The 57671-nt window shown below is 67.4% G+C and carries 44 protein-coding genes and 9 pseudogenes (1 of these 53 running past the window's edge); 20 read left to right on the forward strand and 33 right to left on the reverse strand.

Annotated elements, in window-relative coordinates; translation table 11 throughout:
- Window positions 1–333: 333 nt before the first annotated feature.
- Window positions 334–549: a hypothetical protein gene (locus AB0E78_RS39975; RefSeq protein WP_361844054.1), complete on the reverse strand. Its 216-nt coding sequence runs from the start codon at window positions 547–549 to the stop codon at window positions 334–336.
- A gap of 37 nt (window positions 550–586) precedes the next feature.
- The gene (locus tag AB0E78_RS39980) at window positions 587–970 is read right to left on the reverse strand and encodes a hypothetical protein (RefSeq protein WP_361844057.1); all 384 of its coding nucleotides are present in this window, start codon (window positions 968–970) and stop codon (window positions 587–589) included.
- Window positions 971–1118: 148 nt separating this feature from the next.
- Here AB0E78_RS39980 and AB0E78_RS39985 point away from each other — a divergent pair, with 148 nt between their 5' ends.
- Complete coding sequence (locus AB0E78_RS39985) at window positions 1119–1451, forward strand: helix-turn-helix domain-containing protein (protein ID WP_361844059.1); 333 nt, start codon at window positions 1119–1121, stop codon at window positions 1449–1451.
- A pseudogene (locus tag AB0E78_RS39990) lies at window positions 1420–2303 on the forward strand (site-specific integrase); the annotation flags it as partial. The gene AB0E78_RS39985 and the pseudogene AB0E78_RS39990, both read left to right, overlap by 32 nt.
- A gap of 152 nt (window positions 2304–2455) precedes the next feature.
- Here the strand turns inward: AB0E78_RS39990 and AB0E78_RS39995 are convergent.
- From AB0E78_RS39995 to AB0E78_RS40005, 3 genes are all read right to left on the reverse strand, one after another.
- Window positions 2456–2713 carry a MafI family immunity protein gene (locus AB0E78_RS39995; protein ID WP_093853274.1) on the reverse strand — a complete coding sequence of 86 codons (258 nt, stop codon included), beginning with the start codon at window positions 2711–2713 and terminating at the stop codon, window positions 2456–2458.
- Window positions 2714–2723: 10 nt separating this feature from the next.
- Window positions 2724–9641 carry a polymorphic toxin-type HINT domain-containing protein gene (locus AB0E78_RS40000; protein ID WP_361844063.1) on the reverse strand — a complete coding sequence of 2306 codons (6918 nt, stop codon included), beginning with the start codon at window positions 9639–9641 and terminating at the stop codon, window positions 2724–2726.
- A gap of 125 nt (window positions 9642–9766) precedes the next feature.
- Window positions 9767–14041 (reverse strand): LamG-like jellyroll fold domain-containing protein, encoded by a 4275-nt coding sequence (locus tag AB0E78_RS40005; RefSeq protein WP_361844066.1) that lies wholly within the window; start codon window positions 14039–14041, stop codon window positions 9767–9769.
- 673 nt (window positions 14042–14714) lie between these two features.
- Here AB0E78_RS40005 and AB0E78_RS40010 point away from each other — a divergent pair.
- The 5 genes from AB0E78_RS40010 (at window position 14715) to AB0E78_RS40030 (ending at window position 19132) form a co-directional block, all read left to right on the forward strand.
- Entirely contained in the window at window positions 14715–15116 is a 402-nt protein-coding gene (locus AB0E78_RS40010) for a hypothetical protein (RefSeq protein WP_361844068.1), read from the forward strand.
- Window positions 15113–17641 carry a Helicase associated domain protein gene (locus tag AB0E78_RS40015; RefSeq protein WP_361844070.1) on the forward strand — a complete coding sequence of 843 codons (2529 nt, stop codon included), beginning with the start codon at window positions 15113–15115 and terminating at the stop codon, window positions 17639–17641. Before AB0E78_RS40010 ends, AB0E78_RS40015 begins: the two co-directional genes overlap by 4 nt.
- A complete protein-coding gene (locus AB0E78_RS40020) occupies window positions 17641–17892 on the forward strand; it encodes a hypothetical protein (protein ID WP_361844072.1) in 252 nt (83 codons plus the stop codon). The genes AB0E78_RS40015 and AB0E78_RS40020 overlap by 1 nt, the downstream gene beginning before the upstream one ends.
- A complete protein-coding gene (locus AB0E78_RS40025; RefSeq protein WP_361844075.1) occupies window positions 17889–18080 on the forward strand; it encodes a hypothetical protein in 192 nt (63 codons plus the stop codon). Before AB0E78_RS40020 ends, AB0E78_RS40025 begins: the two co-directional genes overlap by 4 nt.
- A 200-nt stretch (window positions 18081–18280) precedes the next feature.
- A complete protein-coding gene (locus AB0E78_RS40030) occupies window positions 18281–19132 on the forward strand; it encodes a hypothetical protein (RefSeq protein ID WP_361844078.1) in 852 nt (283 codons plus the stop codon).
- Window positions 19133–19204: 72 nt separating this feature from the next.
- On the opposite strand, the gene AB0E78_RS40035 is transcribed toward AB0E78_RS40030, so the two are convergent.
- From AB0E78_RS40035 to mobF, 7 genes are all read right to left on the reverse strand, one after another.
- Window positions 19205–19777 carry a hypothetical protein gene (locus tag AB0E78_RS40035; RefSeq protein ID WP_361844081.1) on the reverse strand — a complete coding sequence of 191 codons (573 nt, stop codon included), beginning with the start codon at window positions 19775–19777 and terminating at the stop codon, window positions 19205–19207.
- A gap of 51 nt (window positions 19778–19828) precedes the next feature.
- Window positions 19829–20059 (reverse strand): helix-turn-helix domain-containing protein, encoded by a 231-nt coding sequence (locus AB0E78_RS40040; protein ID WP_361844225.1) that lies wholly within the window; start codon window positions 20057–20059, stop codon window positions 19829–19831.
- A 203-nt stretch (window positions 20060–20262) separates the two neighbouring features.
- Complete coding sequence (locus tag AB0E78_RS40045; RefSeq protein ID WP_361844085.1) at window positions 20263–20895, reverse strand: sigma-70 family RNA polymerase sigma factor; 633 nt, start codon at window positions 20893–20895, stop codon at window positions 20263–20265.
- Window positions 20896–21314: 419 nt separating this feature from the next.
- Window positions 21315–21548 carry a hypothetical protein gene (locus AB0E78_RS40050; protein ID WP_361844088.1) on the reverse strand — a complete coding sequence of 78 codons (234 nt, stop codon included), beginning with the start codon at window positions 21546–21548 and terminating at the stop codon, window positions 21315–21317.
- A gap of 153 nt (window positions 21549–21701) precedes the next feature.
- Window positions 21702–22718 (reverse strand): replication-relaxation family protein, encoded by a 1017-nt coding sequence (locus AB0E78_RS40055; RefSeq protein WP_361844091.1) that lies wholly within the window; start codon window positions 22716–22718, stop codon window positions 21702–21704.
- A 1173-nt stretch (window positions 22719–23891) separates the two neighbouring features.
- Entirely contained in the window at window positions 23892–24917 is a 1026-nt protein-coding gene (locus AB0E78_RS40060; protein WP_361844093.1) for a hypothetical protein, read from the reverse strand.
- Between the two features lie 303 nt (window positions 24918–25220).
- Window positions 25221–27158: a MobF family relaxase gene (gene mobF, locus AB0E78_RS40065; protein WP_361844095.1), complete on the reverse strand. Its 1938-nt coding sequence runs from the start codon at window positions 27156–27158 to the stop codon at window positions 25221–25223.
- A 955-nt stretch (window positions 27159–28113) separates the two neighbouring features.
- On the opposite strand from mobF, the gene AB0E78_RS40070 reads away from it, so the two are divergent.
- Complete coding sequence (locus AB0E78_RS40070) at window positions 28114–28263, forward strand: hypothetical protein (RefSeq protein WP_361844098.1); 150 nt, start codon at window positions 28114–28116, stop codon at window positions 28261–28263.
- Between the two features lie 61 nt (window positions 28264–28324).
- Window positions 28325–29809 carry a helix-turn-helix domain-containing protein gene (locus AB0E78_RS40075; protein WP_361844100.1) on the forward strand — a complete coding sequence of 495 codons (1485 nt, stop codon included), beginning with the start codon at window positions 28325–28327 and terminating at the stop codon, window positions 29807–29809.
- A 240-nt stretch (window positions 29810–30049) separates the two neighbouring features.
- Here the strand turns inward: AB0E78_RS40075 and AB0E78_RS40080 are convergent, their stop codons facing one another.
- The 3 genes from AB0E78_RS40080 to AB0E78_RS40090 all read right to left on the reverse strand — a co-directional run bounded on the left by AB0E78_RS40080 (window position 30050) and on the right by AB0E78_RS40090 (window position 30978).
- Window positions 30050–30286: a hypothetical protein gene (locus tag AB0E78_RS40080; protein WP_361844102.1), complete on the reverse strand. Its 237-nt coding sequence runs from the start codon at window positions 30284–30286 to the stop codon at window positions 30050–30052.
- A gap of 214 nt (window positions 30287–30500) precedes the next feature.
- Window positions 30501–30758 (reverse strand): hypothetical protein, encoded by a 258-nt coding sequence (locus AB0E78_RS40085; RefSeq protein ID WP_361844105.1) that lies wholly within the window; start codon window positions 30756–30758, stop codon window positions 30501–30503.
- Window positions 30748–30978 carry a hypothetical protein gene (locus AB0E78_RS40090; protein WP_361844108.1) on the reverse strand — a complete coding sequence of 77 codons (231 nt, stop codon included), beginning with the start codon at window positions 30976–30978 and terminating at the stop codon, window positions 30748–30750. Before AB0E78_RS40090 ends, AB0E78_RS40085 begins: the two co-directional genes overlap by 11 nt.
- A gap of 317 nt (window positions 30979–31295) precedes the next feature.
- Here AB0E78_RS40090 and AB0E78_RS40095 point away from each other — a divergent pair, with 317 nt between their 5' ends.
- Window positions 31296–31868, forward strand: a complete 573-nt coding sequence (locus tag AB0E78_RS40095) for a hypothetical protein (RefSeq protein ID WP_361844110.1) — start codon at window positions 31296–31298, stop codon at window positions 31866–31868.
- Between the two features lie 121 nt (window positions 31869–31989).
- On the opposite strand, the gene AB0E78_RS40100 is transcribed toward AB0E78_RS40095, so the two are convergent.
- The 5 genes and pseudogenes from AB0E78_RS40100 to AB0E78_RS40120 form a co-directional block, all read right to left on the reverse strand.
- On the reverse strand, window positions 31990–32547 hold the full coding sequence (locus tag AB0E78_RS40100; protein ID WP_361844113.1) for an XRE family transcriptional regulator: 558 nt from the start codon (window positions 32545–32547) through the stop codon (window positions 31990–31992).
- A 15-nt stretch (window positions 32548–32562) separates the two neighbouring features.
- Window positions 32563–34833 carry a helix-turn-helix transcriptional regulator gene (locus AB0E78_RS40105; RefSeq protein ID WP_361844116.1) on the reverse strand — a complete coding sequence of 757 codons (2271 nt, stop codon included), beginning with the start codon at window positions 34831–34833 and terminating at the stop codon, window positions 32563–32565.
- Between the two features lie 628 nt (window positions 34834–35461).
- On the reverse strand, window positions 35462–36085 hold the full coding sequence (locus AB0E78_RS40110) for a restriction endonuclease (RefSeq protein WP_361844120.1): 624 nt from the start codon (window positions 36083–36085) through the stop codon (window positions 35462–35464).
- Window positions 36086–37258: 1173 nt separating this feature from the next.
- A complete protein-coding gene (locus AB0E78_RS40115; protein WP_361844228.1) occupies window positions 37259–37603 on the reverse strand; it encodes a hypothetical protein in 345 nt (114 codons plus the stop codon).
- A 366-nt stretch (window positions 37604–37969) separates the two neighbouring features.
- A pseudogene (locus tag AB0E78_RS40120) lies at window positions 37970–38119 on the reverse strand (IS110 family transposase); the annotation flags it as partial.
- Between the two features lie 195 nt (window positions 38120–38314).
- Here AB0E78_RS40120 and AB0E78_RS40125 point away from each other — a divergent pair.
- Window positions 38315–39550 carry a hypothetical protein gene (locus AB0E78_RS40125; RefSeq protein WP_361844123.1) on the forward strand — a complete coding sequence of 412 codons (1236 nt, stop codon included), beginning with the start codon at window positions 38315–38317 and terminating at the stop codon, window positions 39548–39550.
- A gap of 247 nt (window positions 39551–39797) precedes the next feature.
- On the opposite strand, the gene AB0E78_RS40130 is transcribed toward AB0E78_RS40125, so the two are convergent.
- From AB0E78_RS40130 to AB0E78_RS40145, 4 genes and pseudogenes are all read right to left on the reverse strand, one after another.
- Window positions 39798–40082, reverse strand: a complete 285-nt coding sequence (locus tag AB0E78_RS40130) for a hypothetical protein (protein WP_361844230.1) — start codon at window positions 40080–40082, stop codon at window positions 39798–39800.
- Between the two features lie 248 nt (window positions 40083–40330).
- Window positions 40331–40456: pseudogene (locus tag AB0E78_RS40135) on the reverse strand (TerD family protein); the annotation flags it as partial.
- Between the two features lie 141 nt (window positions 40457–40597).
- Window positions 40598–40867, reverse strand: a pseudogene (locus AB0E78_RS40140) (transposase); the annotation flags it as partial.
- Window positions 40863–41087 (reverse strand): annotated as a pseudogene (locus tag AB0E78_RS40145) (transposase family protein); the annotation flags it as partial. The pseudogenes AB0E78_RS40140 and AB0E78_RS40145, both read right to left, overlap by 5 nt.
- A gap of 330 nt (window positions 41088–41417) precedes the next feature.
- Here AB0E78_RS40145 and AB0E78_RS40150 point away from each other — a divergent pair.
- The 3 genes from AB0E78_RS40150 (at window position 41418) to AB0E78_RS40160 (ending at window position 45305) form a co-directional block, all read left to right on the forward strand.
- Window positions 41418–41750 carry a hypothetical protein gene (locus AB0E78_RS40150; RefSeq protein ID WP_361844126.1) on the forward strand — a complete coding sequence of 111 codons (333 nt, stop codon included), beginning with the start codon at window positions 41418–41420 and terminating at the stop codon, window positions 41748–41750.
- A gap of 68 nt (window positions 41751–41818) precedes the next feature.
- The gene (locus AB0E78_RS40155; RefSeq protein ID WP_361844129.1) at window positions 41819–44044 is read left to right on the forward strand and encodes a tetratricopeptide repeat protein; all 2226 of its coding nucleotides are present in this window, start codon (window positions 41819–41821) and stop codon (window positions 44042–44044) included.
- An 811-nt stretch (window positions 44045–44855) separates the two neighbouring features.
- On the forward strand, window positions 44856–45305 hold the full coding sequence (locus tag AB0E78_RS40160) for a hypothetical protein (protein ID WP_361844132.1): 450 nt from the start codon (window positions 44856–44858) through the stop codon (window positions 45303–45305).
- 37 nt (window positions 45306–45342) lie between these two features.
- On the opposite strand, the pseudogene AB0E78_RS40165 reads toward AB0E78_RS40160, so the two are convergent.
- A pseudogene (locus AB0E78_RS40165) lies at window positions 45343–45873 on the reverse strand (transposase); the annotation flags it as partial.
- Window positions 45874–45978: 105 nt separating this feature from the next.
- Between AB0E78_RS40165 and AB0E78_RS40170 the strand changes: the two are divergent.
- From AB0E78_RS40170 to AB0E78_RS40180, 3 genes and pseudogenes are all read left to right on the forward strand, one after another.
- Window positions 45979–46668: a hypothetical protein gene (locus AB0E78_RS40170; RefSeq protein ID WP_361844135.1), complete on the forward strand. Its 690-nt coding sequence runs from the start codon at window positions 45979–45981 to the stop codon at window positions 46666–46668.
- A 62-nt stretch (window positions 46669–46730) separates the two neighbouring features.
- Complete coding sequence (locus tag AB0E78_RS40175) at window positions 46731–47168, forward strand: hypothetical protein (RefSeq protein ID WP_361844137.1); 438 nt, start codon at window positions 46731–46733, stop codon at window positions 47166–47168.
- A 316-nt stretch (window positions 47169–47484) separates the two neighbouring features.
- Window positions 47485–47861: pseudogene (locus AB0E78_RS40180) on the forward strand (transposase); the annotation flags it as partial.
- Between the two features lie 77 nt (window positions 47862–47938).
- Here AB0E78_RS40180 and AB0E78_RS40185 read toward each other — a convergent pair.
- The 3 genes from AB0E78_RS40185 to AB0E78_RS40195 form a co-directional block, all read right to left on the reverse strand.
- Window positions 47939–48808, reverse strand: a complete 870-nt coding sequence (locus tag AB0E78_RS40185; protein WP_361844140.1) for an endonuclease/exonuclease/phosphatase family protein — start codon at window positions 48806–48808, stop codon at window positions 47939–47941.
- Between the two features lie 263 nt (window positions 48809–49071).
- The gene (locus AB0E78_RS40190; protein ID WP_361844142.1) at window positions 49072–50133 is read right to left on the reverse strand and encodes a hypothetical protein; all 1062 of its coding nucleotides are present in this window, start codon (window positions 50131–50133) and stop codon (window positions 49072–49074) included.
- Window positions 50134–50173: 40 nt separating this feature from the next.
- A complete protein-coding gene (locus tag AB0E78_RS40195) occupies window positions 50174–51172 on the reverse strand; it encodes a polyprenyl synthetase family protein (RefSeq protein ID WP_361844145.1) in 999 nt (332 codons plus the stop codon).
- A gap of 370 nt (window positions 51173–51542) precedes the next feature.
- Between AB0E78_RS40195 and AB0E78_RS40200 the strand changes: the two genes are divergently transcribed.
- A complete protein-coding gene (locus AB0E78_RS40200) occupies window positions 51543–52043 on the forward strand; it encodes a hypothetical protein (RefSeq protein ID WP_361844148.1) in 501 nt (166 codons plus the stop codon).
- A gap of 363 nt (window positions 52044–52406) precedes the next feature.
- On the opposite strand, the pseudogene AB0E78_RS40205 reads toward AB0E78_RS40200, so the two are convergent.
- The 3 genes and pseudogenes from AB0E78_RS40205 to AB0E78_RS40215 all read right to left on the reverse strand — a co-directional run.
- Window positions 52407–53174, reverse strand: a pseudogene (locus AB0E78_RS40205) (IS3 family transposase); the annotation flags it as partial.
- Between the two features lie 142 nt (window positions 53175–53316).
- Window positions 53317–53535, reverse strand: a complete 219-nt coding sequence (locus tag AB0E78_RS40210) for a hypothetical protein (protein ID WP_361844151.1) — start codon at window positions 53533–53535, stop codon at window positions 53317–53319.
- Between the two features lie 277 nt (window positions 53536–53812).
- Window positions 53813–54592 (reverse strand): SDR family oxidoreductase, encoded by a 780-nt coding sequence (locus AB0E78_RS40215; RefSeq protein ID WP_361844154.1) that lies wholly within the window; start codon window positions 54590–54592, stop codon window positions 53813–53815.
- A 641-nt stretch (window positions 54593–55233) separates the two neighbouring features.
- On the opposite strand from AB0E78_RS40215, the pseudogene AB0E78_RS40220 reads away from it, so the two are divergent.
- Window positions 55234–55509: pseudogene (locus AB0E78_RS40220) on the forward strand (ATP-binding protein); the annotation flags it as partial.
- Window positions 55510–55611: 102 nt separating this feature from the next.
- Here the strand turns inward: AB0E78_RS40220 and AB0E78_RS40225 are convergent.
- Window positions 55612–56127 (reverse strand): HAD domain-containing protein, encoded by a 516-nt coding sequence (locus AB0E78_RS40225; protein WP_361844156.1) that lies wholly within the window; start codon window positions 56125–56127, stop codon window positions 55612–55614.
- A 426-nt stretch (window positions 56128–56553) separates the two neighbouring features.
- Entirely contained in the window at window positions 56554–57120 is a 567-nt protein-coding gene (locus AB0E78_RS40230) for a hypothetical protein (protein WP_361844159.1), read from the reverse strand.
- 316 nt (window positions 57121–57436) lie between these two features.
- Here AB0E78_RS40230 and AB0E78_RS40235 point away from each other — a divergent pair, with 316 nt between their 5' ends.
- On the forward strand, window positions 57437–57671 hold the beginning of the coding sequence (locus AB0E78_RS40235; RefSeq protein ID WP_361844232.1) for a transposase. Its footprint extends 452 nt past the window's final position; only the first 235 of its 687 coding nucleotides appear in the window; the start codon lies at window positions 57437–57439; its stop codon lies beyond the right edge, outside the window.

The following is a 57671-nucleotide window of genomic DNA, read 5'->3' on the forward strand; positions in this document are numbered from 1 at the left end:
GCTGGCCGAAACACATCTTCATAGCCGGAAGGGCCGTTGGGTGGGGGAGCACAGCGGACCCACTGGGCCGGAGCACAGCGGAGGCTCCCACTCCGGAGCGCTGGAGTGGGGCTGCGCCCCACGCTCACCCGCCTTGCTGCGCAAGGCGGGTGACACTCCGTCCACTGCGCTCCGGAGTGGGAGCCTCCGCTGTGCTCCGGCCCAGTGGGTCCGCTGTGCTCCCCCACCCAACGGCCCTTCCGGCTTCGCCTCCAGGACCGCCAAGGCCCGCTGAAGCGGGCCGGGCTGGCTACGGGGCAGCAGCAAAGAGGTGGGCCAGGGTGGCCTGAGGGGTCAGGATGCAGGGCGCTCCACCGGCTGCCAGTCCTCTACCGGCTTGGTCCTGAACATGCCCCGGTACACAAGCCGGGTGAGTACTACTGCACCGTCTCCGTACTCCTCCAACTCCTCGAACGCTTCAGCCTCCGAGTCGTACACGAACTTCTTCCCCTTCGCATTCCTGATGATCCACTCACGGTCAGCCGCAACACCGATGCCACCTGTCTGCATGTTCCCCACCCTATCGACTCTGAGGGCTGCACTTGCTTCACAATATTGCATGGATAGACTCTGGACTCGGGTAGCTCCAGCAATGGAGCTCTGAACTGTTGTTCGTGGAGTCAGACACCTTCGGCCGCTTCCTCTTCCTCTGCGGGCTCGGGAGACGTTGTCCGCGGGAGTCGGCGACCCGGAGTGCGTCGGAGAGGGCTTCGGTCAACCGGCGGGCCAGCCAGCGGTATTCGGTGGCCGACAGGATCTTCGCACCGGGGGCCGTGGTGTCTCGGGCGTACTCCAGCAGCTCCGCGCCCATGCCGAGTCGTACTGACTCGATGTTGTCGGCGAGGGTGGCGAGGTAGCCGCGGCCGTCGCTGCTGAGGTAGCAGGGTTTCCCCTCGGCGGTGGCCCACGGCAGCAGGCGCGGCCCCTGCATAGCGGGACCGTCTGGCCACGGTGTCGCATGCTCAGCCATCTTGGTGCCCTCTCCTCGACGCGATCCGGGGTTGCTGATCAGCGTCTCGCTGGCATGGACCTTGCGGAGGAGCCAGCGTGTCTGCCTTGCTGTCTGCCAAGCTGGACTGGTGCGGGAGACGGTCGGGGAACTGGTCAGGCGGCTGCGCCTGGCGCGCGGTTGGAGTCAGCGGCGGCTCGCCGAGGCGCTGGCCGAGGCTGCTCCTGGGCGCGTTCCGCCGACGCGAAATGACGTGTCCCGTTGGGAGATCGGGACGCGGTCTCCGCGGGAGTGGCTGCCCTTCCTCGCGCAGGTGCTTCAGGTGCCGCGCGAAATGCTGGAAATGGCCAAAGCCGCCTCGCCTGTCGAGCCGGCACCGCCGGTGCGGTCCGTCGCCGACTTCCTGCCCGAGGGCGACCCGCTGGCCCCGCTGCACCCGCGGCCTCGACACCGCTCGCGATGAGCCCCTCTGCTGTGCCGCCGGAAAGTGCTGTTCCAAGCGGCTCTCGCCCCTGACCCTGGCCTACGTGCACTCTGTCCTCAAGTCCGCCCTGGAGCACGCCGTGCGTGAGGAGGAGATCCCGCGCAACGTCGCCCGCAACGTCCGCACGGGCACACTCGCCCCCGCCGCTTCGAACCCCTCACCGCCGAAGAAGCACGTAAATTCCTGGCCGCCGCCGACGGTCACCGGTTGCAGCCGCTGTTCGAACTCGCTCTGCACACCGGGCTCCGCAAGGGCGAACTCCTCGGCCTGCGCTGGGAAGACCTCGACCTGGCCGGCAGAACCGCCAACATCCGACGCACCCTCCAGCGCACCAACTCCGGCGGCCTGACAGCCCTCCCGACCAAGACCAAGAGCTCCGAACGACGCATCGCCCTGCCAACGCCGTGCCTGCGCTCGCTAGAACAGCACCGCAAGCAACAGCTCCAGGAACGCGAGGAGGCAGGGACAAGCTGGAAGGACAGCGGCTACGTCTTCACCCGTTTCGACGGCGCCCCGATCGAAGGGTCCACCCTCACCCGGCACTCCAACACCCTGCTCCGCCAGGTGAGCCTCCGCCGCATCCGGTTCCACGACCTCCGCCACTCGGCAGCCACCCTCCTCCTGGAGCAGGGAGTGGAACTCGTCGTAATCAAGGAGCTGTTGGGCCACGCCCATATCGGCGTTACCGCCACCGTGTACGCCCACGTCCGGCTCCGCCTCCAGCGCGACGCCATCGACCTCCTAGGCCACGCCCTCCGCAACCCCACCGAGATCACCGGCAAGCCCGACGACGGCGACGAACCACCCCTCTTCGGAGCCGCCGTCCGCTGACGTTGCCGTCAACTACTGCCGTCACCCCACGCAGAAGCCCCGCCAGGACGCACCTGGCGGGGCTTCAGATTTGCGGTCGCTCACTCCGATCCGGTCCGCATCAGACGATCACGACGCACCCCAATTCGAAGCGGCGACGGGAGCCCACTCGCTTATCCCGTAACCAGCTCACGCATTCGCGCGATTAGATCACGAGATCCGAGGTCTGCCGACAGCCGAACAAGCCGCCCGTAATACTCCTCACTGATCGACAACTCGTCCTCGTAAATCCATGAGCACATTGTGTCGAAAGCTAGGGCGAACTCTCCGGCCACCAGAAGGTCGCGCACGTCAACTGCGACTGAAGGTGCAGTGATGGGAGATTCCTCTAGCAGTTCTTCGATCTTGGCGGCGTACTCTACGGCTTCCACTGCACCTCCATCAGGGTCGATACGGGAAGCCGGTCACGATTCGGTCTGTTGCAGGTTCATAGATGACCCTGATGTTCACGCCGTCCACTACTCCTTCAACCTTCCACCGCGACGGATCCCCGTTCCTCGTATACAGAGCTCCAGCTCGGCCTGTCTGCTGCGTCCTGACGCTGTTCGGACTGGTCGCCACATCGATAGTGGTGTCGAGGATCTTGTCGGTGTCCCAGCCGCGCGGGAACACGGTCTTCCCAGGCTGTCCCGGCCACTTATGGCCACCACCCTTTCTGTCACCGTGAATGATATGAAACTGCTCTTGCCCACCAATCAAGTCGCGTCCGGCGCCGCCGCAATTGCTGTTGTGAACGAGGACCGGCGTCTGCCCAGCGAGTACATAGTACGTGTGCACGCCTTCGATGGTGAGGTTGTATGTGCGCTTGTGTTCCTTGTGATGACGGACCGACTTGACCTTGACCGACTTGCCCTCGTCAGTGCGAAGGGTAATGCCGGATTCGAGGTCGCCGGCTTCGAGCCAGAGCTTCAACGAGGGAACCCAGAAGGGGTGCTCAGCGGTGGCTGTGAGGGATCCCGTTCCGTCTTTGGTGGCGATCGTCAGGTCAACAAAATCTCGGTCCTTGTCGGTGACGATCTTTTTTGTGACGTTGCGGGCTGTGGTCTTTCCCGTCTTCGGGTCAGTGGCAAGAACCTTGTCGCCTACTTCAATGTCCTTGATGTCCTTATGGCTCTTGTCTGCCATGAGAACTGAGGTGCCGGCGACAAAGCAGGTGCAACCGCCCGGGTTCCTCTGCCCCTTCGCACCCTTGGCCGCTCGAGCGCCAGCCACCATCATGATGAGTTCGGAACTGCGGTAGTACGACTGTCGAAAGCCGCATTTGCTGTCGCTCTCGCCTGGCGGGCACAACCAGGAAAGATCCTCCGAAGCTACCGCAGCGGGCTTCTTGTCGCTCCCGTAGTTGGGGTTGGTGCCCATGGCCCAGATGTCGGGATCGGCTGTCGGGGCGCGCTTGGGCTCGGGCTTTCGGATCTTGGATACGCCGCTGTTGGCGAAGCTGTAGCCGGACTTGGTGTTGTAGTGGAGCCAGCTTGTGGCGCTGTAGCGGTAGCTGCTGGACGTCCAGGACGAGCTTCTGCTGGCGGACCAGCCCCAGGACCAGGAGCCGCTGCTGGTGTAGGTCCAGGTTTCCCACTTGGGCTTCTTCTTGCTGCCTACGTTGCAGGCGCCTCCGTGGTCGCACGCTCCCATGGGGCGCAGGCCGTCGGGGTCGGAGAGCGTGGCGGGGTTGTTGTTGCCGTAGGTGTAGCCCTGCATCTGCTGGGGGTCGGCCGGGTCCATGAGCGGGTCGACGGAGATGAACCGGCCGGTGTCCGGGTCGTATTCGCGGGCGCCGAGGTGGGTGAGGCCTGTGGCTTTGGTGTCGTCGGTGCCGCCTACGAATCCCTTGGTGCCCGGCCAGTCCTTGGGGGCTTCGCCTCGCGGGCCGCCGAAGGGAAGGGTGCGCTTCTGGCTGAGGGCCAGGTCGGCTGCGTTGATGGCGAGTTGGCCGGTGCCGTGGTGATCGGCGAGGGTGAAGTCGAAGGTGCCGTCGTCGTTGCGGATGGCCTGGTGGCTGCCGCCGAGTGTGATGTAGCGGGTGGCCTTGGCCTTGGTCGCGCCCTTGGTGAGGGTGAGCTCGGTGTGGCCGAGGTAGAGGGTGGTGTCGGTGTCGGTGCGGCCGATGAGGCGGTTGCCTTCGGCGTCGTATACGTACTCGGTGACCTTGTCGGCCTCGGTGACCTTGGCCAGGTGCCCTTCGGCATCCCAGGTCAGCTTCTGGCCGTCGCCGCTCACCTTGCGGGTCTTGGTGTTGCCGACGTTGTCGTACTCGAATTCCGACTTGCTGGTACCGGTCGGGCCTGAGGTGGTGACGTCGGTCAGGGTGTGGGCCTTGGGTGTGCCCGCCGGGGGGTAGGTGTAGTCGCGTTTGATGTTCTTGGTGCTGTCGCCGGCCGGGTCGTGCTGGGTTTCGGTTTTCCGGTTGCCGACCTTGTCGTAGGAGAAGGAGTGCCAGTACGGGGCGGGGCCGCCGACCTTGTCCGCTGCGGGGCTCGGGGCGCAGGTCGCCGTCTTCTCGGTCCATGCTTCGGTCAGCCGGGCCAGGTAGTCGTAGTTGAAGCACTGGTTGTCGGTGCCGGTGCGGGAGACGTCGGCCATCGAGCGGACGTTGCCGGACTCGTCGTAGCCGTAGGTGACGTGCCGGTCGACGCCGTTTTGGCCTTCACGGTCGACGCGGGAGGTGGCCAGGCGTTGGGTGCCCCACTCGTAGGTGTTGGTGACCTGGGTCTTCTTCGCCGCGTCGGTGAGCCCGAGCTGGTACTGCAGGGGCTTGCCGGTGTAGCTGTACTTGGTGCTGCTGGTCATGCCCTGTCCGTAGACGGATATGGGGCGCAGCGTCTGGTCTTCGTAGGTGTAGTTGAAGGAGCCGCCGGGCAGTGAGCCGGCCGCCGAGTAGCTGACCGCGGCGGTCAGGCCGGAGGGCTTGTAGGAGGTCCCGGTCTGGTAGGTCCCCTGGAGGCTGCCTTCGGAGGCGGGGATGACGACGGCGGTCTTGGTGGCGCGGTACAGCTGGTCGTAGTCGGTGATCTTGCTGGTGTAGGCCTGGCCGTCGGCATAGCGGGTGGACTCGGCCAGTTGGCCCTTGCCGCCGGTGACGGTGTCGTAGACCCACTTGGCGCGCAGTGTGCCGGTGGTGGAGCTTTCGCGTAGTTCGGTTTTGCGGCCGAGGTTGTCGTAGATGTTGACCAGGGTCACTTCGCGAGCGTCCGTGATGGTGGTCAGCTGGCCGCGGTCGTCATACTTGCTCTTGGCTGTGCCCTTGTCCGGGTCGGTGGTCTCGGTTTGCCGTCCCTGCTGGTCGTAGCTGTAGGTCCAGTCGTTGCCGGCCGGGTCGGTGACCTTCTCGAGCTCACCGCGCGGGGTGAAGCCGTAGGACGTGGTGTCGTAGTCCGCGCTCGCGCTGCGGGTGTGGTGCTGGCGCAGCTCGGTTGTCTTGCCCCGAGCGTCGGTGAGCGTGGTGGTGGCCGTGCCGCCTGCAGGCGGGATCACGGTGGTGCGGTCGCCGCCGTAGGTGGTTGTGGTGGTGTTGAGGACCTTGCCGCCGTCGCCGTTTCCAGCGAGTTGCCGGTTCTCGGTCTCCCGCCCCAGTCCGTCGTAGGTAGTGCGGGTCTGGGTTTCCACCGCCAGGGCGTCGATGGGCTTGAAGAGGGAGGTGGTGGGGGCTTTGGTGGCGTAGTAGGGGGCGAAAGTCTTCGCTGCTAGTCCGCGTTCGTCGTAGAAGACGTCGGTGAGGACGCGCCCGCCCTCGGGGCCGGGGGCCTGGGTCTGGCGTTCGCGCAGGAAGCCGTCGTACAGGGCGTACGAGGTGATCTGGCCGCCGCTGTTGTCGAGTGTCTTGGTGGCGACCGTAGCGGGCTGTCCTTCTGCGACGGTGTATGCGAATTCGTAGCTGGGGGTTGAGCTGCTCTTGCGGTCGGCGAGCCACACCTTGGCCGAGCGCCCGAGAGCGTCGTGCGCGTATTGGGTGATGTTGCCGTTGGTGTCGGTCTGCTTGACCGGGAGGCCGCTGACGGGATCGAGATCCGTTGTCGTGGTCTGGGTCGTAGCTGGGTCCAGCAGAGTGGCCGGCGGTGTGGTGACCTTGGTTTGCGTCGGCCGGCCTGTAGCGGGGGTGTAGGACGTCGTAGTGGTGCGGCCGTCCTTGCGTTCGGTGCGCGTGGGCGCCTGGTCGCCGTCTGCCACGAGATTCGCGGTCAGGTCGGTCTTGGTCAGTTCGCGCCCGTAGCCGTCGTAGGTGGCACCGGCCTCGAGGTAGGAGGCTTTGGCACCGTCGTGGCTCTTCAAGGACGCTGTCGCTGTCGCGTCGCCCTTGGTCGGGGCTGCACCGTAGGTGCCGCCGTCGTAGGCGGTACGGGTGTCGGAGATGACGTCCTTGGACCGGTCAACGGTCGCGTCGCACGCCTTGGCGACGGTCTCCACCCGGGAGGGGAGGTTCAGGATGTTGTCGTCGGCATTGGTGGCGTAGGTGGTGCGGGTGCACTGGTTGTCGTCCGCGGTCGCGCTGTCTCCGCGGTCGTCAACCTCTTTGGCCCGCCCGGCGACGGTGTCCAGGGTGGTGGTGCTGGACGTGGTGCGCCATTTGCTGCCGGCACCGTTGTCGAGCGACGTCCACTCCTTGGTGTACGTGGTGCCGGTGAGGTTGGCTGTGACGGTTCCCCAGTCACGTACCTTCTTCGCGGTCTCGTGATGCCAGGGGCGGTTCACGGACTTGTTCAGGACCTTGCCGTCAGGCTTGTCGAAGCTCAGGGACTTGTACTCGAAGCCCGCCGCCGACCCGTGGTCGGTGATTGCCTCGCCCTCGTCCTCTCCCAGCGTGACGCTGACGGACTTGGTGCCCCCGGTGGTGTCCTTGCGGTCGCCGTCCATGCCGCGCAGGAAGTAGTGCTCGTCCTGCGATTTCATGGCATCTGCGCCGCCTTGGCCTCCGGTCTGGACCCGGACGTGGCCATAGCCGCGCCACTGGGACCACGTCTTGTGCTTTTCCTTGGTCAGACCGTCGTCGTCGTCGAAGTGCCAGGCCGCGTCGCCCAGGTACTCGTATTTGGTGACCTGGTCGGGTGCCCCGCCCGTGCGGTCGGTGGAGGTGACGGATGTGGTGACGTACTTGTTGAACCAGTGCCGTTCGGGGCCGGTGGTGCTGTCGCCTCCGATGTACTGGGGGAAGCAGCGTGTGGTGTTCGTGTGCGGCGTGGGCAGTTTGTCGAAGTCGCAGACGGCGGCGGAGTAGTTGGCGCTGACCTGGCCGCCGTACTCATCTGCCACGTCCGAGAGACGTGCCTTGATGAAGGGTGCGACGCCGTCGCCGGTCTTGTCGAGCCGGTTGGCGAGTTGTTCGTAGTCGAAGGTGGTCTTGGGCAGCGTGATAGCCGGGGAGGCGGAGTGGCCCGTGTGCTGGATGCTCTTGAGCAGCAGCTGGTAGTCGGTGTCGGCCATGCCCCAGTCGTGGGCGAGCTTCCAGGAGTCGACCTTGCCGTAGGTGCCGTCGGCTTTGAGGACCTGTGTGGTGACGTCGGTCAGGCGCTTGCGGGTCCAGAACGACGGCGCCAGACGGCCGTTGTCGCACTTGGTTCCGGCCTTGCAGTTCAGGTCCCAGGGAGTGTCGTACCAGTAGAAGGACTTGGTATCGATGGTGTCCGCGGCGCAGGTTACCCCGTCCTGGGGCAGGCAGCGTTCGGCGTTGTCGAAGACGACCTGGGCCTGGGGCTTGCTGAACATGGCGGAGGACTTCAGGCCGTAGTCGATCCGCTTGAGGTAGCCGCCCCGGGTGTAGGGGGTGTCGCTGTCTTCTTTGAGATTGCGGCCGTAGGAGTTGGTCTCCTTGGCGTAGTGGTAGGAGAGCGCGTTGCCGTGCGGATCGACGACGTAGTCAAGGTTCCAGCGCCAGGCCTGCTGGCACCACGAATCGGCGAATGCGTCCTTGTGGCAGGGCTCGTCCGCGTTGTTGCCGAAGACGGGCGCGTTCCAGGTGGAGTCGGTGGTGTCTTTGCCCTCCGTCCAACCGGGCAGGCGGTTGTAGCCGAAGTAGTAGCGGGTGCCATCCGGTGTGGTGACGCGCCAGTACTCGCCGTCGTTGTCCCCGTTGCCGCGGTCCGCCGACGCCATCCGGACGATGCGGGTGCCATCGTCCTGCTTCAGCTTGAACTCTTCGGTCTTGGGGTCCTTGTCAGGGTCACCGGGCACACGGACGAGTTCACCGCCCTTGCCGTTGAAGGTGAGGGTGGCGTTGTCGTAGGCCCAGCACTGGTCGCCGGGCTTGTTGCCGTCGGCGTTCTTCGCGCCGTCGTCGGAACAGGACTTGTAGCGGCGCTCGATGGAGCCGGGCCACAGGTCGAATCCGTCACCCACCCAGGATCCCTGGTTGTTCGTCCCGCCGGTGCGGCCGTCGATGGAACCGGAGGAGTAGGACAGGCCCACGCTCGGACTCAGTGATCCGGGGACCTCGGGCACTGGCATTTCGTACGACCAGGAGAAGTCGCCGGTATTGAGGTCCGTGCTCCAGGCCGAGGAAGCCGACAGTGCGGTTGCCTTGTAGTCGCCCTTGTCCCCTCCTGTGTCCGCAGCGGCTGCCAGGACCGTCGGGCCCTTGGAGCTGAGTGATACGGCGTTCGCCGTCAGGGTGCGCTTTTCGGTGTTGTTCTCGACCGGGATCGGCTCAGCCGTACGGCAGGCCTTCTTGCCCGGCGTGGTGACGGCGCAAGCAGGCAGTTCGACCAGACGCAGCCGGGAGGCGTAGCTGCCGCCGAAGGCCTCGGCGAACTTGGCGTAGTCGACGGTGACCGCTACCCGGCCCGCGTCGTCTGCCGCCTTTGCGTCCGTCGTTCGGGGCTCGGCTTGCGCTTTGGGGGTGAGGGTGAACAGCAGGCCCTTCACTCCGGCACGTTCAGCCTGCTTGCCCTCGAGCAGCCGGGTCTCGACGCTTCGCGGCTCAGCATCAGTTCGGGCTTTGGTCTTACTGGCGGCGGCCTTCGCCGGAGCGAGGGCCACTGGCAGGTCCTTGGCCTCGACGAATTCTCTGGCGTCCTTCGCTGATGCCTTGGGCAGCGCAACGGTGGCCGCGCCGCTCTTAGGCCAGGTCTTCCTGAGCTGCTGGCTTGGCGTTCGGGGCCTGTTGTAGAGGGGGCGCGGTTTGGCTTTGTTGCCGTTCTTGCCGGCTACGGGCTTCTCGGATTTGGGAAGACCGGGCAGGTTAGTGCCTTCGGCAACCGCCGTCGGTATGGCAACGGCCTGCAGCACGGTGCCGACCATCACCGCCGACAGAGCCAGAGCAAGCCGCCGTCTGAACGTGGGGCGAGCAAGTCGTTCGGATTTAGGTTTCATGCGCGATATGTCCATCACTGCCGGGCGCCGTGTGTGTTCGTGGCATCACACGGCGCGGAACGTGAGAAGAGGAAGAGCCAGGTGTGGGTGGGGTGCGCGCGGCCGCGCGCACCCCTGGCGCCGAGTCAGCTTCCGGCGGGTACGTCGGTTGGGATGTCGAACCAGGAGCCGGCCAGCTCGCTGACCTGGCTGTCGTTGAGCGCTCCCTGGAAGGCCCACACATCGTCCACGGCGCCGGCAAAGTAGCTGCCTGCGGCGTCACCCCTGGCCCTGCCGACCTGCAGGGCCATAGGCGCCTTGAAGCTCAGGACGTTGTCCGCCCAGGCGATGAGGTCCTGGCAGGCCGCGTCGTCCGCGTCACCGTTGCCATCCGCATCCCCGCAGGCGACCTCCTGCAGGACGCCGTTGACGTAGAGGCGGGCTTCCTTCGCGAAGCCGTCATAGACCACCGCAAGGTGATTCCATTCGCGCGCGTCGTAGAACTCCGTATTGCTCACCACGGTGACCGGCGAGTCGGCGCTGTCCTTGGCAGGGAGCGTCAGTTCCCAGCGGCCCAGGCCTTCAGGGTCCTTGGGGTCAGGTTGGAATCGGACCGTGAAGCCGCTTCGCTGCAAACCTGTTCCGCTGACCAAGGCCACACCGTGGTCCGGGATCGCTGCGGCCTGAGCCCAGGCGGTGACAGTGAAGCTGGCACTTGTGTCGATAGGCGACAGCACGGTGCCCGCGTACGCGTCTGTTCCGTTCAGCTCCAGCCCGCTGTTGTCGATCATTCCTGATCCGAGCTTTGCGCCGCCGCTCAGATTCATCGGACGCTTCACAGCCGAGAGGTCCGGTGTGGTGGAGCCGGTGGCGTCGGTCGCTTCGAAGTTCCAGCGTCCCTTGACCAGCGGCCGCTGCTTGAACATCTGCTGCACCTCCTCCGCCGACACCGGTCGGTCCAGCAGGCGCACATCATCAATGGTGCCCGGGAAGTGGTTCTCGACCTGGCCGCTGTAGCTGCCCGCCCCGAGGTACATGGACTGGTCGGCGTAGAAAGCCCCGGCCAGTGGGACCGAGCCGGCTTTGGCTCCGTTGACGTACAGCGTGAGGGTATTGGCGACGGTGTCGTGCACGCCCACTAGCTGGGCCCACTCCCCCACGTAGGCGCTGTCGCCCTCGGGCTGCATGGCACGGATCGGGGTGGCATCGGCGGCATCAGCCGAGTACTGGTTGACCGCCCACCGGTTATAGGTGGAGGAGTAGTACAGCTCGAAGCCGGGGCGTTCCTTGCCTGCCTGCGCGGTGATGATCGCTGGGCCGTCCGGTTTCTTGTCGAGCTTGGCCCAGGCAGAGACGGTGAAGCTGCGAGATGTGTTCACGTGCGGGCCGTTGGTCTGGCCGATCTTCGCGTAGGCGTCAGTGCCGTTGAACGTGGCGGCCTTACCCGCGATACCGGGGACGCCGGTGGTGACACCGCCGTTGTACTTGGCTGGCAGCACGCCGCCATGTCCGGCGATCTCCTTTGCATCGGCTGCTTCGTCGAGGTCGAAGATGGCCAATGCGGGGCGGCCAGGGTCGCCGACCGTCTGCTGGGCGTGCAGCTTGTCGATCTCGTCCTGCGCCAGCGGCTTGTCGAACAACTGCACATTGTCGACCGCGCCGGGGAAGAACGCCGAGGGCGCACCGTTGTAGGAGGCGGCTCCCAGCTGCAGGCCGCGGCGTGCCTCCCACGGGCTGTCATAGGCGGTCTTGCCGACCAGCTTGCCGTCGACGAACAGTTCCAATACGTCGCGGACGGAATCGTAAGACCCGGCCAGATGCGTCCACTTGTCCGGCGCAACACCGCCGGGCTGATCCGCCATCGCGCGGGCGATCCCCGCATCCGCGGTATCGGTTTTGTACTGGTTGAACGCCCAGCGGTCATACGTCTTGGAGTAGTAGAGCTCGAAGCCCGGCGAGTGGTTGCCCGGCTGGGTGGCGATGACCGCCGCCCCCTCGGGCACCTTGGACAGTTTCACCCACGCCGAGACCGCGAAGCCACCACTGGTGTTGACCACCGGGATGTCGGTGGAGGCGTAACCGTCGGTTCCGTTGAGGGAGAGGGCTGTGCCCTGCGCCCCGGCTGCTCCCAGGGTTGCCCCGCCGTGCAGTTGCGCAGCGCGCGGGGGTGTGGAGCCCTTGGATTCACCGGTGCCTTCCGCCTCGTCCAGTTGCCAGGTCGCCCGGTCCGGCTGGCCGGCCTTGACCCGGTACTGGTAGGTGCGGATCTCACTCCCGTTGCCCGCAGTATCGAAGGCCTGGGCCGTGAAGAAGTTCAGCCCCGGCTTGGCGGGAAGTACTTTCGCGCTCTTCGCGGCACCACCGGATGTGGTGATCTTGTTCTTCGAGCTGGGGTCGGTGTTGATGCCATACCGGTAGGACGTCACATCGCTGTCGGCAGCCTTCAGGTCGAAGGAGCCGTACTTGCCAACGCCGTCATACCAAGGATCATTCGGGTCCTCCGAGTCGGAAGCCGGGTATTCGCCCGAGGACACCGCTGGCGCCTTGGGGACCTTGGTGTCGTAGACGAAGTAGCAGGCGGTCGGGTCGCCCGCGTACGACCAGGGCGAGTACTGCGCCCCGTCGTAGACGCGTGCGTACCAGTTGACCTGCTTGTTTACCGGGATCTTCGATGAGGGCAGGCTGATCGTGTAGTCAGAGCCGGACTTCTTCGACGTAGTGCGCTCTGGCTTCCAGCTGCCGCCGTCCCACTTAGCCTGGAACTGCACCGAGACGCTGTCGCCGTCCGGGTCCTTCACATTGTTGGCGTGGATCTTTCCCAGGGTGCGGACGCGTGCAGCGTCATCGGACCGCTTGCAGGTGCCGCCGTACTCCATCGTCAGCTGCGACATCTTCAGCTGAGAGGGCGGACGGTTGTACTTCACCCGCAGGAACGCCTTGTCCGAGAACCGCTTCCAGCCGTACTTGTCGGCCTCGCTGTCCGCGCGCAGACCGAACGTCATTGTCGAATCCCGGCCGTCGGCCGCAGACTGCACGGCGGATTTCACCGAGAACTCGGCGTCCTTGGACGCGCAGCCCGGGTAGCCGTAGGCGAAGGACTTCGTCGACAGTTTCTTGTCCCAGAATCCGGAAGCGTTCTGCGAGTTCCAGGTTGTCGCGGACGTGATGCCCTTGGTCTGCCACAGCTCCACGCTGCGGTCCGAGCAGGAAGCCGACCAGGTGTTGCGGACCACGAACTCGGCCGACAGGATCGTCTTACCTGCGAACTTGGACACCGGGATGCGGTAGAAGAGCCGCTTGGTGTCGTTGGGCTGGCAGTAGTCCCAGTTGCAGTAGCCCATGCCCGCGTCGTGATCACCGTTGAACTTCCACTGCGGCGAGGAATCCCAGTACTTCGACGCCATCGTCCAGGCCGAGGCACGCGGCGAGTACCACTGCGGATCGATGAACACTGGATAGGTGGTGCCCTTGCCCTTCAGTACCTCCGCATCCGGGGTCAGCACCAGCTCCTTGCCGCCGGCGGGGACATCCACCCCCACCGGTGCGAGCTTGCCGGACTCACCCGCCGCGGGCTCCTCCCCAGACTGCGACGCTGCTCCGCCGTCATGCGATGCGACACCCCTGGATGACGCGGACCTGGTGGCCCGCACACTGTCCGTGCCGGGGCTGGAGTCCCACATCATCGGCTTCGGCGCCTCAAACACCGCGCCCTTGGCACCCTTGTCCAGTGCCTGGAGCTCGCCCTGGGCGGTCTCCTTCACCTCCATGCCATCCGCGGCCAGCTTCAGCCGCAACTCCGCCAGGGCCGAACTTTCTGCGGCCCTGGCCGACTTCACCACCAGTAGCTGCGTGAACCCGTCCTCCTGGGCTCCCATCCGCAGATCCACGTCGGGAAGCACATCGGTATAGGTGGCCGTCTCCCCCTCCAGCCGCGGAGCGGGCAACTTGCCCGGCCACGACAGCGCCAGCTCACGGCCGGACTTCTCCATGCGCACCAGCGGCATATCCCCGCCACCGGAGAACTCCAGCCCCACCGTGGTCACCTTCGGCGCGACCGCGCCCTCGGCGGACTTGACCAGGTCGGTATTGACCGGCTTCCACGCGTCCCCCACCCGGGCGCGGACCGGGCGCAGGTACTCCCGCGCCTCGAGGTTCCCGTCGGCCGTGGCATACACATCGCTGCTCGCACTGCGCAGCGACGTCACCTCCACCGGCTTACCGGTGCGCTTGGCCTGTGCCAGGGCCGCCTCCGTGCTCGGCCTCTGCGCATCGGAACCCTCATCTGCGGACTTCGTCGCCGCGGATGCGACACGAGGGGCGCCCGTCGCGGTTGCCGCCGAAGCGAGTCCCACAACGATCGCCACGCTGACCAGACCCGCCAACGCTCCGGACCCACCACGCGAACGCACGTGCCTCCACATATCCCACCCCGGCCCATCACAAAGATGAAGATTGCCTGAACATGGCAACCAAGCGGCGACTGTATGTAGTCATCAAGTAAGAGATCTAGAAGGAGTACTTGGGGCGTACGGGATAAAGAGGCACTTCTCTCCTGTGGCGTTACTCACGGTTGCATTGAGGTCGGGAACAAGTTGATAACGGTCCTGCAGTCACGACCTGACGGCAGCTCAATGTCTCCCGCAGCGACAGCCGAGAAGCACCTGAGGGGCCGTCGCCTCTGGGCCCGGCCAGCAAGGCGTACGCGGTCGCGCCCGCAGCCGACTCCTCGCAATCGAACATCGAGGCAACGCTCCGCGACGTCTCCCCAAGATCCGGGCCAGGACCCCCGACTCGCCTACCCAGCCAGCAAGGCCGGCAACGCGGGCGCCACGGACGCAAGCGATCCCTGCAGCGAGCGTGTGGAGCACTCAGCCGCTGGCGCCGTCTGCCCGCGAACCAGCCCCTCGCCCTGGCCGGGAATGCAGACCGCAGTACCGACGCCCTGCGGGAGCACCGTCCCGGCTCCGCAAGGGCAGGATCGGTTACGGGCTATGTAAGTGACGGCTGTGTCCGTGCACCGGTCTGAGAAGACCGCGACGGCGCCAAGATCGGCTGGGTCCGGCACCAAGTCCACCGCAGCTCGGTGTCACGGACATGAAGCGGACGAACAATTCCGGGGCGGGGCTGAGCCCCACCAGTGCCCGGACCGTGTCCTGCCCCTCGTCGGGCACGCTGGGGACCGAGTGGGACAACACCTTCGTCCACGGAATCAAGCGCAAGGGTGCCCAGCCGGGTGTTCCCCTGGACTACAGCCGGTACCTCAGACTGCGCAGGCAGGGTTCTCAAAAGGGTGGCTTCGCCTATGTCTTTCCGGAGCTCAGCCGCATCAACTTCCGTCTCGCTTACACCGATCAGCAGCTTGCGAACCTGTCCATCACTACGGCCCGCACCCTCACCACGGAACACCAGGAGTACCGCGTCAGCGTCGACCTCACTGACGAGTCGAGCCTGGCCGACGCCCTGGAACTCGCCAAGCTCGCCTACAACGCCACATGAACCAACTCAGCCACCGCACCAACAGATGGGAAGCCGACGTGGATCTACGGCCGCACCAACGTGAAGCCGTCGACGTGGTTCTTCAGGAACTCGAGTTGCCTGCAGGGTTGCGTATTCCCGAGCGAGGGCTTCGCACGCAGGTGATCATGGCGACCGGGTCCGGGAAGACCCGGGTGGCGGTACGCAGTGCGGAGGAGCTCCACGCGGGCCGTGTGCTGGTGCTCGTGCCCTCGCTGGACCTGTTGGCGCAGACCGAAGCCGCCTGGTGGGAGGGCGGACGTCGGGGGCCGAGGATCGGAGTGTCGTCGCTGCGGGGCGAGGAAGCGTCCTTCCCCAACACCACGGACGTAGACGAGCTGGTGGAATGGACGCGGGGCCTGGAGAAGGTCACGGTGTACGCCACGTATGCCTCGCTCGGGTTGGGGACGCTGGAGCGGGCGCACGCTGCGGGTTTGGCGGCCTGGGACCTGATCGTCGTGGACGAAGCCCACAGGGTTTCCGGCCGGATCGGGAAGCCGTGGGCGGTCGTCCATGACAACCAGAAGATCCCCTCCCTGCGCCGTCTGTATATGACGGCCACGCCTCGGCTGTGGCAACTCGGGGACGAAGACGAGGCCGGCACACCGGGCGAGTTGGTCGCGAGCATGGACGACGACCCCGATGGGCCCTTTGGCAGCAGGGCGTTCACTTTGACGCTCTCGGAGGCCATCGACCGGGGAATCTGCGCCCCCTACCAGGTTGTCTGCGTGGACGTCACCGACACCGCGCTGCAGGCCGCGCAGCTCCTGGGCGCGGAGGGCCGCTCGGACCAGGTGCGCGGAGCGCGGCTTGCCGCTCTGCAGACCGCCCTGGTGAAGGCGTCTGCGGAGGAGAGGTTCCGCCGCACGCTGGTCTTCCACCACATGGTGAAGGAGGCCGAGGCGTTCGCGGCCGGCCTTCCCGACGTCGCCACGCAGCTGCACGCATCCGACCCCGAGCTGTACCCGACGACGATCTGGGCGGACTGGCTGTGCGGCGATCACAAGCCGCTCCACCGCCGCCGGCTGCTCGGGGAGTTCGCGGCCGGGATCGCCACGGACGGCACCGTCGTGGAGAAGTGCTTCTTGTGCTCGGTGAAGGTCTTGGGTGAGGGGGTCGATACCAAAAGATGTGACTCCGTGTACTGGGCAGATGTACGCGGGTCGATGCCGGATCTGGTCCAGGCGGTGGGGCGGGCGCTGCGGATGCAGCCGGGCGAGGGCAAGGTGGCAAGCCTGGTCGTGCCGGTGCTGCTCGGTCCCGGTGAGACGGCGGACAACATGCTCACGTCCCGGGCGTTCGGCGGGTTGGCCAAGCTGTTGGAGGCGCTGCGGGCACACGACGCCCGGATCGTGGAGACCCTCGCGGAGCAACAGGCACCGAGCCGCTACAAGAACGGCAGCGGGAAGAGCACGGGCGGGCGCGGTGAGGGCCCCGGGGGCGTCAGAGGCCCCGCCAAGGCTCTGCTGAAGTTCTCCACGCCCCGCGACCCGGCCGCGCTCGCCGCGTTCATCAACCTGCGCGTCCTCAACCCGGAGCACGAGCACTGGCGGCGTGGGGTGGAGGCGGCCGTCATCTACGCCCGTGTGCACGGCGATTTGAAGGTGCCGTTCACGTTCCGCGTGCCTGCCGTCGACGGCCAGGAGGCGGAAGCCGCGGGGTGGCCTGCCTCGCTCGCCTCCTTCCCGCTGGGGCAGTGGACCGCCGACGCCCGCCGCTTCTACGCCCGCGGCGACATGGACGAAGACCGCGTCGCCCAGCTGGAGAAGCTGGGCATGATCTGGTCCCACTTCGACGTCGCGTGGGAGGAGGGTCTGTCCGCCGCGCGCGGGTGGGCCGCCGAACACGGCCACCTCCTGGCCCCGCTGGACGCCACCTACCAGGGCGCGAAGGTCGGCATCTTCCTGAAGAACGCGCGGGCCGCCGCCCGGAAGGCGCAGGAGATCGAGCAGCGGCGTGCCGAGGGGCTGCCAGTTCAGTCGTCGGCCGGGGCCTTGTCGGACGAGCGGCGCGAGCAGCTGGAGGAGATCGACGCGTCCTGGTGCCCGTCGTGGCCGGTGATGTGGCAGCGGTGCTTCCACCTGGTCCGGATGCACCTGGACGCGGGCAAGGCGCTGCCCACCGCAGCGGGCGAAGTCCTGCGCCAGGGCGAGGATCTCGGACGGTGGGTCCAGTCGGTGCGGCTCGGGTGGGATCAGCTCACGACCGTGCAGCAGTGGATGTGCGAACAAGTCCTCGGGATCGAGCCCGCCAGCGAGGACGAGAAGCCCAAGCGCCGTACACAGGCCGACAAGTGGGCGCTGAACTACGAGGCCGCCCGCCAGTTCTACGAGCGTGAGGGGCACCTTCAGGTCCCGAGGAAGCACGTCGAGCGGATCGTCGGCGAGGACCAGGAGGAGCGGGAACACAAGCTGGGCGCCTGGATCGGGAACCAGCGCAGCCGGGCCGCGGCGCTGACGCGGGAGCGGATGGAGCAGCTGTCCGCGATCGGGATGCGGTGGTCGTGATGGGCGTCGTCGCCACCGCAGCCGCGGCGCTCGCCGCCGGCTACCTGCTCGGGCGACTGCGCCCGTGGCGGCGACTGGGCGACTGGGCGGCCGATCAGGTCCGCTTCACCGGGGCATGGGTCCGGGGCGGCGCCGCCCGCCAGGCCGTCGTCGTCCTGGTCCACGCCGTCACCGCGCCGCGCACCAGCTGGCGCATCATGCGCGCCCCCGGCCACCGAGACGCAGACGACGACAAGGGAGGCACCGCGTGAGCACCGAGCAGCACGACGCCGACGCGTACGGCCAGGAGCTGGCCCGCATCAGCACGAGGCCACGGCGGCGCGGCTCACGGTCTTCCAGGCCCTGGCCGCCGCCGGGATCCAACACGAGCAGGCCGACGACATCGTGGTTCGTCGGTGAAGGCTGGGCCCAGAAGAGGCGGCGGCGTGTCGCCGCTTAACAGGACACGCGGCCGCCTAGGGTGTGGCGTACGGGCTGGGACGGTCCGAAGGCTGGCAATCCGCCCGGGCGGAGCTGCAGGTGAGCCTCTGAGGGTGCGATGCCCGTGTCCCGCGCAAGCCCTGATGCACTTCTTCCTCGATGCCCTGTGCCCAGCGGCCGTATAGAGCCCGGGTGATCGGCCGCGGAAACGGGACCCTTGTGTCGCCTCACACCCAGGACCGCGCTCAGCGAAAGCTGCTCCTCGACCAACTGAACGCCGACTGTCGAGCCGTTGTGCGGGACAGCAGCGGGCGAATCTCGATCGACAACGCCGACAGTGCCGCGCAGCACGCCTTCCAGGCAGTTCTGGCCACGTTCCTGCTGACCACGCTGCGCGCCTCGCATCCGCTGGAGACGCCGATCGGCGCATCCATGTCGAGCACGAGCGCCTATGTCAATGTCGTCGTCTCCCACCCTGGCAGGCTCGACATCCACACCAACACGGCTTGCCGTGTCGCCTCGCGGATCCTCCCCCTGACCACCGAAGCCCACGGCCCGCACGGAATCCCGGGCCTCAGGCTTCAGGGCATCGGAGTGCGACGCCTGCGATTGGTGCACCTGCCCACCGGCGGGCGCCTCGACCTCATCGACTCGCGCTCCCCCGGCGGCAGCCGTCGCGACTTCGCCCAACGCTTCCGCGGTGATACGCGGTGGCACTGGAAGCCCGGCTATACGCATCTGTGGGACCGTGCCGATCTCCACCCGAGCGAGGCGCTTCTGGAGCAGCACTGGGCGCCTCGTCCGTGCATGCTCCTGCGCAGCGCTCTGATGGCCAGAGCAGCACTGCTGTGGGGCGAGTTGAACATTCGCCCGTGGTGGACCGAGCAAGCCCTCCGGGGCCTGCCAGAGTTGGCCTGGGACAGCTTCGCGGATGGGCCCGGCGCCCACGAGGTCGGGGCAGTCCTGACCGAGTCCCCTTCCAGGATCCCCGGCGCCCGCTACGAGCCGATCACCGATCGCTCCGGTCTGCTTTCCCTCGCCGGTGCCGCGCTCTGGCTGCGCGCTCGATAGGTGGCAGGCCGAGTTGCTCCTCCTCGAGGAGGAGCAACTCGGCGGTGGTGTTCGTTGCGTTGCGCGCCCGGCTCAGCGGCGCAAACGCGCGAGCCAGCCGGCGGACTTCTGGTTGAGGGGGTCCACTTCCCTGTGCGCCGGCTCTTGGCGCTCCCGTGTGCCAGGACCGGCGACGACCGCAGCGGCCTGCTGCTTGCAGCCGTCGCACAGCTGCGGGTGCGAGTCCTTCGAGGCGCCCCAGTCCTTCGGCTGTACCGCCTCCCAGCGGGCGTCGGTGAACTTCGCCCCGCATCCGGTACAGACAGGACGTCGGGCCTCGAGCTCGGCTGCCTGCTTCACCGCCTGCTCCTGGGCCGCCCGCCGTACCTGTGCCTGGTACTCCAGCTGACGGGCCCTGGTCTCTTCTGCCTCGCGGGCGTCGGCAGCGTCACGGGGCGGGTTGCCGATCGCCTCCAGGAGCGGCTCCATGTCGTCGCGGCCGAAGCGCAGGAACACGGGGCCGGCCGGTCCGTGCTCGCGGAGATTGCCCAGTCCGACAGCGACGATCTTCCCGTCGTAAAGATGGTGGCCGCCGCGCTGCCGCTCCCCCCCCGTCGCAGGATCGTGGTAGCCGACCACGATGGCTGGTGCTGCTGTGCGGACCATGTACGTCAACGACCGGCTTCCCGGGCGAACGGATCGCCCGGGAAGCCCAAGTCACGGGCGATCGGTGGACTCGATGCTCCCCATGTAGCTCTCGAGCAGGTACTCGTGGACTGCCTGCTCGGGAACCCGGAACGACCGCCCGACACGGATCGCGGGGAGATGACCGGAGTGGACCAAGCGGTAGACCGTCATCTTGGAGACCCGCATGACAGAGGCCACTTCCGCGACGGTCAGGAAGGCGACCTCGTTGAGCGGGCGCTCCCGATCACCCTCGCTTCGGATCCGCCGGGCTTCCCTCTCCTGGCTCTCGCGGTTCTCATCGGGCTGCTGGACCGGCGGCGGCGTTGACTCTGCCATCCAGTCGAGCAGCTGGTTCTTGCGCTGCGCCAGGTTCTGCTCATCGATGTCCACCACGGCTTCTGTCTGGTGCAGCATGTTCCCGATCAGGAGGTCGGTTTCGATGGCGCGGCTCTGCTCGTTGTCCGTCATTCCTGCTCCCCCTCTCCCTCTCGCAATGTGCCCGTCTCGACTGATTCCGCGTCCGAAAGCCCGACAGCCTCGCGCAGCGCTTGCCGGGCCTTGGCCACGTGTTTGCGCACTCCCGATGCCTGGATGCCCAAGATTTCCGCGATACGCAGCGCAGACTGCTGCTCAATGAAATAGAGCAGGGCAACTTCCCTGCGCCTGGGCGGAAGTTGGCGGAACACCTGCCAGCAGCGATCTAGATCTTCCCGGGCAAGGATCGCATCAGCCGGGTCGGGGCTGACGCGGGCGTACAGCCGTTCCACATCAGCCTGCAGTCGGCCCCCGAGGGTCTCCCGTCGGATGCCGTCGATCCACCTCCGTCGGCACACGCTGCGCAGCCAGTTGCGGCGCTCCTCCGCATCCAGGCTGTCGAGTGACTCGTTCCATTGCATAAAGGCGGCCATGAACGTCTGCTGCACGAGGTCATCAGCCGCGGCCTGGTCCCCGCCGGTCCGCACCATGGCATAGCGGGTCAAGCCGTTAGCCTCCCGCTCCCATAGAGCGGAGACCTGTTGCCCCTTCTCCTGACCTTGTTGCGTCACACCGGTTTCCCCCTGATCCGTTTCCAATGGCGCTCCGACGTGCACCTGCATGGCAGGCCCCCCTCGTCCCCGCTCCTGGACCACCACCGTGCCGCCAGGAGCCTGGCGTACCAATGCGATCAGGGTGGCCCTGCGCTGCCATTCCGCCAGGAACGCGGCAGCGCCCGCAAGAGCAGGGAGTAGACACAACGCCACCCACCACCTGGACTGCGCAAGGACAGGCCCCAGCAGGCTGGCCCCGTGCTCTACGAGAGTGTTCACATCACAGAGTCGAACGGCCCGCCCAAAGTGCTGCCTCCGATCCCAAGATTTTCTGGATCGAGACGCCAGCCTCGTAACCGAGGCCGATCACATCCGAACCGCCGGGCCGTTGCCGACCGCGTAAACCAGTCGAAGGTGGTAGGAGCTACCACCGCAGGTCAGAGGTCAGATGGCGGGCGATTACCCAAAGTGGGTAATCGCCCGCGCGGTTACCCGGAGCCGGTACGGAACTGCGAGAACCAACCGCCCTCAGCCCGCGGCTCGGGCACCACCTGGTCCAGCTCCTGGTGCTCCGGAGCGGCCTGGTCGGCCTGGCGTTCGGCGGTGAGGACCTGCTGCTTGCAGGCGTCGCACAGGTGCCGGTGAGTGTCCCGTGGGGCATCCCACCCGACGGGCTCCGTAGCATTCCACCGTTCGTCGGTGAACTTCGTACCGCAGTTCACGCAGAGGGGGCGGCGTGCTTCCCGCTCGGCCTGCTGCTGCTCGGCCGCACGACGCAGCTGCTCCTGGTGCTCGCGGTTGCGGGCCTCGTGCTCGGCCCGCCTTCGTGTGTCGGCTGTCTCGCGGCGGGGGTTGCCGATCGCTTCCAGGAGGGGCTACATGTGGTCGCGGCCGAAGCGGTGGAACGCTGGTCCGGCCGGGCCGTGCTCGCGCAGGTTGCGCATCCCTGTCGCGATGATCGGGATCTTGTGGCCGTAGAGGTGGTGGTCCTCGTGCCGCTCCCCTTGCCACAGAGGGCGGGTGAACTCTTGCAGGCGCGGGACAGTTCTGTTCGGGTCGCGGGCGCCAAGGTGGTTGAACACCAGCAGAACGGGCGGATGCGGCCTATCGCCGTATCGGCCCTCAGGGACGGTCCAGCGCGTACGCCACATCGGGCGCTCCGTGCCGTCGGTGTCCTTCACCTTCCGCCGGAAGAAGCGGGCGTACTTCTCCAGCTTGGCGGCGAGCTCCTCTGCGGTCTCGTGGCAGTTGTCGACCTCGATGAACAGCAGCGGCACCCCGTCCTGCGGGGCGGTGAGCACGATGTCGGCCTGAGCGCCGCCCTTACCGGGCGCGTTCCAGGAGCCGGTGGCGGGCAGCGGCACCTCGGTCCAGTACGAGGCGATGGAGCCGATGCCATCGGGTGCGTCGACGGCAGCCTGGGCGGCCGCCTGGACTTCGGGCGGGTCCTCGGTGAGCTTGGCGAGGTTCGGCTTCGGTCGCAGCATCGCGATCACGGTCTCGTTGACGGCCATGGGATGCGAGGCGCCGCTGGAGCCCGCACCGCGGGCGGTGGAGCCCATCTCCGTCACCGGGCGCCGCAGTTCGTAGGAGGCGGCTTGAAGGCCCTTGGGGGTCAGGTTTCGCAGCCTCTCCCCCGTCGTAGTGGAGCCGCCGTTCTCGGACAGGCCGTGCTTACGCATGTCGGAGAGCGCACCGGTGTGCGAGGCGTTGCGTGCGGTCTTCCGCTCGAACGGGGTCTTCTTGTCGGTGTGCCTAAAGCTCAGGTGTGGCGCGCCGATCCGCTGGATCTGATCAGCGGTTGCCACCTTCAACGCTCCCAGCACGCGCAGCACATCGCCGCGGTGATTGTTCGTCGATCCCGCCGGGTTGGTCTTACGCTTCCCCGCCATCAGCCCCGTCCCTCCACATGCCGCGCAAGGCCACCGGCCGGGCGCCGGCCTGCGGCAGCAGAAGGCACCGGGCCCCCGAACCCGATGCTCTCCTCCTCCACTGACATCCCCACCAAGTACAAGAGGAGAGAAGAGGGTTGTGACGACGCGGCAGGCGCCCGAGTCTGCGGTGTGGCCAGGGCGTTTTCCCTCTCTCCTGATGTCCGGCACCAAAGGGGGTTCCCAAGTGACGTCCGAAGTGAGCGCCGTAGGGGCGCGCTTCGGACGCCACAGTGCTGGTCGGCCTCATGGTCGGGACGTGCATGCCGGGGGCCGGCTGCTGGTCGGTGTGCCGTCATCGCCGTATCTCTTTCGCGTCGGACCGACCCGGCCGGGTCGGCGATTGAGCCAGCAGCGTGTACGCCCCCCCCCTTGACCGCGGTCTGACGGCGGCCGGTAGCGAACCTGGTCTAGGAGAAACGCGGCCTCACACGGGCGGTTGCAGAGCTGGACAAGGGGGGTCAGAGTCGGGCTTGTGGCCGGACCGACCACGGTGGACAAGGGGCGCTTCCCTGCATGCCCGGCCCATCGCTTCTGGCTCGCCACGCCCCGGACTCAGGGAAGAAGGACCTCTCCCTGCAAGGTGGAAGAGGTGTCAGCAGACGTCAACCGCCCCTGGCCAGCACAAAGGCCTCCGATTGCCCAACCACGCTGGTACTTACGTCGGTACCCACCCTGGGACGCACGCCGGTACCGGCACCGTCAGCCCAACATCGACCCCACCAAGGGTGGTGAAGTACGGGTGTCGGCGGGACCCGATGGTCGACTCCCACCACAGAGCCTGAAGCAGGCGCGGTAGGCCCGACCACCACAGGTCACAGACGCCGCGCCTCCCAACGACACACGAGCACCGCTTCGTACATCCCCGCTCCATGCCTACGTTCCCCCGCGCACTCGGTACGCACCGACCGCACCGGATGCCGCGCATCGAGTTCCGACAGTTCGGTGCGTTTCTCCTTGACCCCGGCCACGGTCAAGGAGAAACACGGCAGTGCGCACCCGGGTGGACGCACGACATCGTCACCGGTGATGTCGTGCACTCGTCGGTGTGCACCGGCCGCTGAGTGCACCGCACCGGGTGCCCTCAGCGGCCGGCTTCTCGCCGCGGTGCAGCCCGATGGCCGGGGGTGCGTTCTATGCGGCTGAACGCTGGTAGTGGGACGGCAGGGCCTGTGCGAGCCAGTCGGGGGTGGCGCCTGCTCCCACCAGCCGTCCGCACTCCTGCCCTGTGTCGCGGCCGACGCGGGCGCGCCGGAAGTGGATCCCGATCTCGCCGCGACGGCCTCCTCCCGCATCGAGGGTGTACCAGCAGTTGCGCTCTGCTCCCTGGTCGCAGTCGCACGGCTTGCACACGCAGTGCTCACGGTCGGCCCTCAGCGGCATCCCCCATACCGGGTGGGTCAGGTACGCGAGGAGCGCCTCATGGTCCATAGGGACGTCGTGCTCGTAGCGCAGCTCGAACTTCCAGCCCAGTCCGTGCTGCCAGTGCCTGACGCAGTACGGCTTGATCACGGTGTGGAAGAGGGCAATGCGGCGCAGCAGGCCGCTGGCAACCCACGCGTGGTCTGCTCGTTCCTCCTGGCAGGCGTGGTCTGCGGCCAGGTAGTCGGACTCGAACGAGGTCAGCGCGGGCGCGTCCCATAGGGGGACAAGACGGCCGTCGTGGCATGAGGTGCGGTGTGTGGAGACGATGGTCCGCCACTGTGTGGGGGCCGGTCCGGTGAGGGTGACGCGGGCGTCGGTGCCGACCAGGCCGAGGTGGAGACCGGCCGCGTCGATCCCGAGAAGCCTGATCCCGGCGATGCCTCCCGGGGCTCCTTCGTCTTCGTCAGGCCCGGTGTACTGGGTGGGCAGGAGAGACAGCAAGGAGTGCTCCGGCAGGGAGTGCTCGGGGCCGAGTTTGGGATCGAGCTCCACGACCAAGTGGTCGGCGCCGGGGCGGACATGGGCGACGCCGGCGGGATGGGCACAGTAGTCGGTCGTGCCGCCCAGCCGCTCGAACACGGCTGCCTCCAGGCGGGCCTGGTCCCGGCTGACGGCTGCCGGAACCGGCTCCTGCACCTGGAGGGCTTGGAGGTGCTGGAGGCTGGGCTGGTGCCCGAGGCCAGTACATCGGGCACGGTAGCGGGCCTTCTGGTTAAGAATGTCGCCGTGGCTCATCAGCGTTCCTGACTGCGGACCGTCCGGCCCCGGTACGCACAGATAGGTGCGAGCGGGTTGCGCGGTGTGGCATGAGGTCGGGGCCTGGCTCCTTCGCATCCGCCGGTAATGCATGAGGGCGTCTGGCCGGAGAGCGCCCTGCGGATGCTGGCCCACCGAGAGGGCCGCCCAGCAGTCTGCTGCCGTGGCGGCCCGCCGGTACAACTGACGGGCCGCCACGGCAGCTCATTCATTCGTCCGAGTGACGGCTTCAACGGACGGGCTCGGTACGTGCCCGGTGGATGCTCGGCATTGCGCAGCCAATCAGCGGCCGGCTTCTGGCCCGCGGTGTCGGTCCGGCTGCTGGGGGCGGTGGGCCCGCTGGTCATCCTCGCGCGCCGGGCGCGGTGCGGGGGCGCCCTCTGAGTTGGCGTACTTCTTCGTCCTCGCGGCGGCTCCGTCGACGGCCTTCGTGACGGCGTCCGTCACACGGCGCAGCTGCTCGGAGGTGAAGTCCAGGGCCTCCACGTCCGTGCGTGATGCCTTCAGGGCCCGCAGCGCCGCCACGTCGACCACCGACCGGGGCTTGTCCTCCGTCTCCGGACGGTCGGGGTTGGCGTCCTGGCCCGCGAGCAGCAGTTCGGGCATCGCGGCTTGCTGGTGCGCGGCGACGTCGTACCCCCGGCCCCGCACGACGGTGGTGCGCAGCTTTGCCCGCAGCGCCGCGCCAGCGAGGACGGCGCGGTCGTAGCGCAGCGGGACGCGGGGTATCTCCCACTCCCCCGCCCCCTGTCCCGGCGGCCGGGGATCGGCCAAGGCCGGTGCGCCGGGGTCGGCCGGAGGCAGTCGGTCCGGGTCGGGGACAGCGGTCGGCGGGCGCCGGGCAGATACGAGATCGGACAGCGCCCACCGGGCCGTGTAGAGGCGGTAGTCGGCCTCCAGGCCGCGCACGGTCTTCGGCTCGCTGATGTCCAGGCAGTGGGTGGAGATGGCGGCGGCCACGATTTGATCGTCCAGGCCGGGGTCGCGGCGGCGGCCGCGCAGGACCAGGGCGAGATGGCGGCAGGCTTCGGCGAGCAGGTGCCGGCGGTGGAACCGGCCGCCGCCGTTCATCACGAACACCACCGCGGCGACGTCGACCACGGCGGCGACCCGGGCCCAGATCGCGACGGCTGCGGCGCGGGCGCGCTCGAGGAGCGAGTTGATGACGTCGGCGGCCACCTTGGAGGTATCGATCGCGCTCTGCTTCCAGTCAGCGCGCAGTTGCGCGAGCGCCCGGGCCTTCTTCTTGGGCGGTCGGGTCTTGTGGGCGGCCATCCGCATCAGTTCCACCCGAGCCCGCTCTGAGACCGCGGACAGGTACTTCAACTCGCCCTCGTCATCGACGGCGGTGACGTACTCGTGCTCCAGGTCCACCAGGCAGGCGGCGATCTGCCCCCCGCGGCTGGCGGTCCACCGGATCAGCTCGTGCGGCACACCAGCAATCTCCATGACGGGGCGGCGGCCCGCGGAGACGGTGCGCGGCTCGGTCGCCAGCCCCAGCACCTCACAGACCTCAGCGGCCACGACCTCGTTGTAGAGCGAAGACGCGGCGACCGTGTTCTCCAACACGATCTCCGAGTGGATCGACCCCCACTTTCCGTCCAGACGCTGCCCCTTCACCGACAGCAGCACATGATCGTGAAGCAGCGGCATCCCGGAGCGTGCCTCGTAGTGACGGAAGCGGGCCGCGACCAGATCGCCGGGCGGCCGGGCCCTGTAGATGCCGTCCTTGCCGTACCGGATCACCGCCGACTCGTCCTCGATCCACTCCAGCACCCGCTCGATCGCACGGTCGTGCGCGGCCTCGATCACCCGCCGCGTCTCCTCATCCCCCAGCGCCCACAACAGGTAGATCGTCGGCTGCGGCCGGAACACGAGATCGAAGCCCGTGACGTCCACCCGGCGCCCCAGAGCGCCAGCTCGCAACGCCTGCTCCGGGGACTTCCCCGCGGCGAGCTCTTCGGCCTCGATCCGGTCCGCGTACGGGTGTCGGCCCCGCTCGCCGAACAGGTTCTGCAGCTGCGCCTCGGTGACCTCCACCCCCGCGCTGAGCCCGAGCACGGCCAGGCCGCGGCCTATCCATCGCCCCGCCGGGACACCGGCCTCCTCCTGGGCCTCGCGCAGCGGCGTGCGGGCCGGGCGGCGGCCGTCGCCGACGACGACCTGGCGCAGGTAGTAGCGGTACATCTGGCCTGCTCGAATGATCGCTATATCCATCATGGAGACCACGCCACACGGCCCTGACCTGCAAGAAAAGGCCGGACAGTCGTACGTCCCGCCAGGGGGGAGCAGCGGCCGAACTTTCTTCCCCGCGTTCCGTCAGGCGGGTAACGGCTCCGGCCGGCTCGGGAATGTCATCGCTCTCCGGCAGCCCTCACATCACGACCCGTACGACACCAACAAGCACCACTGAGCACCACCGAGTGCCAAGGAACGGGCACCACCAAGGCACTGCGCAGATGTGTGTCTGCGGAGAGGTATGCCAGGGAGTCTTCGTGAGCCGCTGGGCCGGCGTGGGCAAGGAGTGTTCTGGCGCCGCTATGGGCGGCGCCAGAACGGTGAGCTTGTCCCGCGGCAACGGGGCGGCTCTGTCTCCTGGGTGACTGTGTTGCCCGCAGTACTTCGGAGAGCCCGCTGGTGGCCGTGAGGCCGTGCAGTCAGGCACGCACAAAGATCAGGCATGTCGGCGCGAAGGTCAAGGCTGGGACGCTGGCGCGGAAACTGGGGTGTCAATTCCCCTCCCGAGCTGCGCAGATGTGCGTTCCGGCATGTCCGAAAGCAGTAGTGGATCGCGGGACACTCCTGCGGATTGTCACCCTCGGTGACGATCATGGTGGTCGAAAGGTGGGACACAACTGCGGAAAGAGGCCCGCCTGACCCTCCTTGAACAGGCACGATCCCCGCCGGAGGGTCGCAGCGGGGCCAGACCGGCAAAGGGACACATCTGCGGATTGCGTGCCCGGCGGATAGTGCTGGGCGCCGGGATGCTGCAACATCAACCACCCGGGCGGCGGCAACCGACCGGTGCATCACCAGCACAACCCGCGGCACCATCAACTGAGCCCGCAGTACAAGTAGTTGAGTCCCGAGCGAACAGTTAGGCGATAAGTTGAACAACCATGCAACGTGCGGCACGTCGCGTCCTCTTGCTACGCCCGAGGCAGCCGTCCTCATCGTGATCATCATCGTCGCGGCTGCCCTGGCCGCCGCCGGTCTGCCGGCCGTGAGCGTACTCGTCCTGGTCATCGAGGCCGTCTCCCTCGGCCGCGTCCTGGTGAGGCTGCGGCGCGGCCGTACCACCGCGCCGCGGCCCGCACAGGCCTGACCGTCCGATGGCGCGCCGCGAGAACCCGATCCCCCGGTGCAGCCGGTCGCTACTGGCTCTGGTGGAGTGGCTGCGTAAAGGCAGGGCTAATGCCGCTCTGACCTACGAACAGCTCGCCTCTCGTACCGAGTACAGCGCGGACACCCTCGCGCGCGCCGCCTCCGGGCGCAGCGTTCCGCAGAACCCGGCCGTGGTCCTGGCCTACGCCGCGGCTTGCGGACTCAGCACGAAAGACGCCGAACGGCTGTGGAAGCACGCCCGGCGCGACGAGGCCCGCACTCAGGGCGTGTTCAGCGGCCACCACACTGGAGTGCACATCAGCGTCGTCAAGGACTTCGCTGATCTGCACTCCGCTCTCGTCGATCTCCACCACGACGACGGGCGGCCGCCCCTTCGCTCTCTCGACGCCCGTTTGGGCGGAGTGGGGCGGCTGCCGCACAGCACCGTCGGACGGGTCCTCAAAGGCAGCTCCACGCCGAGCCGGACATTCGTCGCTGCCTTCGCCGAGGCTTGCAACGTCCGCAGAAGCGAGCTGCCCGAGTGGACAAAGGCCTGGGACCGTGCGGACGCCGACCGCCGAAGCAGCCGGCTGCGCTCACGCAGACCCGACACCGCACAGTGGACCCGCCACGACCGCGTCACGCCCAGGGACCTGCAGCTCCTGATGAGCGAGATGGAGTCGACTTCGCGCAAGACCCCCGCTCTCAAGCTCACGGTCCATGTACCCGACCCTGCGTCCTCGGAAGCAGAAGCCGCCGCGCGGATGAGCCGTGAACTCCTCATCGACCAGGCGCAGCGCCGCGGAGAGCTCGCCTGCCCGCAGTGCCGCCGTCCCTCCTTCGGCTACAGTGATGAGGGCGGCTGGGCACCGCAATTGTGCTCCAGCTGCGCGCGGGGTGTGCAGCACGAGGGTGATCTCCCCGCCTCCAGCGCCGACGCTCCCAGGCCTGAGCTGCACAGGCCCGGCACAGGCCCGGCCAACGATTCTGCCGCGGACACTCCGACACTGTTCCTGCGCATGCCCACGCCGGGTGCCCGGCCCCCTCTGCCCCAGCGGAAGGCGATCGGGTCATGGCCCCATCCGGCCACACGGCCGCCCGCACCGGCGCTGGACGCCGACCAGATGCGCACCCTGAACGAACCGGCGAGCCCGCAGCCATTCATCCCGTATCGCGGCACTCCCCGCGCTTTCAGGCCCCGCCCGACGCCGGCTTTTCCACCGGCGGCCTGCGAACTGGGCAGCAGCTGCCCCGAGCACGGTGAGGCGACCCCGACCACCGGACAGCAGCAGAACGATCAGCACCCGCCGGCCCAGCCGCCGAATATGCGCATCCGCATGAACATTCCCGGCTCCAGGCCCATCCCGCCCGCGGCCCTGCGCCCTCCCAGCGCAGCGGCCACATGCCAGCCCCAGCCGAGCACACCCAAGAGCACGCCGACAGGCAGAGAAGGTCAGCCCGACGCCCAGCATTCCACTCACCACAGCCAGGCCAGCGTGGAGCCAACCCCGCGCCGTCGCCCGGACGGGACTCCACCGGCGTCGTGACAGCCCAGTTCGACGCTGCGAGCGTGTACCGGTCCCAGCCGGCAGCGGAAGAAGATCCCAGTCACCTCAACGCATTGGCTGTCCCTGCCCCTTGGCCGCATCACGTCCGTGCGTGGGGAGTGGGCGCAGTCAGGCGGTACACCACAGCAGGCACGGCCCGGATCACGATGCAGGAGCACCTGGCATGCACTGACACCGGGCAACGGTGCTTGCCGTCCCTGCCAGTCGCCAACTACGTCCTCACGGGGACCAGTTGGGGGTGATCATCCGGTCTGCTCTGGCGTCGGTGCTCGCCGTGCACCTGTCGGAGGCCGACGAGTGGGAGTCCAGCCTGGTCAACGACCTGCGGGAGATCTCCCTGACCGAGCCGCCGCGCAGCGTGCTGTTCACGCTGATGCGCGCCGTGCTGGACCTGGCCCGCGAGGACACCCGCCCGGGCGTGCCGTTGTCCGTGCGGCTGCGGGGGCTGGACAACAAGCTGCCGGCCTGCCCGGTGGCCGACCGGCTGCGCGCCATCGTTTTGCTGGAGAGCTACGACCGCGATCGGACAGACGCGGCGTCGTCCGGCCCCTGGTGGGAGCAGGCCGCGCCACGTTGTCCCCGTGCGATGGCGACATGGTCACACCCTCGGCTGTGGGGAGCGCTTGCAGTGCCCGGACCCAAACAGGTCCGGGCACTGCTGTTTCCACGGTCAGGCTTCGACGTACGACACGATCGTGATCGTCCGCAAAGCGGTCACGTAGTAGATCACTCGGACCCCGTCGATCTCGTCTATGTAGTCGCGCAGCAAGGTTCCCGGCACCGCGGTGCCGATCTCCGGGTTGACGCTGATGGCGACGATTACGCGGTCCAGGCGGTGAGTCTCGCTCGCGTTGAGCTTGGCCAGCTGGGTGAGCGCGGGCTCCACCAGGATGACCTGGGAGCGCCGCGCACCGTGGTCAGGCGACACGGGGCTCGCCGTCGGCGAGACGGGCGAGGTGGGCGTCGCGGGCGGTCTCCCACGGCACGCCGGATTCTGGCGAGGGGTAGCCGTGTTCGGCGATGTCCTCCAGCACGGAGGCGAGGACGTCGACCCGCGCGCGCTGGTCGGCCGCGTACCTGCGGACCGATTCGGCGGCGGATGCGTCGAGCGGCTGGCGGTCGGGCGCGGTGGCTGGCTCCTGGCTCATCGAGGGCTCCCGGGACGTCATTGGGCGTGTGCCATCACGGTATCGCCGGGGCGCCGCAACGGTCTGCGGTACGGACGAAACCCACTCGGTGACACCCCGGACCCAGGTGCGCATAGCCACCTGGGGAAATACGCAGTGTGACTGAGCACTTCAGTTGGCCATTGAGTGCGTCGGTTGGCCACGCTGATCCTCTCGGTGTCGGCCTGAGTGCCGGCAGCAGGCGCCGGAGCATCCATGGGCCTCCGCCTCACGTGTCGCTGCCCTCATCAAGGGATAGGAACTCGGGATGCAGTTCGTTCCGCTCAAGGGGGAGAAGGATGAGTCTCGCCAGTCAGGCACTGCCTCTCGTTGGTGTCGCCATCGGCGCGGTGGTGTCCCTGGCTGTCTCCGCCGTGAACGAGCGCGCTCGGTGGCGGCGCCAGCAATCCGTCCGATGGGACGAGCGGCGTCTCAACGCCTATGCGGAATACGCCCATACCGTCAAGCAACTCAGCAGCCGGTACACGGGGCTAGCCATCGCTCGGGGCCTCATTACCGGGCCGACACCGCTGGAACCAACCGATGAGGTGCTTAAGGAACTCGCAGCAACAGAGGCCCACCGATCGGCGCTCGCAGAGGCCCTCTGGCTCCTCGGCGACGTGGACAGCAATACCGCCGCCGTCAAACTGAACCACGCGCTCTGGCATATCGAGTGGCTGGCCCGCGGCATACCCACCACCGGCATCGTCACATGGCCTGAGGCGTACCTCGAGTTCCGGAAGGCGCGCACGGACTTCCTGAAGGCCGCGCGCTGCGATCTCGGCGTCCGAGGGGCGCGGATCGCCCACGACGTCCCATGGCCTCCACCGTGGCGCCCCTCGAACGACACAGGAGCGGGCAGCGGGCCCTGAGCCGACGGCCTCACCAGACCCATCGTTGCTGAGTACCACACTGGCCAACTCAAAAGCTTAGTGGCCAACTGAAGAACGCTCAGTCACATCGCAGTCGACAGGGCTCGCGGGTGTTCGAGATCTACAGGTCGAACTCGAGGTGTTCGATGTCGGTGAAGCGGACCTCTTCCAGGCTGCCGGCGCGGCGGCCGCCGTCTTGGAAGTAGACCTCCTTGAGCGCCTGGGCCGCGATCTCCTGGAGCTGGTCATCGCTGGCACCGGTCTCCTGGGCCTCGAAGAGGCGGGCGGCGAAGCGGGGCGGCAGGGCGACGGTCAGGTGCCGGATGCGGTCCTGGTCCGACGACCCGATCGGCGCGGTGTAGCCCATGCGGGCGCGGGCGTCGATGACGATGCCGCCGCTCTCCGCCGCCTTCTGCCTCGCCTTGGCCCGGATCTGCGGCTGCCAGCGCTTGGTCACCTCACGCTCCAGGCGCGCGGCAAGGTCCGGGCGCGGCCTTTTGGCCTGGCCCGCCACGTACCGCTCCACCTGCCGCTGGGACATGTTGAGCAGGTCGGCGACCGCCTTTGTGCCGCCGAGCTGTCTGACCATGTACCGCATCTGCGGGCCCGCTGATTTGGGCGTGGGGCGGGTGAATGCCTTTTGCACCGCCTTGTCCAGGCCCTCCCCGAACATGCTCATCGCCTGGGTACTCCCCTACTCGCCGTGGTCGGCGTCGGTGACGGTGCCGTCCTTGATGTACCGGGCGAGGTTGAGGTCGGGGGCGTTGAACCGCTCGCGGACCTCCTCGCCCCACAAGAGGGGCTGGGTGCCCTCGTGCTTGACCAGGCCCGGGTTGATGCCGAGCTTGAAGCCGCCGGGCAGCGCCTTGCCGTCCCGGTAGGGCAGGAAGTCCAGCGGGCTGGTGCCGCCTGCGGCGTAGACGACGCAGTCGGACAGGATCGCGATGGGGTACTGCCCGGTGAACGCCGCGTGCTTGACGATCTTGCGGTGCAGGTTGATGCGGGTGCGGGCGATGACCGCCGCGCGGATGTCGGGCCGCCACGTCGGGCGGGCAAGGGCCCGCCACGGTTCGCCCGGCCGCCAGCCCTCGCCGCGCGGGCGCTCGCGGAGCTTGCCCAGGCCGCCCTTCACCGTCGCCTTGATGGCCGAGACGACGATCGCCAGCTGCGGGTCGCGGCCCTGGTAGCCGTCCATCGCCGTCAGGAAGCCGGCCGGGGGCAGGTCGGCGTCGACGCCGAGGTCGGCCATCGTGGCGAGGTAGGCGTCACGCAGGCGGTGGTACCAGCCGTCCAGGTAGCGGCCGCTCTCGTACCTGACGTACGCCTCCAGCGGCGTGACGTCGTAGCCGAGCTCCACCGCGTAGGCGACGGTGGGCGTCGCATACCAGGCCGGACCCGTCGGCCGGTCGCCTTTCGGTGTGAAGGGGCTGGGCAGCAGCGAGCCGTCCAGCTCCACCCACTCCTTGGCGACCTTCACCCGGGACAGGTCGACGTGGGACAGATCCACCAGCCACGAGCCGGGCAGCTTCGGGTCGAAGACGGGGGCTGTGACGTGTGTCGGCTCCCCCAGACCGACGGTCAGCCCGTTGGCGCCGGCAGCGAAGGCCATGTTGACGTCGATACCGACCAGGTGGCGCAGGGTGCACTCGGCATCGGTCATCGGCCGTGCCCAGTCGTAGGCCTCCTCGAACAGCTTCTGGGCCGGTCCGCGCACGTGGAAGCGGGGCAGGTCCTTGAGGACCGGGTGCCCGTCGGGGACCTCGCACGGCGGCCAGTTCATCGGGTCGATGGCGTCCTTGCCCAGCGAGCCGGGGTTGCGCTCCGAGGTGCGCTTGCCGTTCTCGTCGGGTGCGGTGGCGCGGGTCGGCGGGTGCAGTGCGGTCATCAGCTCCAGGCCGGTCACGGCGGTCGAGCCGCGCGGCGTCATCACCCGCGCGGCGTACACGCCCAGCACGCGGGCGAGTTCCGCCGGCGCCAGCTGTCCGGCCTGGCCCCAGTGACGGGTGTCCAGCGCGTCCCACGCCGGGATGCACAGCTGCACGCAGGAGCGTTCGGAGCCCTGCGCGGGGCGGTAGATCCGCGCCCACGGTCCGAGGCCGCGCTTGGTCAACTGCCATTTGGCGCGAGCCAGTTGCTTGATGACCTTGTGGCCCTCCGGGATCCGTCCGGCCAGGCGTTCCTTCTCGGTGAGCGTCGCGGGAAGGCCGTAGCGCTCCAGGGCAGCCTCAGTGAGCACGATCAGCGGATCGGCATCCTTACCCGGCCCGGACAGCCGCGGCGCGCCGAGCTTGGCCTCCTTCAACGTCCAGTCCACCAGGGCCGGGATGCACTGGGCGGGCACGTCCAGGACCAGGCCACCGACGCAGTACGCCAGCACCTGACCCTCTGCATCGACGTCAACGACCGCCAGCGGACCGTTCTCGAACCGCTGATCAACGCCGCCTTCCGGGGTGCTGGCCGCATCCGCCGTCCGCGCGCCGGGACGGCGCGACGCCGAGGGCCTGACGGTGCGTTCCGGGCGGGGCGTCGCCGATGCCAATGACGACGTCCCTGACGCGACCGGAGCAGTCTCCACGGGATCCGAAGCGGGGACCTGCGGCTGCACAGACGCAGGCCCGACTACAGCCCCGGAACCCAGGTCTGCGGATACCGGCTCAGCTTGCGCCGGGCCGGGCACACCGGTGGACACGGCGGGCGCCGGGGCGGCCGGCTCCTGTGCTGCGGGGTAGAGCTCCGCCAGTTGCTTGAGCAGTCGTGCATACGCTTCACGCTCCGGACCGCGCGGTTCGGTCGGCTTCTTGACCGACTCCCATGCCGATACCGTGGCCCGCCGCACCTTCAAGGCGGCAGCGACCTGATCCAGCGTCAGACCGTGCGCCACCCGCAGCCGCTTGCGCTCCTGCACCGACGGAAGCGACGCGCGAGACGCCACAAGCGCATCGACCGCATCGAACAACTCAGACATCGACTACCTCCCGCCCCACACCCTACGGCCCAACCGTACTGATGGCGCACACTTGCCGTACGTGTCGCGTACGGAAGTGCCGCTTCGGTCGAGACCGTCACCTGCCGGCATTCCCGCCAAAGCCACCGGGGCAACTGGGCAACTGGGCAACTGGGCAACTGGGCAACCGTGAGTCAACGGATGGCCCCTACGCCGCCAGCACGCCGCCGTGGCCACTAGTGGGCGGCTTCAGTCAGCTAGGCCAGAAAGCCGGCGAAGTCCTTGCGGACATGGAGGCGGCGGGTGACGCGGCGGCGCAGCTCAGGCACGTGGCCGATAACACCGACAGTCCAGTGGGGCCCGCAAAGGGTCCAGGACCTCAAGGACGGCATGCAGGGCGCCTTCGCACCCCTGCGCGGCCGCCGGATTGACCTGCCCTCACTCACCGCACGCACAGCGGTGCACACCCTGCAGCCAAACCGCTCACGACTGGTTTCAAGGTCATTGAGGACCGTAAGGACCCGGCCCCCAGCACGTGCCGACAGTGTCTCGATCGCCCGTGGTTGAGCGGGACCCGCCACCTTTGCCGGGTTACCTTCAACCACGGGCTTCACACCCGTTGCCGCCGCTTTGACCCTGCGGTTTTCTCTCAGCTCAGCGGTGTGGAACGAGATGGGGGCGGGACCTTGGGCACCAGCTCCCACAGCGGCCGGGAACCCGCCGCCCAGTCCGCCAGCACCCGGCGATCCACCAGGTGCATATGCAGCTGCCTGGCCAACGGAGCGCAGCGGACGGAGAAGCGCCCGTTCGTCACCACCAGCACGACGTTTGCCCCGTAGAGCTGGCGGGCCGTGCCGTTGACGCGCTGCAGATCGGGCGTGCCCACCGGCGAGCCCTGCGCCCCGTTCCTGCGGTGTTTGCACTGGATGACCCACTTGCGGCCCAGCGGATCGGTGGCCAGGACATCCGCGCCGTTGTCCCCGGCGCCGCCGATCTGTCGCGCGTCCGCGCAGCCATCGCGCCGCATCAGATCCCGTACCGCGTACTCAAAGTCCCGGTGATGCAGTCCGTCGATCTGCGCGATCTCGTAGCGCAGCGCCTGGCGCTGGACGTCCTGCCACCGGGCCCGCCGGCGCCGCTGCCGCACGAAGGCCAGCCCCGCCCCCACGGCCGACAGAGCCAGCACGAGCAGCACCCACCCGTGCACCAGCAGCCAGTTGACCACCGCGAGGAGGAGCCAGAGAGCCGCAGCGCCGGCGATAAGGACCGCCACGACCTGGGCCTGCTGCCGCTGCTGCCGCCTGATCGCCCGCCGCCGACGGGCGGGCGCCCGCCGCCTCACCCTTCACCGCCCCGGGCAGGAAAGCGGATCGGGCAGGAGACCGACGGCTCCGGCACCGGCTTCTTTGGCTGACCGCTATTGGGGAACGTGATCGGGTACTGCGCCGTCTGCCGCGGACGCGGCGCGTACTGTGTGCCCCCACCTTTGCCCCCCGTCGGCGCCACCGTCGCCGATGCCTGTCGCCGCCACCCCCACAATCGCCAGGACCGCCATGTCCTTCCGCGCCCCCGCGGCCCACCGACAGTGCCCCCGCACCCGCGTTCCGTCGCCCTTCACATACGACTCGATATACGGCACCGCCACCCCCTCAGTCGACCGCCTACCCGCCCAACCGACCATGCTTGCACCCACCACTGACAACCCGTCAGCCCTTGATCACGCCACGTGATTCCAGCCAGGCGCAACCACACGCCGGCCACGACGAGATGCCGCCGACGAGCCACCCTGCGAAAAAGGGGAAAACCAGCAGCGATCTCACAAGCGGGCAGGCGGTGATCAGGATGCGGGCGCTGCCCGCCCCGACCCCCTCCTCCCAGGACACCAACGGTCAGCCGTCCGAGCGCCCCCGGTGCACCGGTCACCGTCTGACGCGGACCAATTTCATTGCGTGGCACGGTGCTCGAAGGCCTACGGCAATCTCCTGCCCCCCGGCATCCGCTATTCGGCCCCTGCCTCGCCTACGCAGCCAGAGGGTCCCCCTGCGACCCGAACCCCCTGCAGGACCCCGGAACCAACGTGCCCACCAACGCGCCCGGCCCGTGCGGATCAGGGCACACGGCCCGCCACCGCCCCCCCTTCTTCGGACATGTGACTGTGGAGACCTGAGCGGGAGTCGTTTCGCGATGTGTTGGGGAGCCACTGAGCGCCTCTCGGCATGAACAATCACGATGACTTTTGATGTCACAACCACAACCGGCTCACGAAGCCGATACGATCGCGTGGGGACTGGTGGAGTTCGGCGAAGCAGGTCAGGACCGCGCGGGCGTATTCGGGGTCAGCACAGCCCCGGGCAGGAGGGGGGCTGATACACCGATGCCAGCGGACAGCCCCTCCCATAAGGCCACTTGACCGCTTGACAGCTCGGCGCCGAAGCGCGCCCCCTGCTCAGATGCGCAGCAGCCGCTGTGTGATCTCTCGGTACTGCCTCATCGCATGCCGGAGTTCGTCCGACTGTGTTTCGGCGTCATGGTCCTGCCAGCCGTCGTGGAGAGCGCGCCGTCGTTTTGCGAGAGAGCTCGCGAGATGGGCGGCGGCTTCATCGAAGATGCCCTCAGCCTCTTCCAGCGCCTCGAGCGGGCTGTCGGCGAAGTTGTTGAGGGCCTCCTGGAGTCGCAGGGTGAGCCGGTCCCGTTCGTCCGTCGGAAGCAGCGACTCCGGGCCTAGAGCGCGGCGTTCAGTGGAATCCCGAACCTTGTCCGGCGGCTGTTGAGCACGTGCCTGGTCGTACATCATCGTGTGTCGCTTCCCTGTGCGTCGTGTCGGCGAAGTCGGAACGAGCCCACTGAGCCAATGAGCAACGGGCTGATGAGTTGTGGGCCGACGAGCTGAGGGCCGATCAGGAACCCGGATCGGCGGCGGGCCGTGGGAGCCAGCGTAGTGCGGCGCGCAGACGGCCCGCACCATGCCGGCCCCTGGCTTCCAGCCGGGTTGCCGCCCTTCGTCGGACTCGGACCTTGGCCGCAAGGCCGACCAGCCTTGCCCCGTCGGTGGGACGGCCCACCTGATCCCTTCGAAACGCGCCTCCCTCATCCCTTGCGGGTGGCGCACGGGCGGGCCCGTTGCGGCTAGATGGAGGCGTAACAACCGCAAGGAGTCTTAATGACGAAGACAAGCCGCCTGCGCGACCGGCGGGGCGGAGGTGCAGACCCGGTTGTCGCGCAAGAGCGCCCACAGGACGCCGGCCCGCCGACGGGCGAGAACGATGACGGCCTGGATGTGTTTGCAGCCCTCTCCACGCTTCTTGAGGGCAGAGCGAGCGCGCCTGACATCGCGCTGCGTTCCCGTACCGCCTTGACCACGCCGAGGTCTCTCGGCTCTTCCAGCTCGGTCACGTCCTGGGAGGCCGGTGAGGAAGACCGCGCCGAGGATGATGCGTCGGCCGTCCGGGGCTACCGTGACCGCCTGGCGGGCGCCGGGGAACGCATCGGCGCCCTCGCCGGAATGACACTGTCGCACTCGGGCCAGTCCGTGTCGATGTGGATTGGCGGCCATCAGTCCAAAGCACAGGTCAGGGCCATAGCCGTCGCCGCTCTCTCGGAGAAGCTCGGCCGTCCCACCACGCACGAAGAAGCCGGTCTGACTCCCGCCGTGTCCGCTGCGGGCTCTCAACCAATCGACACTGTCGAGGAGTTGATTGACCTGGGAAGGGCGGATATGGACCCCTCACGACGTGGCGTGCTTGCGGCTGGCGTGTTCTCGGCGGCGCTGGCCTTGCCCGTCTTCACCGGCTCCGCGGCGCACGCGGCCGAGCCTGTGACGCCAGGGAAAGCCACCACACGGGTCGGCGGATCGCAGGCCGCTTCGGTGCGCCGGACGACCGTACGGATCGCGGACATCCTGGATGAGGACGGCGCCGGGCACGCGCGGCCGATGGCGGCGGCGTTCCTGGTGAACACGGTGGGGCCGTGGATGCGGGCGCAGGCCTCCGAGCAGGTCGCGGCCGACATGAAGGCCGCCGCCTCCGACCTGACGTATCTGACCGGGTGGATGGTGGTGTACGAAAAGGACCATGCCGCCGCCCAGCGCTGGTACCTCAAAGCGCTCTCCCTGGCGGACGAGGCCGGGGGCCACGTCACCTACTGCCGCACACTGCGAGGCATGTCGTTGCAGATGACGTCGTTGCGGCACGGCGCGAAGGGGCTGGAGTTCGCCGACAGCGCGGCCGGGGCCGCCCCGCACGCCGGGCCCCGCCTGGTCGCCTTCCTGCGCGGACAGCAGGCCCACTCCGCGTCCATGGTCAAGGACCGCCGCCTGGCCCATACCCGGCTCACGGAGGCCGACACCGCGCTGTCGAAAGCCGACAACCGGCGCGACGCGGTGGGCGGCTACGACCGCACCGCCTGGCTCTTCCATCTCTCTCACATCCGCTACGAGGAACGCGATCTGTCCGGCAGCATCAAGGCGCTGCAGGACTCCATCAAGGTTCAGCCCGTACAAGAACGCCAGGGTCGCGTCCACTCCTACGCGCTCCTGGCCCAGCGGCAGCTCACGCTGGGGCACCTGGACACGGCCTGCGCGTCGTGGGGGCGCTTCCTGGACGAGTACGAGCTGGTGTCCTCCGCGCGCGGCGACGAGCATTTCGCCACGATGCGCACCAAGATGCGCGCCCACGCAAGGGCGCGGCCGGTGAAGGAGCCGGCGGGCCGTGCGCGGGAAGTCGCCGCGCACAAGGCCTGAGCACCTACGCGAAAGAGCCCCGCAGGAAGCTGTCGGCAAACCTGCGGGGCTCTCCTGCATCCTACGGCGGCATCCGAGCGGCGGAGGAAGGGCCGTTCCTCACCTTCTCGGCGCGCACCTGCACCAGCGGGCTACCGCGCCCATCCCCTCGCCCAGCCCCCACTACCCCTACACGCCCTGGCACGACGCCCGGGCTGCCTGGCTGCCAGACCTCGTGACCAGCCGCTGCGCGTGGATGCGCGTCGACTCACTTCCGGTGTGTGGTGGCGAGGGCCGCGGTGAGGGTGGCGCCGTCGTGCTCTGCGCTTGCCCAGGCGATATCGCCGTCGGAGTGAACGAGAGCGGCGCGGACATCGGTGAACTCGGCCGCTGGCTGAGACCGGGCGGCGGTGTGGACGTGCAGTCCTCGGCGCGCGTACCCGGCGAGGCGGCCGCTGCCGGTGGGATCCAGTAGGAGGTGGCGGTCGACGCGCAGTAGCGCGAACAGGCCGGTGTCACCGAGGGCGAGGTCGGGAGCCCGTGTGCCGGTCAGCGGGTGGCCGCTGGGGGTGGTGGGCGGGTAGGTGACAGCGAGGCTTGAGTCGGGCCCGGGCCCGGGCCCGGTAGAGGTCCTGCCGCACCGCCGGTTCCGTCATGTCCAGCGCCCTACTGATTTCGGGGTCCCAACCGAAGGCGCAGCCGGAATCCGGCCACCATGCGTGGCTCGCGGGTAGGGCGAAGTCCGATACATAGACCGCTCAGCTCCGGTTCTGCGAGGGCTGCCCGGCGGTGAGGCTAGCCCACGTCGACTCCGTGTGCTCTGGCCAGGCCGTCGAGCCCGTCGGCCCAGCCCTGTCCAACTGCGCGGAGCTTCCATACCCGTTGGCCGTTGGAGGACCGATGCCGGTAGAGCTCCGCGATGACCATAGCCCGGATAGCGGGGTCGGCGGGTGGCTGAAAGGTCCAGGTGGCTATGGCGCATCCGATGGAGAGTTCTGTGTGAGTGAGGGCGCCGCACGTCAGTCCGGTGTCGACGTCCATATTGATCACGTCGGCGAACCGGTCCAGAGCGGCCTCTTCGGTGGGAGCGGTGTAGACGGGCTTGAGAAGCCTCGCGATCTTGTCCCAGTCCTGGCGGGCGGCATAGCGGAAGGAGTTCCGCAGCAGATGCACCACGCAGGTCTGCACGATCGTCTACGGCCAGACGGTCTCCACCGCCCCGGGCAGGCCCTTGAGCCCGTCGCAGACCAGCATGAGGGCGTCGCTGACGCCGCGGTTCTTGATCTCGGTGAGGATGTGCAGCCAGTGTTTGGCACCCTCGCCGCCGTCGCCCGACCACCACCCGCCGACCGTCGATCGGCAGGTCGGCGACCGTCCGCCAGTGATAGCCGTGCACCCGCCCCGACAACACTCCGCACACCGGGCAGACCGCAGTCGATCCTGGAGTCAGTGCCCTCACAACGACGCGCTCACCCTCGTCGACCACCTCCTCGATGACCAGCGGGGATATCCCCGAAAACACCGTTGCCACAAGCTCGTTGAGACTCTCCACGCTCACATCAACCACCTATGCCACTCTGCGTCACCACCGAATGTGAGACAGGGCCGAACGTCTTACAGTCCCGGCTCCGTCGAAAGGAGATACCGGGCCCGGTCCCAGAATGTGCATCCGTGGATACGCTATTTCACCCAGGGGTACGGGGGCCGCGGCCGTGTGGAAGGCCGCTCTGAGGGGGATCTCGTGTTGGATCAGGCATTGATTGCTTTGGCTTCGACGGCCGGTGCGGCAGTGGTGTCGGCTGCCGGGACAGATGCGTGGGCGGGGTTCAAGGTACGAGTAGCCCGCCTCTTTGGCCGGGGCGGCCCATCAAGTGTCAACCAAGGGGCCTTGGACCGCCTTGACCGGTCAGCCGCCGAACTCGAAAGCGCCACCCCTGAGGAATCCGATTCGGTACGGGCTGGGGTGGCGGCCTCCTGGCGGACCCGGTTCGAGGACCTGCTCGAAGAACTGGACGAGCCCGACCGTCAGGACACAGCCGGGCAACTGCGCGAACTGGTGGCCCTGGCCCAACAGGCCACCAGCGGTGTCTCGGCCGCTGACGACGGGATCGCCATCGGCGGGAGCGTCGACCTCAAGGCCGACCACGGTTCAGTAACCGGTCTGCGCATGGGGGACGTGGCCATCGGAAACCCTCCGCCGCCGGGCCCGAATTTGGGCTGACCGCACCCGGTGTCAGTCAAGCCCCGAACATCACGGCACAGACCTCGCTTTTCGCACAGGGCCACAGCATGGTGGTCGGCCGCGCCGAGACGGTGAAGCACTACGCCGCGCCGCGTGCCGCGGTGTCCTGGCCGTACCTGGTGGGCCGGATCCCTCGGCAGGCGGACTGCTTCCAGAACCGGGGCGCAGTCGGCTCGTTGGGCGCGGCGGTGGCCGAGGGTGGTACGGCGGTGCTGTGTCAGGTCCTTGCGGGGACCGGAGGGGTCGGCAAGACGCAGCTCGCGGCCCATCACGCCCGGACCGCCTGGCAGGCCGGACGGGTCGACCTACTGGTCTGGGTCACCGCCGCCACCCGCGAGGCGATCATCACCTCCTATGCCACGGCCGGCACCATCGTGCTCGGCGCCGACCCCGACCGCCCGGAACAGGCCGCGGAGGAGTTTCTGGCCTGGCTGGAGCCCAAACCGTCCCCCATCGGCAGCGGGAGTACGGGGTGCCGGTGGATGGTGGTGCTGGACGATCTCATCGACCCCGCCGACCTGCGGTCCCTGTGGCCACCCGCTGACAACCCTCTCGGCCAGACCTTGGTCACCACCCGCCGCCGGGACGCCGTGCTGACCAGCGGTTCACGCCGCCGCCTCGAGGTTGGCTTGTTCACCGAGGCCGAGGCCCGCACCTACCTCACCGCCGCCTTGACCGCCCACGGCCGCACCGACCCGCCCGAGCACATTCATGCCCTAGCCCGCGACCTCGGCCGTTTCCCTCTGGCCCTGGCTCAGGCCGCCGCGTATCTCAACAACGCCCGCTTCAACGAGGCCGATCCGCAGGCGGGCTTCCTGCCGATCGGCTGCCCGTCCTCCTGCCCGCAACCCTGCACCCGGGCGGAGTGCGTCACCTACCGCAAGCAGTTGGCCGACGGAGCCCGCCCCTTGGACGACGTCCTGCCCGAGCCCGCCGCCCTGCCCGATGACCAGGCCGCCACCGTCGCGGCCGCCTGGTTCCTGTCCATCGACCGCGCCAACAACCTCCGTCCGGCGGGCCTGGCCCGCCCGATGCTGCAGCTGACCGCGATGCTCGATCCCAACGGCATCCCCATCACCGTCCTGACCAGCCCGCCTGCCTTGACCCACCTCACCGAACAACGCACCACCCACGAACAGAAGCAGATCCCGGCCCAAGTCACGGCCGAGGACGCGGTCGGCGCACTGCGGGCCCTGCACCGGCTGAGCCTGCTCGACATCACCACCGACCCCGGCTCCACCAGCACCCATCGAACGGTGCGGGTCCACAACCTCATCCAACGCACCGTCCGCGACCCCCTGGCCCCCGACCGCTACGGCCGGCTCGCCCGCACCGCAGCCGATGCCCTGCTCGCCGCGTGGCCTCATGGCACAGGTCTCGATGTCGTCGCCGAAGGTGACGTGCTTCGGGCCAATGCCGCTGTGCTGGTCCAGCACAGCGAAGGAGCCTTGTACACCACCGCAGCGCACCCGATCCTGCGCCGTTATGGAAGCAGCCTATGGGACAGTGGCCAAGCGCAAGCTGCCTTGGACTACTACCGGCACCTAGCCGACGCCGCCCACCAACGCCTCGGCCCTGCCCACCCCGATTGCCTGGCAGCGCGAACCTCTCTCGCCCACCTGAGCGGGCATATGGGAGACACGGCCGGGGCCACGGCCGCTCTGCAGAAGCTGTCAGAACAAATGCTGCAATGGCTGGGCCCCGACCACTCGCGAACCCTGCATACCCGCTACCTCCTGGCGCACTGGTGCGGGGAGACCCTAGGCGCGCCCCTGGCCGTGACCGCACTTGAGCAAGTGCGCGCCGACCAGAAACTAGCCCTCGGGCCCGACGATTCCGACACACTCAGCACACGCCACCTCCTCGCGCACTGGCGAAGAGAAGCCGATGACGCGGTCGGCGCGATAGCGGACGGCGAGCAGCTCGTACGAGACCAGACACGACTGAGAGGTTCAGGCCATCACAACACGCTCGCCGCCCGATCACACCTCGCGGCTGCCCGGGCAGCCGCAGGAGACGAGCGGGCAGCCGTAACCGAGTACGAGAAGATTCTGGCGGGAAAGTTACGGCTGTTCAGCCCCGACCACCCAGAGGTCCTTGATGCGCGAAGGCTCCTCGCCTCCTACCGATGGAAGGCGGGGGAGACCACTGACGCGGTGAACGCACTCGCGGCAGTCTTAGCTGATGAGGAACGAATAATGGCTCACGATCACGCTCGGATCAGCCGTACTCGTGGCCTGCTCGAGGAATGGCTCGCGGTATTGGAGCCCTGAAAGAGCGTTGGGCGTAGTTCCTTCGGAGGGGCGGCGATGAGCTGGCGTTGCGCTAATCGAGGCGGGCAAGGCGCAGATATATGGTAAGTGAGTGCCGCAGGCCGGTCGCCCCAGCTGCGGTCAAGACCAGCTTGAAGGCCGCCGCTGAGGAGCTCCGCCCGATCGATATGGCCGGAGGGGTCACGCGTCACTTATGAACCCGCTGGACTGTGCTGATGGGGCCGTCCCTCCAAAGGAGCTACACCCAATGCCGAACGGAGGTTGACGTCCAGCACCCGCGTCTGCCTCAGCGTCCCTCCTTGAGGCTGCTCGTGCCTGACTGGGCTTCGGTGATAGTCGCAAGCCTCATAGCGGCCGTCGCCACCCTCGCGGCCCTTCTGGCGCTGATCGCCACGGGTCTCCAAGCCGCTCATTGAGGAGAGCCAGCGAGAGTAGACCGCCGGGTCGGCAGTGCCGCATACCCGTACGAATGCTGCACCGTCGCGCAGCGCCGACGGCGGTTGCTGTGAGCAGCTGCCTGTCGCTGGCAGGCCGGCCGGCCAGAATCACGCGTTCGCGAGATCCGGATACATCCGACACGGAACCCGTGCGCCGGCTTCTGACGGCAAGAGAGGTAGCGCACGGGTTCTGGTCCTGAGGTGCTCAGGACCGGCATGGTTGACGGTCCTTCGCAGGAACGGACAGCCCTGCCGCGGCGGAGGCCCCGGCCGCAACCCCGCTACGGTTCGGGGCTGTCGGCGCACCCCATATGATCAACATCCTGGCCGTGGCGGTGTGCCCGCGCTGGAAGCCGTGCGGGAGGGGAAAAGACGTGCGCAAGAAGGTCGTTGGAGTCACTGCGGCGATGGCGGCTGCGCTGCTGTTCGCTGGGTGTGGCAGCGGGGACGACGGTGCGAAGGCCGACGCGGGCAGCTCTGCCACTTCACCGACGGGGTCGACGAAGCCCACGTCCAAGTGGGGCAAGCCGAAGACCTACGAAGTGACCGTTGCGGTCGAGGGCAAGGGCAAGCCCAACGTCCTGTACATCACGGACACCAATCATTCCGCGCAGGTCTCTCTCCCCTGGAAGAAGACCACCGACGTGACGCTCGAGGGCGCCTACCTCAAGCAGGGCACAACCGTGTCCGTGTCGTCCCAAGCCGTACTGACCCCCAGCGGATCGTTCGACTTCCCGCCCTGCAGCATCAAGGTCGACGGTAAAACCGTCGCCGAGTACGCAGGAGGCGAGTCCGCGAAGGGCTGCAAGTACCACCTGAAATAGCGGGGAAGCTACAAGACCGTGTCCTACGTGGAGGCGGTTGCTGGGTGGTGGGACGGCCGTCCCCGCGGTAGCGGCTCGTTGCTCGGCGGATGAGCATGCGGAGCGTGACGAGAGCGGTGGCGAGGTGGAGGTAGAAGTCCACGGCCTCACCGTTCCTCTCGGTGCAGCGCCGGAACTTGCCGTAGTCATTCATCCATGAGTGTGTGCGCTCGGCCACCCAGCGCTTGCCTGCCTGGAGCGGAGCCGGTACTCCCTTGCGGGCGATCTCGGCCGTGCACCCCAACTCTGCTATCAGTGCGCGGGACTTGGCGCTGTCGTAGCCGCGGTCGAGGTCGACATTGACAGCGTCCGGCAGCTGGCGGATTTGATCCTTGGCAGCTTCCAGGGTGGGTCCGAGTAGGCGTGAGTCGTGCCGGTTGGCTCTGTCGGAGACGATCCCGAGCGGGACACCGCAGCTGTCGGTGGCGACCGAGCGTTTCAGCCCCTGCTTGCCCCGGTCGGCAGGGGAGCGCCCCGCCTTGTCGCCGCCGGACGGGGCCTTGGTGATACAGGCGTTCCTGGTTCCCTCAAAGGTTGCTCAGAAGATCTCTCAGTGATCGAGTGCGACCACGGAGTACCTGTAGGTTCCTCTCGACCAGCCTCACCAGGCAAAAGAAAATATCGAGGGGGAACCATGCGCAAGGTATCGACCAGACGTGCGCTCATACCGGCTGCGGCCCTTGTCCTCACCGCCTCATTCGCGGCTACTGCCAGCGCTGAGGAATCGATGGATGCGCCCCCGGAGGACGTCAGCACCGAGCAGATTGCCACCCAGGAGACAGCCGACAGCGCAGGGGAAAGTCCCACCATGTCGGCCGAGGAGGCAGCTGTCGAGGACAAGCTCGATGCTCTGCCCGAGGCAAGCGACGACTCTTCCGCGCCGCCCAGGTGCGACAATCCGTACAAGAAGTGGTACAAGACCACGAGCAAGACGAACTATCACGTTCCCGCCCGCTGGAACGGGACCACCTTCAAGGACGGCCCAGGCGGCACCATGAAGGTCAAGGTCGAGAAGTCCGGCAAGGTCGGCGTTGAGCTGAGCGGCAGCATCGAGGCGAGCGCCAACGCCATCATCGCGAAGTCCAAGGCGACCTTCGGTGTCAAGGTGTACGGCGAGGTGGGCGTCACCATCGGCCACGAGTACAGCCACGACATCCCTAGCCGTAAGTATGGGCACCTGCAGTACGGCTCGTGGGGCTACAACGTCAAGTGGACCAAGTACGCCACGAGCGCCGACCGTTGCAGCAAGGTGAAGCTCGGATCAGGCACAGCGAAACTTCCCACCAAGTCAACTGGCTGGCGGTTCTGGACAACAAGCTCATGAGAAGCCCGCAACTGTCCCCGGGATACACGTTGGCGGCCTGCGCGGTATTGACCCTGACACTCTTGACCGGCTGTACCGACGATTCAGACGGGTCCAGTAAGTCCCCCGCAAAGTCGCATGCAGAGCCCACCAAGACCCGGCCAACCCATGACGAGCAGAAGCTCGGCAAACAGGTGAAGGAAGCCCTGGGCACACAGGCCATCGACGACAGCGACCCCCTGTTCGTCGAGTCCGGCCTCGAACGCATCAGCGATGGAATTCACACTCAACCAAAGTTGTCCCCGGGCACGCGTTACGAGCTGAAAGTCGCCTGCGCAGGCAAGGGGAAGATCGAGCTCTCGATCGAAGGCGGGAAGCCTGGTCATCAAACGGTGGGGTGCGATGGCGTGCCCGCCACCCAGCGGACCTCGGGTTCACGAAGCAAGCTGCAGATCGACACCACCGCAGAGTCCGGCGCCGTCGGCATGGTCGGCTGGCGCATCAGCAAGATCGAGAAGTAGAAGCCGGTCCGATACCTGGTGTAGTCCGTGCCTGCTGCAGGCACGGACCACCGCCCCACGGTGCGGTGTTGCCAAGAAGGTGCAACAGAGCAGCACGAGGCGCCGATATCCTCCGCGAACATCTCCAGTGTCCGGCGGACCCCTCCCGGCACACCTTCCACAGTGGGCCGCGAGCCTCCGTGCTCAGCAGCGGCTCGATCTCCAAGACATCGCCCGGTCCCCAGATCCACAGCAACCAATGGCCACAGCTCGCCGGAACACCAAGCCCTCGAGCCTCACCAGCCTCCGGATCTGGGCTTCACGACCGGCTTCTGAGCCGTTACTCGACAAGATCCCTCCCATCGCCGGCGTCGTCGGCAGATCGCGACAGAAACCCGACGCACTCCTGGCGGACCGCGGCTACGACCACGACACATACCGACGCCTGCTCTGGCAGCGCGGAATCCGTCCAGTGATCGCCCAGCGAGGCCAACCGTACGGGCCTGGCCTGGACATCTTCCGCTACGTCGTCGAGCGCACGATCTCCTGGCTGCACGGCTTCCGGCGCCTGCTCAACCGCTGGGAACGACGCGACGACATCCACGAAGATCCCTCAGCCTTGCCATCTGCCTGATCACCCAACCCACCGCCACGTCCAACGGCTTTGTTCCGACCACTAAAGCCGTGGAGGCCGTCCGCCCCATCCGCAACTGACACACCATGATGCGGAGTGATCGCTATCGGCCCTGGGAAGCAGGACTGTTGGCGCAGTACCTTGGCGCGTACCACTGTCAGTAGGTGAAGGTGGTCATGACGGCGAGGTGGTCGGATGGCCAGTTGGGGCCGCCACCGATGGTGGTGGAGTTGATGGCGTCCAGGGTTGAGCCCTTGTACTGGATGAAGTCGATGCGGTCTTGCGGTTCGGTTTTCCCGTCGGTGGATTTCACGACGGGTGACCAGGTGTCGCCGGGCTGGGCGGCTTCGTCGGGGTGGACTTCGCGAAAGGAGTCCCAGTAGCCGGCGTCGGCGAAGGCTTTGGTTGCGGGCCAGGTGACCACCGAGTTGCAGTGGATTGCCTTGGTTTTCTGTGTCCAGTCCAAGTGCGAGGGTGAGTTCATATCGCCGGCGATGATGGCGGGACTGGAGCCGGCCCATTTTACAAGTTCAGTGGCTTGTTGGGCGCGGTCGGTCTCGTCGGCGTAGATCGTTTCGTAGGAGTCGTTGTCCCAGCAGGCGTTGTAGGGGCCGTACTTGGTGTAGCTGAGATGGGCGGAGTAGATCCAGAAGCCCTTGATCTTCGCGGCGATGACGCCGTTGCCGCCTCCGGTCCAGTCCTGCTTCTCGATGGGGTACCTGGAGACGATGTCGACGTGTGTGGCGGTGGCGGTGGTGTACCAGCCGAGCTTGTCGGCGATGCGCTGGGCCGAGTTCCCGTCGTTTTCCTGGAGAGCTACGACGTCTGCTCCGCTGCTGGTGATGGCTGAGGCGATCTTGTTGATCCCGTCAGGAACCCGGTTGCCGCCGTGCCAGGTATTGAAGGTCATCACCTTCAGGGTCTGATGTGAAGGGGCGGGTGTGGGCGTGGCGGAGGCCGGGGATGCGACGAGCACGGCGAGAACCGCGGCGCCGATCGCTGCCACTCGCGGCATGGGAAGCTTCATGCAAGCTGGTCTACCTGGCTTCTGGCGATGGCAGGGAAGGGGAGCGTGAATGGAACATGAACGTGAAATTCTGGCGGGCTCGCCCCTCACAGCCGAAGATCAGCAGTGAGACCTGACGCGGGTGCGAGCAGGCGCTCGAGGCCGCCGGCCTGGGGGGTCAGCCGTCCGGCCTCCTGGTCGTGGTGGCCGGTGACTTCCGGGCTCGCCCTCGTGGTGGTCCCTTCGCAGGTGCGCGCACCGCCCCGGCGGTTCCTGGGACTCGTTCAGGGGGTGAGCTGGTTCCACCACCAGGCGATGGTGGGGAGGTCGGGTGCGCCGGTGGTGGAATCGGTGGGCTGGGATGTGCGGGTGACGGTGTGGGGGAGGTCGGGCAGGAGGTAGCGGACGGCAGTAGCGGCGAAGGTGATGTTGCCGCTGAGGACGCGATCGACGCCGGTGAGGTAGCGGCGTACGTCGTGCGGTGCGTTCTTTAGTTGCTGTTTGCGCAGGCGCAGGTAGAGGGTCATGATGCGGTCGCGCAGTGCGATGGCAGCGGTGGCGGCCTGATCGAAGGTGTAGTGGGGGTGTTCGGTGCGCAGGGCGTCGAAGAGGTTGTGTTTTCTGACAGCCAGGCGGTGTTCGCGAAGGTAGGAGTAGCGGTCGTTGTCGAGCAGGGCGGTGAGCATTCCGGCTTCGACGGTGGCGCGCAGAGTGGGGTTGGCCCAGTGGTGTTCGCTGAGGTTGGTGTTCTCGGTGCCGTCGAGGTAGGCGGCGGAGTAGCAGCCGCCGGCGCCGATCCGCATGGCTAGGTAGTCGTTCACGCCCAGGGGGGTGCCGCGTTCCCTGAGGGCGGCTTCCCAGCCCATGCTGTAGAGCCACTGGCCTTGTCCGGTGGTGAAGCGTTCCCACTGGACGGGGGTCAGGTGTGTCCGCAGGCGGGTGAAGGCGTCGCTGAGTGCGGTGTCGAGGGGGTCGGCGGAGTGGGGCCAGGAGGCCGGGGAGTGCATGATGCGCTCCCAGCGGCCGAGGTCGGCGACGATGTCGCAGGTGCGGGTGGCGGAGCCGACCCGCTCGTTCGCGGCCCATCCCCAGGCGTCGTAGTCGGAGAACGCCTGGGCGGTCTCGCCCCTGGTGTGCGGGTACATATGGGCGGCGAAGGTCGCGCCGGTCATCGCGAACATCGCGGTCTGCTCGTCCGTGGTGCCCAGGCGGTGGTGTTTCGCCCAGGCCAGGGTGCGGTCGAGGAGCTGGTCGGACTCGGGGCTGACTTCTTCTTCCAGCGGGCAGTGAAAGGCCAGGAGCGCGGCGATAGTGGGGTCCGAAACGGCGGGGGGAATAGGTGTCACGGGCGCGGCTGTCCTTGTCTCGGTCGCAAGGAGCGGGAGGTCAGTGGGTGCGGGTGGTCAGCAGTGCGGCGAGGGCAGCCAGTTCGGTGCCGGCCTGGGCTTCGGGCCGGGCCCGGGAGAGGTGTTCGAGCGCCTCGGCGGTGTGCTGGCGGGCACGTTCCAGTGTCACTTCCCGGGCGCCGGTGTCCTCGATCAGTGCGGCCGCACGCCGGCAGTCCTCCTCGGTCGGCGGTTGTTGTGCGTGGTAGAGGGCGCGCAGCTCCCTCGCGGGCGGGCTGTGGCCGCTCATCGCGGTGGCGACGGGCAGCGACATCTTGCGGGCCCGCAGGTCCGACAGGGCAGGCTTGCCTGTGGCTTTCTCCTCTCCCCAGATGCCCAGGACATCGTCGACGCACTGGAAGGCGATGCCCAGATGACGGCCGAAGGCGCGCAGGTGCCCGGCACGCTCGGGGCCGGCGCCGTGCACGGCGGCCCCCAGTTCGCAGGCGCAGGCCAGCAGTTCACCGGTCTTGCCCGCGGCGACCGCAAGTACCTGTTGCTCGGTCACCTCAGCGGCGCTCTCCAGAAGCGTGTCGAGGTACTCGCCCTCGATGAGGTCCTGCACGCAGGCCAGCAGCACCGGCACCGTACGGCCGGCCTGCGGCAGCCCGGTGAGGGCCTCGACTGCGGCGAAGAAGAGGGCATCGCCCACAAGGATCGCGGCCGGTAGTCCTTTGGCCGCCCATAATGCGGTGCGGCCGCGCCGCTGGGAGTCGTGGTCGATGATGTCGTCATGGAGGAGGCTGGCGTTGTGCACCAGCTCGACCGCCACAGCGGCAGGAAGCGCGGCTTGCGGGCTCCCGCCCACGGCCTGGCAGGACAGCAGCGTCAGGGCGGGCCGGACCGACTTGTGCGGGGGCGCTGTTTCCAGCGCGGAGCCGTCGTCGCGCCACCATCCGAAATGCAGCCCGGCCACATGCCGTATCCCGGAGGGAAGACACGCCACCCGGGCCCGCAGCAGCGGCCCGACCACCCGCGCCGCCTGCTCCAGAACCTCCACGCTCCCACGCGGTACACCCTCCAGCGCTCCGCCTGGTGAGGGACCCTCCGAGGTATCGCGTGACACGTCAGACACCACAGACCCCTGTTCAGTCACCGAAGAGTGAATCCAGGCACAGCGTGTGCGCCGCCCTGGGCGCCAGACAGGGCGTACAGGACGGCGCTCGAAGCACCAGCCGGACCCTCCCGTACGCCGCTCGCGTCTCGTCTCCCTCCGTCGCGGATGGCTTGACCGGGCCAGGCCACTACGGGCCTGAGCGTTGATCCGGGCGAGCCAAGCCGTCAAGGTCGGCGGCCTCCAGCGGCCAGAGAGCCTGCGAGGGGCTGCGCCTGCGCGCGTCTGGTATCCCGAAGAGGCAGCGTGACCGGCTGTGGTCGCCACCATCCGTTGCATCGCCTTCGGCGCCTGCCGAACCGGATTCAAAATCCAATGCCAGTTGTGGAACCCGTGGGTGTTCCAGGCCGTCTTCCCGGCCGTTAGCCCTCGCCCGATTCGGGCTGCCTGGAAGAGCACACCTTCCCCCCCCACAGGCAAGGAACAAGTGAAAAACAAGATCGTCACTGCGATAGTCCTGGCGACCCTCCCCCTCGGAGCCGCTCCTGCGGCCCACGCAGTGGATCCCGTCCAGGAGCACAACATCGCAAACTGCTACTTTGACACGAGCAAGACGGGCAAGGAGAAGGAGAAGTACTGCAAGGCACTCGAAGGCAGTCCGATGACCGAGACGGCCAAGAACTGCCTGCTGCGAGCTGGAGTCGGCAGCGCAGCCGCCCTGATTGTTGGCAAGGTCAACAAGAAGGCCGCGAAGGAGATCGCAGTCAACACCGTCGGGGCCGGTGCCACAGCCTGCCTCTCCTCCTTGATCAACTGAGTCCGAGGTCAGTCATGATCCCCAAAATTCTCGTATTCGCCGCGTGGTTCGTCATCCTCACTGCGGTCAACAAATTCCTCATAGACCCTCTCTGGGGCGAGCTCGTTTTCACGGCCGTCTCGGCGGGAGCAATGGTCTATCTCCTGGGCAAGCTGGACCGCAGTCCGCGCACTTCAAGCGTTTAGACGCCCAGCTGTCAGGATCGGCTGACCCCAGCCGATCCTGAGCAAGCCTTGCTCGAACCGGATGACGGCGCATGCCTCCCAGTCGTCGATAAGAGGTGGGGACGGGACGCATTCATGCGTCCCCACCTCTGGGCGTACTCACCGGTGAAGTTCCACCCAGATCCAGGACAGCGGATGGTTACGCCGCCGATACGGGATCTTGGGTCGCCAAGGTCCTGGTCTCGATCGGGGTGACGTAGCCGCAGACCGGATGCTTGCGCAGGCCGGTGCGGCTGCGTTCGACCTCGATAAAGCGGAAGACCTCCGCACGGGCCGTGTCGTGGGATTCCCAGACGGTGGTCCCGATCTCCGCTTTGAGCAGGCCGAAAAACCTTTCGGCGGCGGAGCTATCGTAACGCGGCCCTGTTCGCCCCATGCTCTGCCGAAGGTTCAACTCGCTTACGATTCTGCGGTATTCGCGTGATGTGTATTCACTGTCGCGATCGGAATGTGCACTGCATTCTGGCTTCAGCGCACCGCGTCCGGCACCCATCTTCATGACGTCGCCGACGAGTTCGGCCCGGTGGTGATCGGCCATTGCGTACCCGATCACTTCGCGCGCCGCCAGATCGATGGCCGTGGCCCGACACCACCAGTCGGCGAGGGTGGGGAGGTAGGTAATGTCCGAGACCAGTTTCACGCCGGGCCGGGCCACGATGAAGTCACGCCCCACCAGCTCCGGCGACGGGGCCGCCTCGGTGTCGGACTTCGTCAGCCTGTGGCGCCTGCGGCGGGTGATACCTCGGATGTCCCGCTCGCGCATGATCCGCTCGGCCCTCTTCCGGTTGATCCGCTTCCCCGTGCGCCGCAGCGCGGCGGGCACCCGTGGGACTCCGTAGGCGCCGCGGGACGTGCCGTGGTTCTCGCGGATCTCCTCGGCCAGTTCCATCCTCGGACCGCTGACGCTCCTCGGCCGCCGGGCGTGCCTTCAGCCAGACGCCATACGCCGAACGAACCAGACTCAGGGCCCGGCACAACAGGCCGAGGCCCGTAGCCGACGGGGTTCGTCTCGGACACCTTCTGCGCGTAGACGAAGCGGCACTTGGCGCCTACTTTGTCGTCTCCTTCGCGAAGAAGGCGGTCGCTTTTCCCAGCACTTCGATCGTCTGCTGCTGTTCACGGACTGTGCACCGCAGCCGCACCAATTCCTTGCGCTCGGCGCTGGTCAGGGCACCCGTAGGCCCTTCGCCCCGGACGATCTTCGCTTGCTTGGCCCAGCCCCGCAAACCCTTGGTGCTCACGCCGCGTTCCCGGGCGGCCTCGGTCACCCTCCGCCCCGGGGGAAGGCCCCAAGGCCACCGCGTCCCGCTTGAACTCCGGGGCGTATCACTTGCTCGTGTGGCTCTTCTTACTCACCACCTGGACTGCTTCCCCCGGGACCCATACGTCCCAGTATCAACCCGTCCAGGATCGTGGTAGAACTTCATCTGCCTGATCACCCACCGCCACGTTCAACGGCCTTGTCAGGGCGAGCAAACGGGTTGGCCGAAGTCTAGTGCTGATCTTTCTGGCGGCCGGGGAACCGACTGTGCGGGCGCGGGAGGTTCACCCTGCCGCGATCGGTCCGAGGTAGGTACCGCCGGAGACGTCGATGGTCTGGCCGGTCACCCAGCGCCCCTGCGGGCCAGCCAGGAAACCCACCACGTCTGCGACGTCCTCCGGCTCGCCGATCCGTCCGAGCGCCGTGATGGATTCAAGCCCGGCGACCGCCTCGGGAACCTCGGCGTAGTGGGCGATCATGTCGGTCAGCACCACTCCGGGTTCAATCGTGTTCACGGTGATCCCACGTCGGCCCAGCTCATTGGCGAGCGACGGGCCGAGGGCCGCCAGCGCCGCCTTGGTGACGGTGTATCCGATCTGGAGGGAGTTCGCGATCCGAGTGGCAGCCGACCCCATATTGACGATCCGTCCGCCGTCACGCAGCAACGGCAACGCCCGCTGGACCACGAAGATCGGCGTGCTCACGTTGATCGCCAGCAGCCGCTCGAACTCCTCCTCGGTGAGCTGTCCGATCGAAGTGGCCGAGTGGATGCCCGCGTTGTTGACCAGGATGTCCAGGCCATCCGCGCCGTTCTCCGCCAGCCCGGCGGTGAGCTCCTTGAACAGCCGGTCCACCGCACCGATCTCGCCGAACCGGGCCTGTACCGCGAACGCCCGGCCGCCGGCCTCTGCGATCTGTGCCACGGTCTCCGCGGCGGCCACGTCGTTGGAGCCGTAGTGGACCGCGACCAGCGCCCCCTCGGCGGCGAGCCGCAGGGCGACCGCGCGCCCGATTCCACGTGAGCCGCCCGTCACCAGCGCGGTCCTGCCTTCCAGCTCCCCCATGATCGCCTCTCGCTTCGTGATGCCCCGGTCGAATCCGGGAACGACTCAGGCTAACTGGCCCTCACAAAGACATCTCACGAAGCTAGTGCTGTGACCGGAAACCATCACCAGGTTGGTGCTGACTGGCCTTGCGCCGGTTGGATGTGACGACACGTCCGATCGGTGTGAGGAGGCTCGATGGCAGAGCCGGTCAGGGTCTGCTGGCTGACCGAGCAGGAGGGGCTGGCTTTATTCACGAGTAGTGCCGCCAGTTGTTCACGGGTTTGGGAGGCACCCAGATCCACGGTCGGGTGATGTTCACGAGTTTCGACAGCACCGGGGTACTTGCCAGGGCAGCATCGGGGTGCTCCTGGTGAAAGGTCCTGGTCATGCCGCAGATGTCGAAGGTCGAGCTGTACGCGGCGATCCGGCGCGATCACCGTTCCGGCATGAAGATGCGCGAGATTGAGCGCAAGTACAACGTGTCGTGGCGGACGGTCAAGAAGGCCGTGGATTCCGTCTGGCCGGAGCCCCGGAAGAAGCTGCCGCCGCGGCCAACTGCGCTGGATCCGTACAAGTCGGTGATCGACGAGATGCTGCGGACGGACCTCGACGCACCACGCAAGCAGCGGCACACGATCACGCGAATCTTCCACCGGCTCATCGAGGAGCACGGCGCCGATGTGTCCTACCAGATGGTCCGGCGCTACGTCTCCGACCGGAAGCCGGAGATCCTGGCGACCTAGGAAAAGAACAGCGTCGCCATCGCCTCCAACGAGTCCTTCGGCGGCTGGACCAAGACCTTCACCGACCCCCGCCTCTGCGCGGCCATCGTCGACCGCCTCACCTTCAACGGCACCATCATCGAGACCGGCACCGACTCCTACCGCCTCGCCAGCACCCGCGCACGAGCTGAAGAGTCCGCCACAGCCAGCTAACTCCTGCGGGTTCCGTCTCGACGGTCCGCCGCCCTCACGGGCAGCGGACCCTCCCGCACAGCGCCACCAGGTCCCGCGGCCTCTTCATGTTCTCCAGGTGCGTCAGATCGGCTGTCGCAGCCACGACTCAAGAGCCACATAGTCGCTGTCAGCCAGGCCACGGCGGGGATCGACACGATGGAGCAGGGCTTGCCCCTGATGATGGGCAGCGACCCAGGCCCGATCGGTGTTCGTGATCTCGTCGTCAACCCAGGCGAACGGGCGTCCCGCAGCCCATTCGACAAGAGCACGGGTCTTCCAGTGCAGTCCGTTTCGTTCATCCTGATCATCGATATCGGACGGCTCCGGCCAGACCACCACCGCCAGCTGCGGCAGACCGATGTGGGGCGCGATGCACTCGTTCGCGTCCGCCATCCATGTCGTTGCCCAGACCACCTCGCACGGCAGCGCCGCCAGCCGGGGTCCGTGCTCGGGATTAATCCTGGGCAGGAGCGGATTCGCGTCAGCAGCGGGCAGTTCAGGACTCGTCTCATAGATCGGATACGGCTGGGACACCGCGCCGAACGGGATGAGTGGCCCATCGACATCGAGAAACAGAAGAGGCAGTGTTGACTCCACTGCACCAATGATGCCGCTTGCGAACGCGAGAAGTGCAGGTTCTGCGTGGCATCTCGAGACGAGTTTTACCACGACTCAGCCCGCCAAGTTGCGTGTCCTGCTGCCTGATTCCTCGTTCTGATGACTGTGATGCATCAACGGTGCCGCTCGGACAACGCGAGGGCAGTCTGGTGACACGATGAATGAGCACGGAGCGTGATCGATGAGTCGAGCCAGCCGCAGTGCAGTCCAGCGTGGTCCTGCGCCGGCACCCGGTGTTGCGACGCTGTACGTCGTTCCTGGCGTGCCCATACTCGCCGTCACTGCCGGCCTCACGCTTCACTGGAGCTCAGGTGTCGTCGAAGGGCATATCAACCTCGTGAAAATACTCAAGCGAGCGATGTACGGTCGGGCCTCCTTCACGCTTCTCCGGACCCGGATCCTTGCTCAGGGTAAGTAGCGGTCAGGCGAGCGCAGTGGTTCGAGAATCCTGCGGGCTTCCCCGCTCACGGCGTTATCCGCATCCGATGTCAGCGCTGAGCACAGTGCCGCGAGCCGTTCCCCGTCCTCCGTGGACTGATGGCAGACATTGAGGATTGCAGCATCAAGGTGATCGCCAGCGTCGTCATCCGCGCTGGCGAGCGCGGCCAGCACCATGCGCAGACCAAGCACGTCCCAGCGCTCGAGCAGAGCCTCCGCCGTCTCTTGAGTGACGAAAGTGTCGCGACCATCCAGCAACAGCCGGTGCAGGACATCAGCCACTTCGGGAACCTCCGCGACGGCTGCCAGACGGCGGCCTGAGGCCGCCCTGACAGACCATGACGCCGAAGTAGACCCCTGAAGGAATGAAGTCAGCTCGTCATCAAACTCGGAACGGGTCATGGTTCTCACTCTGGCATACCCTCTTTGGCCCGCAGCTTCAGCCATCACGCAATCGCGGGCAGAGCCAATTTCACAGATCTTCATCATCAGCACAGCTGAGCCGTAGATGCCGGCCTGGACGTAGTCACCCAACGTGACTACTCCCTTGGCGCACTGGGCAAGAACCAATACTGCCCACCGCCAGTAGCAGGGCACGCTGCACGGAACCAGTCACGGGAGCACGATAGCGGCGGATCCCACCAGTGACCGCCTTGATGACCAAGCCCGGCAACCGATCATCGCCTCGCTTGCTGCTACTTCTCGTGAACATCAACGGGGCCCAAGATCCGCAACTGCTGCCCAAAACAGCAGACAAACGCTGCCGCTAGAAGTGAACGAAGCCAAGGGGCAGAACCTCCAGCGGATCGTGCGGCGGGGCAGCACCAGCACGGTGCCGTTCCGGAGAGCGATGATGGTGCTGGCCTCGGCGGGCGGGAACACTGTGCCGGTGAGCGCGAATCTGGTGCAGGCCGACGAGGACACCGTCCGTGACGTCATCCACCGCATCAACGCGATCGGGCTGGTCTGGCTGGACCCTCGGTGGGCGGGAGGCCGCCGTCCCCGCCTACTCAGCGATGACGACGAGGAGTTCGTCATCCAGACGACCGCCACCCGCCCCACCAAGCTCGGCAAGTCCTTCACTC

Source organism: Streptomyces sp. NPDC032198 (assembly GCF_040636975.1).
Taxonomy (GTDB): domain Bacteria; phylum Actinomycetota; class Actinomycetes; order Streptomycetales; family Streptomycetaceae; genus Streptomyces.

Coding starts and splice junctions, on each gene's coding strand:
- AB0E78_RS39975 (WP_361844054.1), bottom strand. CDS start 549: ATGCAGACAGGTGGCATCGGTGTTGCGGCTGACCGTGAGTGGATCATC.
- AB0E78_RS39980 (WP_361844057.1), bottom strand. CDS start 970: ATGCAGGGGCCGCGCCTGCTGCCGTGGGCCACCGCCGAGGGGAAACCC.
- AB0E78_RS40010 (WP_361844068.1), top strand. CDS start 14,715: ATGAAGCGGACGAACAATTCCGGGGCGGGGCTGAGCCCCACCAGTGCC.
- AB0E78_RS40215 (WP_361844154.1), bottom strand. CDS start 54,592: ATGGGGGAGCTGGAAGGCAGGACCGCGCTGGTGACGGGCGGCTCACGT.
- AB0E78_RS40105 (WP_361844116.1), bottom strand. CDS start 34,833: ATGTCTGAGTTGTTCGATGCGGTCGATGCGCTTGTGGCGTCTCGCGCG.
- AB0E78_RS40055 (WP_361844091.1), bottom strand. CDS start 22,718: ATGGCGGGGAAGCGTAAGACCAACCCGGCGGGATCGACGAACAATCAC.
- AB0E78_RS40005 (WP_361844066.1), bottom strand. CDS start 14,041: ATGTGGAGGCACGTGCGTTCGCGTGGTGGGTCCGGAGCGTTGGCGGGT.
- AB0E78_RS40125 (WP_361844123.1), top strand. CDS start 38,315: ATGACACTGTCGCACTCGGGCCAGTCCGTGTCGATGTGGATTGGCGGC.
- AB0E78_RS40100 (WP_361844113.1), bottom strand. CDS start 32,547: ATGAGCATGTTCGGGGAGGGCCTGGACAAGGCGGTGCAAAAGGCATTC.
- AB0E78_RS40185 (WP_361844140.1), bottom strand. CDS start 48,808: ATGAAGCTTCCCATGCCGCGAGTGGCAGCGATCGGCGCCGCGGTTCTC.
- AB0E78_RS40015 (WP_361844070.1), top strand. CDS start 15,113: ATGAACCAACTCAGCCACCGCACCAACAGATGGGAAGCCGACGTGGAT.
- AB0E78_RS40060 (WP_361844093.1), bottom strand. CDS start 24,917: ATGAGCCACGGCGACATTCTTAACCAGAAGGCCCGCTACCGTGCCCGA.
- AB0E78_RS40090 (WP_361844108.1), bottom strand. CDS start 30,978: ATGAGCCAGGAGCCAGCCACCGCGCCCGACCGCCAGCCGCTCGACGCA.
- AB0E78_RS40095 (WP_361844110.1), top strand. CDS start 31,296: ATGAGTCTCGCCAGTCAGGCACTGCCTCTCGTTGGTGTCGCCATCGGC.
- AB0E78_RS40035 (WP_361844081.1), bottom strand. CDS start 19,777: ATGGTCCGCACAGCAGCACCAGCCATCGTGGTCGGCTACCACGATCCT.
- AB0E78_RS40155 (WP_361844129.1), top strand. CDS start 41,819: ATGGTGGTCGGCCGCGCCGAGACGGTGAAGCACTACGCCGCGCCGCGT.
- mobF (WP_361844095.1), bottom strand. CDS start 27,158: ATGATGGATATAGCGATCATTCGAGCAGGCCAGATGTACCGCTACTAC.
- AB0E78_RS40115 (WP_361844228.1), bottom strand. CDS start 37,603: ATGTACGACCAGGCACGTGCTCAACAGCCGCCGGACAAGGTTCGGGAT.
- AB0E78_RS40000 (WP_361844063.1), bottom strand. CDS start 9,641: ATGAAACCTAAATCCGAACGACTTGCTCGCCCCACGTTCAGACGGCGG.
- AB0E78_RS40170 (WP_361844135.1), top strand. CDS start 45,979: ATGCGCAAGGTATCGACCAGACGTGCGCTCATACCGGCTGCGGCCCTT.
- AB0E78_RS40020 (WP_361844072.1), top strand. CDS start 17,641: ATGGGCGTCGTCGCCACCGCAGCCGCGGCGCTCGCCGCCGGCTACCTG.
- AB0E78_RS40045 (WP_361844085.1), bottom strand. CDS start 20,895: ATGCAGGTGCACGTCGGAGCGCCATTGGAAACGGATCAGGGGGAAACC.